At 69.1% G+C, this 57671-nt stretch carries 43 protein-coding genes (1 of these 43 running past the window's edge); 25 read left to right on the top strand and 18 right to left on the bottom strand.

The window, feature by feature from the left end:
- The 3 genes from E8A74_RS35010 to E8A74_RS35000 all read left to right on the top strand — a co-directional run.
- Window positions 1-28, top strand: the final stretch of a protein-coding gene (locus E8A74_RS35010; protein ID WP_170229597.1) for an adenylate/guanylate cyclase domain-containing protein. The gene continues 881 nt to the left of window position 1, outside the view; the window shows 28 of its 909 coding nt (coding positions 882-909); its start codon lies off the left edge, out of view; it ends in the stop codon at window positions 26-28.
- Window positions 29-191: 163 nt separating this feature from the next.
- Window positions 192-1079, top strand: a complete 888-nt coding sequence (locus E8A74_RS35005) for an ABC transporter ATP-binding protein (RefSeq protein ID WP_136933424.1) — start codon at window positions 192-194, stop codon at window positions 1077-1079.
- Between the two features lie 8 nt (window positions 1080-1087).
- On the top strand, window positions 1088-4693 hold the full coding sequence (locus E8A74_RS35000) for an ABC transporter permease/M1 family aminopeptidase (protein ID WP_136933423.1): 3606 nt from the start codon (window positions 1088-1090) through the stop codon (window positions 4691-4693).
- A 7-nt stretch (window positions 4694-4700) separates the two neighbouring features.
- Here E8A74_RS35000 and E8A74_RS34995 read toward each other — a convergent pair whose 3' ends face one another.
- From E8A74_RS34995 to E8A74_RS34985, 3 genes are read right to left on the bottom strand one after another with little or no spacing between them, the layout of a single operon-like run.
- Window positions 4701-6056: an MFS transporter gene (locus E8A74_RS34995; protein ID WP_232379894.1), complete on the bottom strand. Its 1356-nt coding sequence runs from the start codon at window positions 6054-6056 to the stop codon at window positions 4701-4703.
- 13 nt (window positions 6057-6069) lie between these two features.
- The gene (locus E8A74_RS34990) at window positions 6070-6876 is read right to left on the bottom strand and encodes a PEP/pyruvate-binding domain-containing protein (RefSeq protein ID WP_136933421.1); all 807 of its coding nucleotides are present in this window, start codon (window positions 6874-6876) and stop codon (window positions 6070-6072) included.
- Window positions 6873-8657 (bottom strand): PEP-utilizing enzyme, encoded by a 1785-nt coding sequence (locus E8A74_RS34985; RefSeq protein WP_136933420.1) that lies wholly within the window; start codon window positions 8655-8657, stop codon window positions 6873-6875. Before E8A74_RS34985 ends, E8A74_RS34990 begins: the two co-directional genes overlap by 4 nt.
- Before the next feature lie 232 nt (window positions 8658-8889).
- Between E8A74_RS34985 and E8A74_RS34980 the strand changes: the two genes are divergently transcribed.
- The 4 genes from E8A74_RS34980 (at window position 8890) to E8A74_RS34965 (ending at window position 12955) form a co-directional block, all read left to right on the top strand.
- Window positions 8890-9585 carry a TetR/AcrR family transcriptional regulator gene (locus tag E8A74_RS34980; protein WP_136933419.1) on the top strand — a complete coding sequence of 232 codons (696 nt, stop codon included), beginning with the start codon at window positions 8890-8892 and terminating at the stop codon, window positions 9583-9585.
- Window positions 9586-9645: 60 nt separating this feature from the next.
- Entirely contained in the window at window positions 9646-10176 is a 531-nt protein-coding gene (locus E8A74_RS34975) for a hypothetical protein (protein WP_136933418.1), read from the top strand.
- 143 nt (window positions 10177-10319) lie between these two features.
- A complete protein-coding gene (locus E8A74_RS34970) occupies window positions 10320-11531 on the top strand; it encodes a glycerophosphodiester phosphodiesterase (RefSeq protein WP_211365517.1) in 1212 nt (403 codons plus the stop codon).
- A 521-nt stretch (window positions 11532-12052) separates the two neighbouring features.
- Entirely contained in the window at window positions 12053-12955 is a 903-nt protein-coding gene (locus E8A74_RS34965) for a tetratricopeptide repeat-containing protein (RefSeq protein ID WP_136933416.1), read from the top strand.
- Window positions 12956-12997: 42 nt separating this feature from the next.
- On the opposite strand, the gene E8A74_RS34960 is transcribed toward E8A74_RS34965, so the two are convergent.
- Window positions 12998-17875: an AAA family ATPase gene (locus tag E8A74_RS34960; RefSeq protein ID WP_136933415.1), complete on the bottom strand. Its 4878-nt coding sequence runs from the start codon at window positions 17873-17875 to the stop codon at window positions 12998-13000.
- A 317-nt stretch (window positions 17876-18192) separates the two neighbouring features.
- The gene (locus E8A74_RS34950; protein ID WP_136933414.1) at window positions 18193-20031 is read right to left on the bottom strand and encodes a choice-of-anchor Q domain-containing protein; all 1839 of its coding nucleotides are present in this window, start codon (window positions 20029-20031) and stop codon (window positions 18193-18195) included.
- A gap of 154 nt (window positions 20032-20185) precedes the next feature.
- On the opposite strand from E8A74_RS34950, the gene E8A74_RS34945 reads away from it, so the two are divergent.
- The 4 genes from E8A74_RS34945 to E8A74_RS34930 all read left to right on the top strand — a co-directional run bounded on the left by E8A74_RS34945 (window position 20186) and on the right by E8A74_RS34930 (window position 23829).
- Complete coding sequence (locus E8A74_RS34945; protein ID WP_136933413.1) at window positions 20186-20902, top strand: hypothetical protein; 717 nt, start codon at window positions 20186-20188, stop codon at window positions 20900-20902.
- Window positions 20903-21097: 195 nt separating this feature from the next.
- Window positions 21098-21907 carry a helix-turn-helix transcriptional regulator gene (locus tag E8A74_RS34940; protein ID WP_136933412.1) on the top strand — a complete coding sequence of 270 codons (810 nt, stop codon included), beginning with the start codon at window positions 21098-21100 and terminating at the stop codon, window positions 21905-21907.
- A gap of 89 nt (window positions 21908-21996) precedes the next feature.
- Window positions 21997-23022 carry a serine hydrolase domain-containing protein gene (locus E8A74_RS34935; RefSeq protein WP_136933411.1) on the top strand — a complete coding sequence of 342 codons (1026 nt, stop codon included), beginning with the start codon at window positions 21997-21999 and terminating at the stop codon, window positions 23020-23022.
- A 114-nt stretch (window positions 23023-23136) separates the two neighbouring features.
- Window positions 23137-23829 carry a hypothetical protein gene (locus E8A74_RS34930; RefSeq protein ID WP_136933410.1) on the top strand — a complete coding sequence of 231 codons (693 nt, stop codon included), beginning with the start codon at window positions 23137-23139 and terminating at the stop codon, window positions 23827-23829.
- A 10-nt stretch (window positions 23830-23839) separates the two neighbouring features.
- Here the strand turns inward: E8A74_RS34930 and E8A74_RS53085 are convergent, their stop codons facing one another.
- A complete protein-coding gene (locus E8A74_RS53085) occupies window positions 23840-24730 on the bottom strand; it encodes an STAS domain-containing protein (protein WP_170229596.1) in 891 nt (296 codons plus the stop codon).
- Between the two features lie 67 nt (window positions 24731-24797).
- Here E8A74_RS53085 and E8A74_RS53080 point away from each other — a divergent pair, with 67 nt between their 5' ends.
- Window positions 24798-26069, top strand: a complete 1272-nt coding sequence (locus E8A74_RS53080) for a hypothetical protein (protein WP_170229595.1) — start codon at window positions 24798-24800, stop codon at window positions 26067-26069.
- 28 nt (window positions 26070-26097) lie between these two features.
- On the opposite strand, the gene E8A74_RS54210 is transcribed toward E8A74_RS53080, so the two are convergent.
- Both E8A74_RS54210 and E8A74_RS34910 read right to left on the bottom strand, forming a co-directional pair.
- A complete protein-coding gene (locus E8A74_RS54210) occupies window positions 26098-27648 on the bottom strand; it encodes a glycoside hydrolase family 30 protein (protein WP_136933407.1) in 1551 nt (516 codons plus the stop codon).
- Between the two features lie 99 nt (window positions 27649-27747).
- A complete protein-coding gene (locus E8A74_RS34910; protein WP_170229594.1) occupies window positions 27748-28872 on the bottom strand; it encodes an aromatic ring-hydroxylating oxygenase subunit alpha in 1125 nt (374 codons plus the stop codon).
- A 186-nt stretch (window positions 28873-29058) separates the two neighbouring features.
- Between E8A74_RS34910 and E8A74_RS53070 the strand changes: the two genes are divergently transcribed.
- The gene (locus E8A74_RS53070) at window positions 29059-29316 is read left to right on the top strand and encodes a hypothetical protein (RefSeq protein WP_170229593.1); all 258 of its coding nucleotides are present in this window, start codon (window positions 29059-29061) and stop codon (window positions 29314-29316) included.
- A gap of 110 nt (window positions 29317-29426) precedes the next feature.
- Window positions 29427-30395, top strand: coding sequence for a YegS/Rv2252/BmrU family lipid kinase (locus E8A74_RS34905; protein WP_136933405.1), 969 nt, complete (start codon window positions 29427-29429; stop codon window positions 30393-30395).
- A gap of 321 nt (window positions 30396-30716) precedes the next feature.
- Here the strand turns inward: E8A74_RS34905 and E8A74_RS34900 are convergent, their stop codons facing one another.
- From E8A74_RS34900 to E8A74_RS34885, 4 genes are all read right to left on the bottom strand, one after another.
- Window positions 30717-32690, bottom strand: coding sequence for a PAN domain-containing protein (locus E8A74_RS34900; protein WP_170229592.1), 1974 nt, complete (start codon window positions 32688-32690; stop codon window positions 30717-30719).
- An 87-nt stretch (window positions 32691-32777) separates the two neighbouring features.
- Complete coding sequence (locus tag E8A74_RS34895; RefSeq protein ID WP_136933403.1) at window positions 32778-33716, bottom strand: tetratricopeptide repeat protein; 939 nt, start codon at window positions 33714-33716, stop codon at window positions 32778-32780.
- Window positions 33713-34333, bottom strand: a complete 621-nt coding sequence (locus E8A74_RS34890; RefSeq protein WP_136933402.1) for an RNA polymerase sigma factor — start codon at window positions 34331-34333, stop codon at window positions 33713-33715. Before E8A74_RS34890 ends, E8A74_RS34895 begins: the two co-directional genes overlap by 4 nt.
- Window positions 34334-34404: 71 nt before the next feature.
- Window positions 34405-35607: a hypothetical protein gene (locus tag E8A74_RS34885; protein WP_136933401.1), complete on the bottom strand. Its 1203-nt coding sequence runs from the start codon at window positions 35605-35607 to the stop codon at window positions 34405-34407.
- 845 nt (window positions 35608-36452) lie between these two features.
- Here E8A74_RS34885 and E8A74_RS34880 point away from each other — a divergent pair.
- On the top strand, window positions 36453-37376 hold the full coding sequence (locus E8A74_RS34880; protein ID WP_211365516.1) for an MBL fold metallo-hydrolase: 924 nt from the start codon (window positions 36453-36455) through the stop codon (window positions 37374-37376).
- Window positions 37377-37485: 109 nt separating this feature from the next.
- Here E8A74_RS34880 and E8A74_RS34875 read toward each other — a convergent pair whose 3' ends face one another.
- Together E8A74_RS34875 and E8A74_RS34870 are read right to left on the bottom strand one after the other, a co-directional pair.
- The gene (locus tag E8A74_RS34875; RefSeq protein WP_232379893.1) at window positions 37486-37887 is read right to left on the bottom strand and encodes a response regulator; all 402 of its coding nucleotides are present in this window, start codon (window positions 37885-37887) and stop codon (window positions 37486-37488) included.
- 36 nt (window positions 37888-37923) lie between these two features.
- Window positions 37924-39297, bottom strand: a complete 1374-nt coding sequence (locus tag E8A74_RS34870) for an MEDS domain-containing protein (RefSeq protein WP_136933400.1) — start codon at window positions 39295-39297, stop codon at window positions 37924-37926.
- Between the two features lie 516 nt (window positions 39298-39813).
- Between E8A74_RS34870 and E8A74_RS34865 the strand changes: the two genes are divergently transcribed.
- Genes E8A74_RS34865 through E8A74_RS34850 form a run of 4 tightly spaced genes read left to right on the top strand, consistent with a single transcriptional unit; the run spans window position 39814 to window position 43150 of the window.
- The gene (locus E8A74_RS34865) at window positions 39814-40548 is read left to right on the top strand and encodes a bestrophin-like domain (RefSeq protein WP_136933399.1); all 735 of its coding nucleotides are present in this window, start codon (window positions 39814-39816) and stop codon (window positions 40546-40548) included.
- Window positions 40549-40581: 33 nt separating this feature from the next.
- Window positions 40582-40965 (top strand): DUF2252 family protein, encoded by a 384-nt coding sequence (locus E8A74_RS56115; RefSeq protein WP_136933455.1) that lies wholly within the window; start codon window positions 40582-40584, stop codon window positions 40963-40965.
- Entirely contained in the window at window positions 40962-42386 is a 1425-nt protein-coding gene (locus E8A74_RS34855; RefSeq protein ID WP_136933398.1) for a M20 family metallopeptidase, read from the top strand. Before E8A74_RS56115 ends, E8A74_RS34855 begins: the two co-directional genes overlap by 4 nt.
- A 44-nt stretch (window positions 42387-42430) precedes the next feature.
- Window positions 42431-43150, top strand: a complete 720-nt coding sequence (locus E8A74_RS34850) for a hypothetical protein (RefSeq protein ID WP_136933397.1) — start codon at window positions 42431-42433, stop codon at window positions 43148-43150.
- A gap of 350 nt (window positions 43151-43500) precedes the next feature.
- Here E8A74_RS34850 and E8A74_RS34845 read toward each other — a convergent pair whose 3' ends face one another.
- Together E8A74_RS34845 and E8A74_RS34840 are read right to left on the bottom strand one after the other, a co-directional pair.
- Window positions 43501-43938 carry a MauE/DoxX family redox-associated membrane protein gene (locus tag E8A74_RS34845; RefSeq protein WP_170229591.1) on the bottom strand — a complete coding sequence of 146 codons (438 nt, stop codon included), beginning with the start codon at window positions 43936-43938 and terminating at the stop codon, window positions 43501-43503.
- Window positions 43935-44441, bottom strand: a complete 507-nt coding sequence (locus tag E8A74_RS34840) for a rhodanese-like domain-containing protein (protein ID WP_170229590.1) — start codon at window positions 44439-44441, stop codon at window positions 43935-43937. The genes E8A74_RS34845 and E8A74_RS34840 overlap by 4 nt, the downstream gene beginning before the upstream one ends.
- 171 nt (window positions 44442-44612) lie before the next feature.
- Here E8A74_RS34840 and E8A74_RS54205 point away from each other — a divergent pair, with 171 nt between their 5' ends.
- Window positions 44613-45878, top strand: a complete 1266-nt coding sequence (locus E8A74_RS54205) for a PAAR domain-containing protein (protein WP_211365514.1) — start codon at window positions 44613-44615, stop codon at window positions 45876-45878.
- Window positions 45875-46591: an ankyrin repeat domain-containing protein gene (locus E8A74_RS34830; RefSeq protein WP_136933394.1), complete on the top strand. Its 717-nt coding sequence runs from the start codon at window positions 45875-45877 to the stop codon at window positions 46589-46591. Before E8A74_RS54205 ends, E8A74_RS34830 begins: the two co-directional genes overlap by 4 nt.
- Here E8A74_RS34830 and E8A74_RS34825 read toward each other — a convergent pair.
- Together E8A74_RS34825 and E8A74_RS34820 are read right to left on the bottom strand one after the other, a co-directional pair.
- Window positions 46567-47637: an RNA ligase family protein gene (locus E8A74_RS34825; RefSeq protein WP_136933393.1), complete on the bottom strand. Its 1071-nt coding sequence runs from the start codon at window positions 47635-47637 to the stop codon at window positions 46567-46569. The two genes, E8A74_RS34830 and E8A74_RS34825, sit on opposite strands and share 25 nt — an antisense overlap.
- A gap of 7 nt (window positions 47638-47644) precedes the next feature.
- The gene (locus tag E8A74_RS34820; protein WP_136933392.1) at window positions 47645-48100 is read right to left on the bottom strand and encodes a hypothetical protein; all 456 of its coding nucleotides are present in this window, start codon (window positions 48098-48100) and stop codon (window positions 47645-47647) included.
- Between the two features lie 865 nt (window positions 48101-48965).
- Here E8A74_RS34820 and E8A74_RS34810 point away from each other — a divergent pair.
- The 4 genes from E8A74_RS34810 to E8A74_RS54200 form a co-directional block, all read left to right on the top strand.
- Window positions 48966-54878: an AAA family ATPase gene (locus E8A74_RS34810; RefSeq protein ID WP_136933391.1), complete on the top strand. Its 5913-nt coding sequence runs from the start codon at window positions 48966-48968 to the stop codon at window positions 54876-54878.
- 51 nt (window positions 54879-54929) lie between these two features.
- On the top strand, window positions 54930-56717 hold the full coding sequence (locus tag E8A74_RS34805) for a response regulator (protein ID WP_136933390.1): 1788 nt from the start codon (window positions 54930-54932) through the stop codon (window positions 56715-56717).
- Between the two features lie 307 nt (window positions 56718-57024).
- On the top strand, window positions 57025-57354 hold the full coding sequence (locus E8A74_RS34795) for a four helix bundle protein (RefSeq protein WP_136933389.1): 330 nt from the start codon (window positions 57025-57027) through the stop codon (window positions 57352-57354).
- 68 nt (window positions 57355-57422) lie between these two features.
- Window positions 57423-57671: hypothetical protein (locus tag E8A74_RS54200; protein ID WP_211365513.1), on the top strand; the 249-nt coding region annotated here is incomplete at its 3' end.

Below are 57671 nucleotides of genomic sequence, written 5' to 3'. Positions count from 1 at the left end.
GCTCCACGAGATCACGGCCCTCCGCTGAGAATACGGAAATCACCCGCCATCTCCGTGCTCGACGCTCCTTTGCTCGGCGCCCCGAGCCCCGTTGACCGCCGCGCGAGGAGCGTGGTACGCGAACACGGCAATTCCCGGTTCAATCGCCCCAGGACGGCGCGCTGTCCATGGGCTTTCTCGTGCAGGGAGCCATGCTCGCCATCCGCAACCTCAGCAAGACCTACGAAAACGGCGTCCACGCGCTGAACGACGTCACCCTCGACATCCCGCGCGGTATGTTCGGCTTGCTCGGCCCGAACGGCGCCGGCAAATCGTCGCTGATGCGCACGCTCGCGACCTTGCAGGAGGCCGACAGCGGCACCGCCACCCTGGAAGGCGTCGACGGCAAGACCATCGACGTGCTGCGCGACAAGGACGCCGTGCGGCGCCAGCTCGGTTATCTGCCGCAGGATTTCGGGGTGTATCCCAAGGTGAGCGCGGAGGACCTGCTCGAGCATTTCGCCGTGCTCAAGGGGCTCGCCGAGCGCAAGCAACGCCGCGAGGTCGTGGACGGCCTGCTCCAGCAAGTGAACCTGTGGGACGTGCGCAAGCGCAAGCTCGGCACGTACTCGGGCGGCATGCGGCAGCGCTTCGGCGTCGCGCAGGCGCTCCTCGGACGCCCGCGCCTCGTGATCGTCGACGAGCCCACGGCCGGCCTCGATCCCGAGGAGCGCAATCGGTTCCTCAACCTGCTCGCCGAGATCGGCGAAAACGTCGCCGTGATCCTCTCCACGCACATCGTGGAAGACGTCACCGACCTGTGCCCGACCATGGCCATCCTGAACAAGGGCAAGGTGCTCTTGACCGGAAAGCCGAGTGACGCGATTGCCGCGCTCGAAAACCAGGTCTGGCGCAAGCAGGTGACGAAAGCGACGCTCTCCGACTACGAGGCGCGCCATACCGTGCTCTCGACGCGGCTCGTCGCCGGTCGGCCGGTGATCCACGTGTTCAGCGGCGAGGACCCGGGCGACGGCTTCGAGCAGGTCGCGCCGAACCTCGAAGACGTTTACTTCCAGCTCCTGCGCGCGCAGGCCGCCTGAGCGCCGTCATGATCCGTGAACTCTTCCGCTTCGAGCTGCGCGAGCAGCTCCGTGCGCCCCTGCTCTGGCTCATCGCCGGCTTGTTCGGGCTCCTGGCCTTCGGGGCGGCCAGCAGCGAGGCCGTCCGGATGGGCGGGAGCATCGGCAACGTCTTCCGGAACGCGCCGACGGTCCTCGCCACCTGGTTCGCGCTCTTCACGCTGTTCGGAATGCTGGTCATCACGATCTTCATCAACAGCGCCCTTTTGCGCGACTTCGAACAGGGCACCGCGGAGCTCTTCTTCGCGAGCCCCATCCGCAAACGCGATTACCTCCTCGGGCGTCTCGGCGCGGCGCTCACGGCAAGTTTGGTCGTGTACATCGCGATTGGCCTGGGCATGTTCATCGCCCAGTTCATGCCGTGGATCGACCCTGCGCGCCTCGGGCCGGTCTCGCTGAAGCCTTACTTCTGGGCGTTCGTGGTCTTCGTCGTTCCGAATCTGCTCTTCACCGGCGCGCTGCTCTCGCTGATGGCGGTGGTGACACGCAGCATTCTGTGGGTCTACATCGGCGTGATCGCGTTCTTCGTGCTGTACGGCACGAGCTCGGCGCTCTTGCGCGACCTCGACAACGTCTGGATCGCCACGCTGATGGAGCCGCTCGGCGCGCGCGCCCTCGAACGCACCATCCGCTACTGGTCGGCCGAGGAGCGCAACACCGGCCTGCCGGCCCTCGGGGGCTACCTCCTCGCCAACCGCGTGCTCTGGACGGCCATCGCCGCGGCGTTGTTCGCGGCGACCTTCGCGCTGTTCAAGACCGAGCGCAGCGGCACCGGCCGCAGGCGCTGGGGCCGAAAGGCGAAGGGAGAGGCGCTCGCCGCGCCGGAGCGCGCGGCCCGGCCCGCCGCCGCGGCGGTGCACAGGCCCGAGCCCGTCTTCACGACCTCCACGGTGGGGCGGCAGTTTCTGCGTCAATTGCGCTTCGACACCGTGGGCGTGTTTCGGAGCGTGCCGTTCCTGGTGATGCTCGCGTTCGGAATCGCCAATTTCATCCCGAGCGCGCTGCTCCGCCACACCATGTACGAGACGCCGATTCACCCGGTGACCTCGCAGATGCTGTCCGCGCTGCAGGGCAGCTACAGCTTCCTGCTGGTGATCATCGTGCTGTTCTACGCCGGCGAGCTCGTGTGGAAGGAGCGCGGCGCGAAGATGCACGAGGTCACCGACGCGATGCCCGTGCCGAGCTGGGTGCCGCTCCTCGCGAAGTTCGGGGCGCTCCTGGCCGTGATCGCCACCTTCCAGGCGATCGGCGCAATCGCCGCGATGCTGATCCAGCTCGCCAAGGGGTATACCCAGCTCGAACCGCTCCTGTACCTGAAGACGCTCACGCTCGACGCCGGCGTGTACGTGCTGATGGGCGGCCTGGCATTGACGCTGCAGGTGTTCTGCAACAACAAGTTCGTCGGGTATGCGCTGCTGATCCTGGTGCTCGCCCTGCAGACCGCGCTCGGCCTGCTGGACTTCACCCATCACCTCTACAACTTCGGGAGCTGGCCGAACGCGCCGTACTCGGACATGAATGGCTATGGCCATTTCCTGTCGGCGCAGCTCTGGTTCCAGGGGTACTGGGGCCTGCTCCTGCTTTCGCTGCTGCTCCTGTCGGTGGCATTCTGGGTGCGCGGCAGCGTCAACAGCCGGCGCGAGCGCTTCGTGGTCGCGCGGCAGCGGCTGCGCGGCCGGCTGGGCGTGGCCTTCGGGCTCGGCCTGCTCTCGTTCGTGGCCGTGGGCGGCTTCCTGTTCTGGAACACGAACATCCGCAACGAGTACCGCTCGCCGGAGCAGAACCTCGACCTCGCGGCGCGGTACGAAAACGAATACGGCCGCTACAAGCATCTGCCGCAGCCGAGGATCCGGGCCTCGTCCACGCAGATCGACCTACGTCCCGAGACGCAGGTGGTGCGCATCGACGGGGTCTACCGCGTGCACAACCCCCACGCCGCGCCGATCGAGGAGGTGCACATCAACGTCACCGACGACAAGGCGCTCGTGTCCATCGATTTCGGCGGCGCCGAGCTCGTGAAACACGATGCCCCGCTGGGCTACCGCATCTATCGTCTCGCGCGGCCGATGCAGCCGGGCGAGGAGCGCGAGGTGCGCTTCCAGCTCGATTACCACCCGAGAGGCATCACGAACGAGCTCGCGCAGACGCAGATCGTCGAGAACGGGAGCTTCTTCAACAACCGCATGTTCCCGCAGCTCGGCTACGACGAGCGCGTGCAGATCGACGACCGGAACGACCGCCGCAAGCGCGGGCTCGGCGAGCCCACCCGCATGCCGAAGCTCGAAGACGAGGCGGCGCGCGCGAGCACCTATGTCGACGACGACGCCGATTGGCTCGACTTCAAGACCACCATTTGCACCGCGCCGGATCAGACCGCGCTCGCGCCGGGCTACCTGAAGGAGGAGTTCCAGCGCGACGGCCGTCGCTGCTTCAGCTATGCCATGGACCGGCCGATGCTGAACTTCTACGCCTTCCTGTCGGCGCGCTGGCAGGTGAAGAAGGCGTTTTACAAGGAAGGCACGCCCGGGCAGATCCCGATCGAAATCTATTACGACCCCAAACATCCGTACAACGTCGATCGCATGATCGAGGCGGTGCAGAAGTCGCTGGCCTATTACGAGGCCAACTTCACGCCCTACCAGCACCGCCAGGTGCGGATCATCGAGTTTCCGGGGTACGCGAGCTTCGCCCAGAGCTTCGCCAACACCATCCCCTATTCGGAGTCGATCGGCTTCATCGCCGACCTGCGCGACGCGAACGCCGTCGATTACGTGTTTTACGTGACCGCGCACGAGATCGCGCACCAGTGGTGGGCGCACCAGGTGATCGGCGCCAACGTGCAGGGGGCGACCGTGCTGTCGGAGTCGCTTTCGCAGTACTCGGCGTTGATGGTGATGGAGCAGGAATACGGCCGCCCCAAGATGCGACGTTTCCTCAAGGACGAGCTCGACAAGTACCTCGCCGGCCGCGGCGGCGAGCGGGTCGAGGAGCTGCCGCTCTACCGGGTGGAGAACCAGCAATACATCCACTACCAGAAGGGATCGCTGGTGTTCTACCGCCTGCGCGAGGAGATCGGCGAGGCCGCGCTGAACCGCGCGCTGAAGAAGTTCTTGCAAGACAAAGGGTACCAGCAGCCGCCGTACACGACGTCGGCCGAGCTTCTGGCGTACATCCGCGCCGAGGCCGGCCCGGCGCACGAGGCGCTGATCACCGATCTGTTCGAGAAGATCTGCTTCTATGACAACCGGGTCGAGGCGGCGACCGCACGCAAGCGCGACGACGGCAAGTACGAGGTGACGCTCGACCTGTTCGCGGACAAGCGTTACGCCGACGGCACGGGCAAGGAGACGCCGGGCGAGCTCGATGACTGGATCGAGGTCGGCGTGTTCGCGCGCGGCAAGTCAGGCAAGGAGGCGGACGAGGAGGTGCTGTACCTGGAGCGGCACCACGTGACGAAGCAGCACGAGCAGGTGACCGTCGTGGTCGACGCGGAGCCTTATGAAGCTGGCTTCGATCCGAACAACAAGCTCATCGACCGCGTGTCGTCGGACAACCGCAAGCGGGTCGATCTCTGAGGCGGGCTCAGCGCGAGGCTGCGGGCACGGGCGGCGGGAGGCGGCCCGGGAGGAGCGCCGCGCAGCCGAGGGTCACGACGAGGGATGCGCAGAAGATCACGATCGAAGTGGCATGCTCGCGCCGGGCGATCTCGGGGACCGGGCTCTCCGTGAGGACGAAGCCGAGCACGGTCAAGCCGGCAATGCCGCCGAGGTAACGCATGGTGGAGGTGAGGCCCGCCGCCATTCCGCTTTTTTCCCGGGGCACGTCGCTGATCGAGGAGGCTTGCGAGGGCGCCGACGTGAGGCCAAGGCCCAGGCCGAGCAAGCCGAGCGCAGGCACCGCGTCCGTCACGGCATTCCAAGGGAGGAACACGAGCAGCGTCATTCCCACGAGCGCAAGCGCAGATCCGGCGAGCGCCACGGCGCGCGCCCCGAAGCGCTCGGACGCGCGCCCGGCGAGGGGGGACGCGACGATCATCATGGCCATCATCGTCACCAGCGTATTGCCGACGTCACGTGGCCCCGCGACGAAGAGCCGCCCCGCGACCTGCGGAAGCTCGAACAGCATCGAGTACATGGCGAAGTTCTGGATGGCGATGAGCAAGCTGCCCGCGACGAAGCTCCGGCGCTTGAACAACGAGAAATCGATGATGGGATCCGCGGCGCGCTGCTCCCACCACGCAAAAGGAACGAGCCCGACCACGCCGAGCGCGGCGGCCCACCGGAGATCCTTGTTTTCGAGGCCGATCACGAGCCCGAGCAGCGAGGCCCCGAGGAGCACGGAGCCGAGCACGTCGAAGCGGGGTCGCGGCGCGGCCTCTTTCGGCGGCGCGGCCGCGGGCGCGCCGAGATGCACGAGCGCGGCGGAGAGGAGGAGGACCGGGACGTTCGCGAGGAAAATGGACGTCCACCCGAAATGCGTCACGAGCAGCGCCCCGACCTTCGGGCCGAGGCCCGCCGAGAGCCCCATCATGGCGCCCATCGCGCCGAACGCGCGGGCGCGCACCTCCGGCGGCAGCTCGGTGCGCAGCATGGCGAACGCGCTCGGGGCGAGGATCGCGCCGCCCGCGGCCATGAGAATCCGCGCCGCCGTGAGCCCCGGGAGGAGGGGCCAGACGTAGGCGAGCGTGGCGCCGAGCGCGAAGAGGATCTGGCCCATCGCGAGCGCCCGCCGGTACCCGAGCCGATCGCCGAGCTTGCCGCCCGGGCTCTGCAGGACGATGTTCGTGAGCAGATAACTCGTCACGAGCCCCTGCCGGAGCACGCTCGACTCGGCGCCGAGGTCGCGCGACATTTCGGGCAGCGCGACGGCGACCATCGTGGAGTTGAGCGGCGCGAGCGAGGCCGACAAGGCAATCGCGACGAGCAAGCGTGTGGGCACACGAGGCCCTTGTTCAGCCACGGGTGATCGCTCTCCTCTGGAGCAGATACAGGCGATCCTCGGCGAACGCCCATTCGAGATCCTGCGTCCCGCCGAAGGCCGCTTCACACGCCGAGGCCAGCGCGTCGAGGGCCACGAGGCGCGCGTCGTCGAGGCAAAAGGCTTCGACCCGATGCGCCGGGACGGGGACCTCGATCGTTCCGCCGTCCTCGCTCCACGCGATCGCGCAATCCTTCTCGCCGGGCCTCTTTTCGAGGACACGCCCGCCGCGGGCCACGCGATAATGGTCCGGCGTGACGATCCCCGCGACGACCGCCTCGCCGAGGCCCCAGGTCGCCTCGATGACGCGCTCGTCGGCGCCCGTCGTCGGGTGGCGGGTGAAGAGCACGCCCGCGCACTCGGCGAGGACGAGCCGCTGCACGACGACGCCCATCCGAGGCTCCGGCGGGAGCCCGAGCTTGCGTCGATAGGCGAGCGCCGACGCCGTGCGTGCCGAGCCGTGCACGGTCGCGAGCGCGCCTCGCAACTGGTGCGGGCTGCGCACGTTCAAGACCGTCGCGTGTTGCCCGGCAAAACTCGCCGCGGCGCCGTCCTCGCCGATCCCGGAGGACCGGACCGCCACGGGCCCGGCGAGCGTCGCGAACGCGTCGAAGAGCCGGCCGAGCCGCGCTTCGTCCCCCGCGACGACGTGATCCACGAAGTCGGACGAGAGCGCAAACGCCGGCGGCACGGGCAGGCCGCTTCGATGCGCTTGCCCGAGCTGCGCGGCCTTTCCGCCGAACTCGGCCTCCGGCAGGTGTGCGTCGAGCGCGGCGATCACAACGCCACCTCCGGCGCGAGCGAGGGCGCGGGCGCGGCGGCGAGGATCGTCACTTCGCCGGTTTCACCGTCCACGCGTACGCGCGCGCCGTCGGGGATCGTCGCCGTCGCCGCCTTCGTGCCGACGATCCCGGGGATGCCGTATTCGCGCGCCACGATCGCCGCGTGGGAGAGCTGCCCTCCCCGATCGGTCACGATCGCGCCGAGCAGCGGGAGCACGACGTTGAAATAGGCCGAGGTCGACCGCGTCACGAGCACGTCGCCTTTCTGGATTCGCCCGAAATCCGCAGGATCGAGCACGACACGCGCCGTTCCTTCGTACACGCCCGCATTGATGGTGAGGCCCTGGACACGCGCGGCGGCGTTCTTGATTTCGGGTTCGGGCGATTTGCTCGTGTTCGTGTGCTCCGCGGTCATGTCGTCCATGAGCACGTTCATGGCCTTCATCGCGCGGCGCGCCGCGGCCGGGAAGACGTCGAGAGGCGGTGGTTCGCCGGGCGGCGCATTCAACCACGGCGGCGCGTGGTCGAGGGTCATCGTCGCTCGATAAAGCGCGCGCTTGGAGAGCTCCGCCGCAGAAGGGCCCGAGCGGCCTTCGAGGAGCGCGACCATCTCGTCGATCGTGAGGTCCGTGGCGCGCTCGGGATCCTCGATCTTCCCGGCAGAGGCGAGCCGGCGCCCCACTTCGAGCACGGCCCTGCGCGCGAGCCCGGTCCCCCAGCTATCGCCGTAAATGCCTCGCTCGTCGCGCAGCCGGTTCACGCGCCGCGCCTCGCCGAGCAGCTCGTCGAAATGCGACCGGTGTGCAGCCGGCACGCGCGCGCGGATCTCCCGCTCCTTCGCGTCACGCGTGGCGAGCGCGTCGTCCGCACGGTTCTCCTCGACCGTCGCTCGAATCGCCCGGACGAGCATGTCCGGCAGCTCGCCCGCGGTCTTGTCCGAGATGTCGTATCCGATCGACCGGCACCGCACGAGATCCAGGTACGCACGCGCCGCCGTCCCGACCTCCCCCGGCATCGCCACGAGCGCGTCGAGCGTGGCCTGCGCATCGCCCTGCCGCGTGAGCACCCGGCGCCCCTCCTCGCTTGCGCGGAGCGCCTTCGCCAGCGCTTCGAGCTCGTCGATGGCGATGCCGCGGGCGAGCGGCGACGTGCCTCGCAAGAGCGCGAGCGCCTCGCCCGAGCTCACGCCCGTCCATTCGCGGACGTGCGCGATGTAATCGCCCGTCGGCAGCATGACCGTGAAGTTGTATTCGTGGTGGAGCGTGATCATCTCCGCCATGTGCGTCCGCGTGCGCTTCAGGTGTTCCCGGAGCGCGCCGAGGTCGAGCGAGGCCGGATCGATCGCCTGGAGGGCCAGGTGTTTCTCGATGGCGCGTGGTTTGTCGACCCTGTCCCAGTGCCCGAGATCCGCGCGCCAGAGCTTCGATTCGAACACCTGCTCGCATCGCTTGAACCGCGCGCGGATCTGGGGATGCAGGCGGAAAAGGAGCCACATCACGGGCTTCGGCGGCGGCCCGCTGCCCAGGCTCGCGACGCCCGCCGGGACGCCGAGAGGCTGCATCTGGGCGTAGGCGAAGCCATTCACCATGACGAGGCTGATCCCTTTCATGGGAAGCCCGTATCGCTCCATTCCCTTGGCGAACCCGATCGGCATGCCCTCCTTCAGGGCGTCCGCGCCGAACCGCGTCGCAGGGCGCGAGAAATGCGAATTTTCGAGCTCCCACGGGCCGGGGCCGGGTGGTTCGAACCTGACGTCGGCGAACATCGGATGGACCTTCATTGCCTTCACCTCGTCCTGATGGAAGCGATTGCCTGAGGAGCCGGACCCGCTCGCTCTCGTTCGAGGGGGCGCCTCGCTCCTCGGTGACGATCTCGTTACGGAAGCGTGACGATCGCGAGGCTAGGGGATCCCCGGCGTGCTGTCCAGGACTCCATGACCCGTTTGGAAAGTTGGTCATCCAGTACCCGTCGGTGTTGGTCCTCCGCCTTGGGTCGCTGTAGAGTGCGGCGCGATGGCGGCGCAGGATGACGAGCAGCACCGAGGGCGCGGCGAGCGGATCCTCGTGGTGGCCCAGGAGCTCCTCCTCGGGTGGGGCTACAAGCGGGTCACGATCGACGACATCGCGCGTCGTGCTCGTGTAGGGAAAGGCACCATCTACCTCCACTGGAAGTCCAAGGAGGCGCTCTTCATGGAGCTTTTGCGCCGCGAGGTCGCCGCCATGCTCGACGCGCAGATCCACGAGATTCGCGAGGAGCCGAGGATGGTGCTGCCGCACCGGATGTTTCGCTCGATGTTCCTGCTCCACACGGGGCGCCCGCTCGCGCGGGCCATTTTCGGAGAGGAAGCCGATATCCTGGGCGCGCTCGCGCCGGACCGATCGGCGCCGTCCTTGGCCCGCGTCCTCGGGCTCGCGGACCACCTCACCCGGATGTTGCAGGTCTTTCGGGATCACGGGCTGATCCGCGTGGAGCGCCCGCTCCCCGATCAGGCCCACGCCATCGAGGCCATCCTGGCGGGTTCGTTTTTGCTATCGAAGCTCCCGTCGCACGAGGGGCCCACGCTGGAGCGGCAAGCGGACATCCTGGCCGCCACGGTGCGCGACGCATTCGAGCGGCCCGAGCCGCCGGATCGCGCAGCCGTCGAAGCCGCGGCCTTGCGACTCGGCACGATGCTCGACGACATGCGCGCGCAGCTCCTCGGCAAGTGATCCGAGGAATGCCTCTTGAGAGGGATTCCGCAGGCGTCGCGATCGGTGGTATGGGACCCCATGCGAACCTTTTTGGCTTTTGCTCTGATCACGGCCGTGTTCGCCGCCTGTGGCTCCACCGTGGAGGCCCCGAACCCGTCGGGCAGCGGCGGTTCCGCGGCGAGCTCGACGAGCGCGACGGGCACGGGCGGCGGCGGCGGCGGGACGGTTTGTGTTCCCGGCGAGACCACCTCGTGCACATGCCACGCCGTGAGCCCGCCGGGCATCGCGTGGTGCCTCGACGACGGCAGCGGCTTTGGTCCTTGCAAGGCGGAGCTCGGGGGCGCCGAATGCACGTGCCCCGCGGGGCGCAGCGACGGGTGTTGCCCGGGGGACGGCATCTGCTGTCCATGCGTGCAAGGCTGCGATCTGGCCGCGGAGGCTCCCCCGACGGACGCGTTCATCACCTGCATCTGCGCGGCAGGCGTATGCGCCGACGCGTGCAAGGTGGAGTGCGCCGGCGAGGGAATCACGGGCGATTGCGCGCCGTGCGCGCAGCAGGCGGCGATGGGCGCGTGCAAGGCGGAGTACGAGGCCTGCGGCGGGACGTGAGCCCCGGCGACGCTCCGGCGCAGGCGGCAGAGTGTTTCGTGACCGTCGCAGGATCGTCAACTTGCCCGCGCATCCTCGCGCCCCCCAACGAGATCGGCGTATCCACGAAGGCAACACGAATACAATCCATGACGAGGAAAACCATGAAGACATCGAGCATCCAAGCGCGTACGGCCCTCCTCGGGGTGTTCCTCTCGGCCTTGGTGGTGGGCTGCGGCGACGGCGGGAGCCCGCGTCCTCCCGCGACGACCCCGCCCGAGCCCTGGAAGACGCTGCACGGCGAGGCGCCGCTCGTGACAGGCCATCGCGGGGCCTCCGGCTACCTGCCCGAGCACACGCTCGAGAGCTACACGCTGGCGATCGAGCAAGGCGCCGATTTCATCGAGCCAGACCTCGTCGCCACAAAGGACGGCCACCTCATCGCACGCCACGAGCCCGAGATCGGCTCGACGACCGACGTCGCCTCGAAACCCGAGTTCGCAGACCGGAAGACGACAAAGCTCGTCGACGGCGTCTCCGTGGAAGGTTTTTTCGCGAGTGATTTCACGCTGGCGGAGATCAAGCAGCTCCGCGCCGTGCAGCCGCGCAGCTACCGGCCGCAGGAGCACAACGGCAAGTACGAGATCCCGACGTTCGAAGAGGTCCTCGCGCTCGCCAAGGCGAAGTCCGAGGAAACCGGGCGCGTGATCGGCATCTACCCGGAGACGAAGCACCCGACCTACCACGAAGAGCTCGGCCTCCCGCTCGAAGACAAACTCCTCGCCGCCCTCGACCAAGCCGGGCTCACAGGCCCCAACGCGAAGGTGATCATCCAGTCCTTCGAGGTCGGAAACCTGCAAGCCCTGCGGCAAAAGACGTCGTTGCCCCTGGTGCAGCTCATCGACGCAGACGGCGTCGCGCTGGACGGCTCCATCCTGCTCGCGCCGCCCTACGACAAACCGTACGATTTCGCCAAGAAGAACGACCCGCGCACGTTCGCAGACCTGCTCACCGACGAAGGTCTCGCATTCCTCGCAGGTTATGCCGACGGCGTGTCGCCGTGGAAGCGATACATCGTGTCGGTGGAAGGCGTGGACGCGGACAACGACGGCGCCGCCGACGACGTCAACGGCGACGGCACCGTGGACGACGCCGATCGAACCTCCCTGGCGCCAACGGATCTCATCACGCGCGCGCACGGAAAGGGCCTGTTCGTGCACACGTGGACGTTCCGCAGCGAAGGGATGTTCCTCGCCGGAGACTACAAGGCGACCCCAGCAAGCGAATACGATGTCTTCTACCGCCTCGGCATCGACGGCGTCTTCAGCGATTTCCCCGACGAAGCCGTGAAGGCACGCGCCCGTTTGAGCCCGTGACGGGGAGCGTCGCGCCGCCGGGGCGCTGCCCCGGACCCCGCGGGGGCTGTCCGCCCCTCGACCCGGACCAGGCACGGCCTGGACCGAAGGTGGAAGAACTGCGCAGCGCGCAGTTCTTCCAACGGGCCCGTGGCAAGACCTTGGAGGGGGGTTCAACAGGCAACGGGCAGCGCCGCCGGCTTGGCTCCGGCGTCTTCAAACGTCGCGACCCCCGCGCGTCGACGTGACGCGAGGGTGTTCGAACGTTCAAAACACCCACGTGCCACCATCTCCTCTGCGTCTCCAACCGCCCCAGCACCCACGCGTCACCGTGACGCGAGGGTGTTCGAACGTTTCGAACACCCACGCGTCACCGTCTCCCGCCACCCCTCGAACGCCCGAGCACCCACGAGCGCCCGAAACCTGCTCGTCCTGGCGAGGTGGCGCCATCGAGCGACGCGCAGCTTCGGCCGGAGAGACGGGGTCGTACGGGACGACGCGGGTTGAACCGAGGGGGGATTTGTGGGTAGGTTCGCTACGCCATGGGCATTTTCGACTGGTTCAAGGGCAAAAAAACGGAGCAGGTCGCCACGGAACGAGCATCGACGGGCGCACCTGCGGCCTTCGCGCTGGACGACGCCGCGCTGGTCAAGCAAGTCGAGCCGCTCCTGGTGCAACGGAAGTTCGCCGAGATCGAGGCGCTCCTGCGCCGAACGCTGGCCCTCGAAGGCCACGCGCTCGACCCGCGCCATGTCGCCTATCCGGTGTCGCTGAACCTCCTCTCGGCCGTCCTGACGAGCCAGGACAGACCCGAAGAAACGGTCGCCTTGCTCCGGGAGGTGCTGGCGCTCCACGAGAAGGTCCTGGGGCCCGACGAGCCTCGGACCGAGGCGTCGCTGCACGTCCTCGTGAACGTCCTCGGGAAATACGAAAAAGACGCGGAGGCCGAGGTGAGCCTCTCGCGCGCCCTCTCCCAAAAGGACGACGCGCGGGACGGCGGAAGGCCCTCTTATCGGTCGCTGCTCGGCTTGTTCGGCGGTGTGCTGGGCATCGGGGGCAAGGTGGACGAGGCCGTGGCGGTCCACCGGAGGGCGCTCGTCCTGGAGGAGCGCGCGGTGGGCCCAAACCATCCCGCGTTCTGGTCGGCGGCGAGCGGGCTCGCGAGCGTCTTGCAGAAGCAGGGGAATGCAGGCGAAGCCGAGGGGCTCCTACGCAGGGTGGCGGCCCTGAAAGAGGCGACGCTGGGCGAACGCCACCCGGACCATTTGAAATCGTTGTTCCTGCTCGAATACATGCTGGCCGTGCAGGAGAAACACGAGGAGGCGGAGGCGTGCGCGCGGAGGCTGCTCGACCTTCAAGAAAAGACGCTGGGGGAGCGTCATCCCGAGACCCTGAGCACGAGCGACCGCCTGGCGCACCACCGGATGCGCGCCGGAAAATCCTGAAGCCCCGCGGAGGAGACAGGAGACCGGCTCCTCGCAGGCAGTTCAGGCAAGGCGCCGGAGGCAGAGCCGCAACCCGTCGCGCAGGTTGGCGCGCGTCTCGATCCCGCGCAGATCGACGCAGTGGGAGACCAGCGTGCGGGCGGCGCTCGCGTGAAGCCCGGTGATGAGCGTCCGCGCGCCGAGCAGCTCCACGGCGCGCCCGATGCGCACCAGCAATTCGGCCGCCTGCCCATCCAGCGTGTCCACGCCGGTCACGTCGATGATCGCGAAGCGCGTCGCCGAGCTCGCCACGCGCGAAAGCAGCCGCTCGGTGATCTCCGCGGCCCGCGGGCCGTCGAGCGCGCCAATGAGGGGCAATGCCAGGACCCCGTCCCAGACCTGGAGGATGGGCGTCGAGAGTGCCCGGATGAGCTCTTCCTGGCGCGCGATGAGGGCATGGCTGCGCTCGAGCATCTCCGCCTGGCTGCGCTCGCGCTCGTCGCTCAAGGTCACGATCTCCGCATGCGCCTCCTCGAGCGCCCGGGTCCGGTCCTCCACCTTGCGCTCCAGGCTCGCGTAGAGCAGCGCATTCTCGATGGATATCGCCATCTGCGTGGAGAGCATCCGCAAGAGCTCCACGCGATCGGGCGTGAATGCGAAGGCGGCGAGCTCGTTCTCGAGATAGAGCACCCCCACGATCTGCCCGCGCTTGCCCACCGGCGCCGCCAGGAGCGACCGCGCCTTGCCCTGCGCGAGCCAGCGATCGCCGGAGAACGGCTCCGCGCTCGCCGCGTCCCCGAGGACCATGCTCTCGCCCGTCCGCGCCACGTAATGCACGATTCCCGTGGGCAAATCCTCGCGCGTATCCAGGGGCACGCCCGCAAGCAGGGTGACCTTTCCGCGCTGGAGCTCTTCCTCGGCCTGGATCAAGAGATCGTCATTCTCTTTGAGGATCAAAATGCCCCGCGTCGCCCCGGCGCTCTCGAGGGCGATCCGCAAGAGCCTCGAGAGCAGGCGCGAGAGCACCACCTCGCCGGAGATGGCTTGCATGGCCTTGATGGCCGCGTGCACGTCGAGCGCCCGCGCGTTCCCGTCCTCCGCCCCTGCGTTGGCGCCCACGTGCGGCCCGTGGGCGGCGCGCGGCATGAGCGCGAAGAAGCTCTTTTCGAGGCGCTCCGTCACCACGGCCGCCCCCCATTGACCGTAGAGCGCGTGCGCCTCGTGCAGGTACGTGCGCGCGACCTTCGGCTTTCCGAGGCGCAGGTGATAACGCGCGCACAGCTCGTTGCCGAGCGCCTCGTCCTGCACGAAACCTCCCGCGGCCGCCGCCGCGATGCCCTCATCGTAGAGATCGACGGCCGAAAGGCGCTCGCCGCGGGCCCGGGCAATCTCGGCGCGCAAGAGGAGCGCGCGGTGCCGGTGGTTGTCCGGGCACAGATCGGCCCAGCAAGAGAGCTTTTCGGCGGAGGCCTCGGCGCGGGCCAGGTTTCTCGCGCGCACCTCGGGCGTGGCCTCTTCCGCGGCCAGCAGCAGCGCCAGGGAGGCATAGAAGTGATAGACGACGCTCACGTGCCAGCTCTTGACCGAGGGGATGTCGGGCTCGGCCCCGAGGGCCACCTCCGCCGCCTCGGCGTAACGGCCTTGGAAGACGTCGTGCATGATGGCGAAGTTATCCGCGAAGAACAGCACGGCGCGGTTGCCCATCGCGGTCGCCGTGCTCCGGACGGCGTCGATGTCGAGCCAATCCCCCACCAGCCTGTCGCTGCGCGCGGACGGAGTGGAAAGGTTCTGCGCGATCTGGGCAGCGGCGTTCACGATCCAGGTGAAGCCGCCCGAGATGTCGAGCTTGCACACCGGCGCGAGCGCCGCCGCCTCCTCGACGACCTCCTCGAGGCGCGCGCCCCGCAGCAGGCTGTTCGTGGGGATGTTCGTCGCATTGTAAAAGGCCCAGACGTACTGGCCCGTCTCGAGGCCCACGTGCACGCCCCGCGGGAAGTTCTCCTTGTACTTCGAATAGGGCTCCTTCCAGTGCTGCACGAACGCGCCCCACATGTTGCAGAGCATCGATTCGGATTTCTTCTCCGGATAACGCTCGCTCACCCGCACCGCGAGCTTTCCGAACTGGTAGCCGAGCTCGATGTCCCCCCGCACGCAGAGGAACATCCCGAAATTCACGAACGCATAGATCGTGTGCTTCGACAGCCCGTGCGCGAGCGCCTGCTGCACCATCTTCGCCACCGTGATCGCGTGGTTGTTCGGCGAGACGAAGTAGCAGGGCGAGAGCATGTCCTCGAGCACGTCCTGGAGGACCATGATCTCGGGATCCGAAAGGAGCGGCAGCTCGACCAGCGAATCGATGGGGCGGCCCTCGAGCGCGGCGAGCGTCGCGTCGAGCTCGGCGCTGCTCGCCTCATCGCTCGGAAAGCGCGGCAGATGAATGCCGAAGGGCTCGAGCGCGGCGAGGCCCTCATCGAGGGCGGCGAGGAGATCGTTCGTCAAGACGTGGGCGTTCATCACGAGCCGCCGGACCTGGGTGCGCTCGAGGCGGCTCCGGGCGTGCGTGAAGGCCTGGCCGAGCGTCTCCCGCGCCTGCGCGTGACGCTCGCACAAAGCCTCCATCTCGCCCTTCTTCATGAAATAACGGAGCGCGAGATCGTAATGGGCGTCCCAGGCGTCCGCGGGGAGCAGGACGATGCCGTGCTCGAGGTAGCGGAGAGCGGCTGGGAACGCGGCTGCCCCCTCGGCACGCTCGGCGGCGGCGAGGTTCATTTTGCAGAGCGCGAGGAGCTCCGCGGCCTCCTGCACCAGCGCGCGCGCGCTGTTCAGGTGACCCGTGGCGTCGAACAGGCTCTGCGCGTCGCTCTTCTTCGAAAAGAGGCGCCCGATGCGCAGGTGGAGCGCGACCCGCTCGTCCTCGGCGAGCATCGCATAGGCGGCCTCCTGGATCTTGTCGTGGGTGAAACGGTAGAACTCGCCGGCGCGCGCCACGAGCCCTGCCTCGAGGGCCGGGGCGAGGCGGCCGTAGGCCTCCTCCGGCGCGCATGCGGCGACGATGCTGAGCGTGCGGAGCTCGAACGGGCTGCCAATGGCGGCGCCGATCTCCAGCGCCTCCTGCGTGACCCGGGGCAGATGCCGGATCGCGTCGAGCATCAAGTCCACCACATTGGCCATGTGTGGCATCGCGGTGATCGCCTCGAGCGAGCTCCAGCCGAGCGATCCGTCCGGTCCGGGCTCGAGGGCCCCCTTTTCGTGGAGCGACCGCAAGAGCTGACGCACGAAAAATGGATTGCCTCCTGTCTTTTGCAGCACGAGCTCGGCCGCGCCCTCGGGGCTCGGCGCGCGCAGGCTGTCCGCGAGCAGCTCTTTCACGTGCTCGATCCGGAGCGGGCCGAGCACGATCTCCCGCAGGCCGAGGCCGCCCTTTCGCAGCTCCGCGAGTGTCGTGCGGAGCGGGTGCGCGACATTCACCTCGTTGTCGCGGTAAGCGCCCGTGAAAAAGAGTGCCTCGATGCTGTCGTCGAGCAGGAGCGTGGTCAGCAGGCGCAGGCTCGCCGCGTCGGTCCATTGCAGGTCGTCGAGGAAGAGCACCAGCGGATGGGCGCGCCGGGCGAATACCGAGACGAACCTCCGCATCGCGAGGGTGAATCGATTCTGGGCCTCGAGGGGCCCGAGGGCCGGCGCGGGCGGCAGATCGCCGAGGACGTGCGCGAGCGAGGGGAGCACCTCGCAGACGACGGGCGCGTTCGGGCCGAGCGCGGCGAGGAGCGCCTCTTTCCACGCGCGCACGCGTCCCTCGCTCTCGCATAGGATGGTCCGGACGAGCCCGTCGAACGCCTGGAGGATGGCGCTGTAGGGCGCCTCGCGGTTCAACTGGTCGTACTTGCCCGTGATGTAATAGCCCCTGGCCCGCGCGAGCGGCTTCAAGATCTCCGCGACCAGCGAGGACTTCCCGACGCCCGAGTAGCCCGAGACGAGCACGATCTCGCGCGCCTGGCCGAGCACCCGCTCGAAGGACGCGACGAGCTCCGCGACGTCGTTTTCGCGCCCGTAGAGCTTGTTCCGGAGCAGCAGGAGGGCGTTCTCGTGCAGCGCTCCGAGCGGGAATTCGTCGATGCCCCCCTCGGGGCGGAGCCGCTGCCGGCAAGCCTCGAGGTCGGCGAGGAGGCTCTTCGTGCTCTGGTAGCGATCCTCGGGGTTCTTTTCGAGCAGCCTCAGCACGATCGCCTCGAGCGGCGGCGGCACGTCGAAAACGATCTTGGAAGGCCGCTCGGGCGCGAGGGCGAGGTGCGCGTGGATGAGCTCCAGCGGGTCCCGGGATCGGAATGGCAATTGCCCGGTGAGGAGCGCATAGAAGATGACGCCCAGCGAATAGAGGTCGGAGCGCTCGTCGACGCCGCGGTTCATGCGCCCGGTCTGCTCGGGGGCGAAGAAGGGCAGGGTCTCGACGACGAAATGCGGTTCGTAAAGTGCGTCATGTTCACGACTCAGCGCCGCATCCGCGCCGAAGCTCGCGATGGTGGGGCGGCCGCTCGCGTCGACGACGATGCTCGCCGCCGAAAGCCCCCGGTGCACGACGCCGGCCGCGTGGATCGCGCCGAGCGCCGTGGTGAGCGGGATGGCGAGGTCCAGGAGAGCGCGCGCGCCAGCGGGCGACGTCAGGCGGGCTGACAGGGGCTCGCCCTCGACCTCGGCGAGGACCAGGGCCATGCCCTCGCCGGTCGGCTCGAAGCCGTGCACGCGCACCACGCCAGGGTCGTGCAGGCGCGACAGGCGTTGATAGTCGTGCTTGAAGCTGGCGACGTCAGCGACGCGATTGGACTCGGCGCGGAGCACCTTCACGCGCACCGGAAGGCCGTCGCTCTCCCTGCGACCACGAAACAGCCGTGACCTCGCGGTCCTCGCGAGTTCTTCTGTGATCGTAACGTCTTCCAGCCGGGTCATGTCGATGCCTCACATGCCACCCCCCCTCGTCACCGAACCACCAGGCTATACGCCGCGTGGAATCCGCGTCAATCATCGCGGCGAACGTGCAGGCGCGAGCACGCAGGATGGGTTGGCACGTCGACACGTGCTCGGCACGTTCGCCGTGGGGCTCCGACGGATCAATCTACCTCGACGCAAAAGCGGGAGCGGGAGCGGAAGCGGGAGCGGGAGCGGAAGCGGGCGCGGGAGCGGGAGCGGGCGCGGGAGCGGAAGCGGGAGCGGGGGCGGGAGCGGGGTCTACGCCCACGACGTGTCGGAGGTGACCGGCAATGCGCTTACGGCCTGTATTCGAAGGCTCCGACGTCGTACGGGCCGACCTCGCGGGGCAGCCTGTCGAAGTCGGTGGTGAGGCCCAGGCTGGACACGTCGGTCCCGGCGTCGACCGCGCTCGACGTCGAGAGGAGGTGATAGTCATCCTTGCCCGCGTTCACGAAGTGGCTCTCGAGGCTGCCCGTCGTGACGTTGTTCGACGCCTTCCAGTCGACGCTGGCGTTGAGCAGGTGGATGGCCTCGGACGCGCGCAGGAGCAGGTTGTTGTGGCAGAGGTTCCCCTGGCTGTGCGTGTGGTACATGTAGATGCCGTAGGGGCCGTCGTTGATGATCGTGTTGTTGAGAATGCGGAACGGCCCGTTCTTCGCGCCCGCGTCATTGTCCTGGATCACCAGGCCCACGTCCGTCGCGGTGATGATGACGTTGTTGGAGACGTCGATGTGGCCCGGACCCGCGATGAACAGGCCCGCATAAGCGTCGGTGCCACGGACGAAGTTGCGGTACACCCGGCCCGAAGTCCCGGGGTTGATGTCGAGGGCGCCCGAGTTGTAGGGGCTGTCGCCGGTGGCCCCGGCGATCACGACGTTGTCGTAGACCTCGGTGTCGTAATCGACCGTGCCGTCGTTGTCCGACCACGCACTGCCGACCTGGATGCCGTCGGCGGCGGTGCTCTCCACCCGGTTCGCGTACACCCGAACCCCGTGCAGCTCGGGCTCGAACTTGCAGTCGTTCTCGCACACCATGGTGCCATTGCCGGCGTTGACGCCGCACTGGGCATTGCCGTTCTCCACCAGCTCCAGAGCGCCCCAATGCGAGCCGCCGATGTAGAACCCTTCGCCTCCGGTATCGTGCACGTTGTTATGGTGGAGGAAGGTGTTCTCTTGCACGAAGGATTCGCGGTGCCACTTGCAGCTCACGTTCGTGCGGGCCACGATTCCCGCGTACGCTGCCTTCTTGACCTCGACGAAGGCGACCTCGATGTCGGACGACCCGTCGGTGATCTCGAGGCCGTTCGCGCCCTGGTTCCCCGACGTGGCAAGGGTGATCCCATACGGCTCCGCCGCGGCTCCGACGCCCACGATGCGCACGTAACGTGACTCGAGCACGCCCAGCGCCGCATTGGCGTGGCTGTGCGCGAAGTCGACCCGACCGCCGCAGTTCACGAGGGTGACGGGCGCCTCCGGGCTGCCCTCGAAGCCGCGGATGTTCAGCGTGTCGTAGGCGCCGGCCTGGAGGCAAACCTTCGAGCCCGGCTTGATGTCGAGGAGCTTCTCGTAGTCGGGGTTGCCGTCGCCGTTCGCGTCGTAAAAGTGCTTGGGGGTCGCGTAGAAGCCGCTCGAGGTCGTGAGGAGGAAGTCGCACGTGCCGCCGTCGGCCACGAGCTTGCACGCCGTCGGCTCCGGGCCCGTCGTGGCCATGTGGAAGCTCGCCTGGGTCGGCGTGTCCTGCCAGTTGCCGGCCGCGTCGCGCCCGATGATCTTCAGCGTGCGCTTGCCGGCCGCGACGGATGGGATCGAGATCGGCGTTGCCACCGGCTGCTCGTCGCTGAAGGCGCCGTCGTCGATGGCATAACGGTAGTGGGTGACGTCGTCGCCGGCGACGCCGGCCGAGAGCGGCCCCGCGTCGACATACCAGTACGCCGGCAGGGCCGGGGCGAAGATCGCGGTTGGCGGCTCGTGATCGTCCGACGGTCCTCCGCTGCCTCCGCTGCCTCCGCTGCCTCCGCTGCCATTTCCCGAACCTCCGTCGCCACCTCCGCTCGTCGCATCAGGGTTCGGAGCGCCGTCGCACCCGACCCCGATGAGCAGTGCCAAACCGATGCTCCACAAGAGGTGTATACGCATTCGAATCCTCCACTTTTTCATTCGCCTCCCGCCGCCGACAGGAGCATACGCCAAGAGGTCGCGCGCCCGTGCACGATTGTTGCAGGTTCAAGGAACCCTGACCGCTCCTGGCGCCTGGTTGCGCCATGCTGAGCCATCTCCGGAGAGGAAAACCATGTCTTTTCCCCGCAAGCAGAAGCCCCGCCGAAAGCCTTTTGTCGTCACCGTCGCCCAGGCCGCGACCGCCGTCGTGTTGTTGCCTGGGTGTATCACCACCGTCACGTCGAACCCGCCTCCCACCGAGTCCGAGAACCCGCCTCCTGTCGAGACGCCCGAGTGCCCCGCGACGCCGCCGGACACGAACACGCCGTGCACCGAGCCGCTCTCGTGCGAGTACAACAACGCATGCGTCGAGGTATATTATTGCGAAGAGGGGACATGGCACATGACGAGCGGGTGCAATCCGCCCCCCGTCGACCCATGCCCGCCCGAAGCGCCGGCGTCGGGAGCCCTTTGCAGCTACGTGACCACGTGCAGCTACACCGTCGATTACGGCTGCGGCCCGCAGGAGCAGACGGCCTCGTGTGATGGCGCGGTCTGGACCACCGAGGGCATATCGACCTGCAATCCTCCGCCCCCCGATGATTGCGTTTCCTACAAGAACGAGACGGAGTGCGCCGCGGACGCAGGATGCCGCTGGCTCGTCCCGGGCTGCGGGATGCCGGCCCTCCCGGAGGCGGGCTGCTTCGCCGTGACGAATTGCACCGGCGACTTCGATTGCCCCATCTCCGGCGGCACGTGCCAGGAGGTGAGCATCGATCCCTGCCACAACCAGCCCTGCGACGCCTGCAGCATGACCGTCTCGGTGTGCATGACGCCGGCCGCCCCCTGAACCTGCCTGTACGTCGCCCTCCCCGAAGCTGGCCCCGGAAGGACCCGAGCGGCTGCGTGATGCGGCCCGCGTCTTGAACGCCCACGTCGCCGCGGGTGGAAACGCCGTCGTGGCGATGCTGGGGGGGCGGGGCGATTGTGCTTGATGTTCCGCCCGTTTGGATTCAATACACGCCCGATATCGGATCCTGAAGTGGTGGCCCAGCCGACGCTGCAGCACGGTGAGTTCTTCGGTATGCGCGAGGTGCGCCGCGACGTCGCGGGCTTCTCGCTCTCGATCGCGACGGCGGATCCAGCGCGGCAGGTCGCGCGTCACACGCACGAGGATGCGCACTTCATCTTGCTGCTCGACGGCCATTATCTGTCGTCGGCGCGTGGTGCGGGGCACCTGCACGCGGAGCCCGCGCTGATCTACAACCCGCCAGGGACGACGCACGAGGACACGTTCCCGGAGCACTGCGGCCGGTTTGCGGGGGTGTCCGTGTCGGCGGCGCGGTTCGCGGAGGCGGCGGAGGTGGCGGCGCCGAGCGAGGCGGCGATCCGCATGTGGGAGCCGGGGGCCCTCGCGATCGCGCACCGGATCGCGGCGTCCGCAGCACAAGGGGGCGACACGCTGGCGCTCGAGGCGCTGTGCCTGGAGCTGGTCGGCGCGTTCAGCCGCGCACATGTGGTGGAGCGGCGGCCGCCGCGCTGGCTCGCGCGGGCGCGCGAGGTGCTGCACGATCGGTCGCGCGACGAGCTGACGATGGCGGAGGTCGCGGCGGCGGCGGGGGTGCACCCGGTCTACCTCGCGCGCATGTTCCGTCGGTTTTTTGGCTGCACGCCGGGCGAGTACGTGCGGCGCTGCCGGATCGAGCGCGCGGCGCAATTGGTGCGCACGACCGGGCGGCCTCTCGCGGAGATCGCGACGGCGTGCGGCTTCGTCGACCAGAGCCACATGACGCGCACGTTCGCGCGCACGTTCGCGACGAGCCCGGGCGCGTACCGCCGGCAGTACCGTGGCTAGGTGCGACGGCGCTGACGACCGTCCCGCTGGCGGAGCACGAGGTTTCGCGCGTACAAGATGCGGAGGGCGTGACATGACATGGCGAGGGCATGTGGATCTTGCTCATCGCCTTGTTTCTGTGGGGGTGTGGCGCCAGCCCGGCGCGTTACGACGGCATCGCCGGGGCGCTCGCGCGTGGCGACGCGCCGAAGACAACGAGCGTGCTCGTCACGCGCGGCGGTCAGGTGGAGTACGAGCGATACTTCGCCGGCGCGACGCCGGAGACGCTGCATGACACGCGCTCGGCGACGAAATCGTTGACCGCACTCGCGGTCGGGATCGCCATCGAGCGCCACGCGCTGCCGGGGCTCGACGCGCCGGCGTTCACGTACCTGGCGAACCTCGTGCCGTTCACGCATGACGAGCCGGGCAAGGCGGCGATTACGATCGAGGATCTGTTGACGATGTCGTCGGCGCTCGATTGCAACGACGACGACGAGGCATCGCCCGGCAATGAGGAGAAGATGTACCCGAAGCAGGTATGGGCGCGCTGGGCGGTCGACCTGCCGGTGCGCGCGGACTACCAGCGTGACGCGAGCGGGCGCGGGCCGTGGCACTACTGCACCGCGGGGGTGTTCCTGCTCGGCCAGATCGTCCAGCGCGCCGCGCACCAGCCGATCGACCGCTTCATGGCGGAGCACCTGTTCGCGCCGCTCGGGATCACGCGCTGGGAGTTCTCGAAATCGCCGACCGGCGAGATCATGACGGGCGGGGGGCTGCGGCTGCGCACGCGCGACCTCGCGGCGCTCGCGCGGCTCGTTCTTGCGCACGGCCGGGCGGGCGAGGCGCAGGTCGTGCCCGCGGCCTTCGTCGACGCGGCGGTGACGGTGCAACGCGAGGCGATGCCCGAGCAGCACTACGGCTACCTGTTCTGGACGCGCGCGTACCAGACGCCGTGCGGCGCGCAGACGGGCTGGTTCATGGGCGGCAACGGTGGCAACGCGGTGGTGATGTTCCCGGCGCTCGACGCGGCGGTCGTGGTGACCCGCACGAACTACAACATGCGCGGCATGCACCAGCAGACGACGCACCTGATCGAGGACGCGATCCTCCCGATGCTGGCGTGCGGGCGGTGAGCGGCATCCGCTCCCAAATCTTGCGCAGATCCATCCAGGCCGTGCACAAGGAGCTGGACTGCCAACCTCTTGCAGACCCCCGCCCCGCGCTCCCCTCAGGCGCCACGACCCCCCATGCATCCGCGTTCGAAAGCCCTCCTCGTTACGTTCCTCGGGCTCACCCCTTCCCTGCCCGGCTGCGCGCGCGACGCCGCTCCGCAGGGCGCGCCGCCCGCGTCACCCCCGCCGCCCGACGCTGCATCCGCGCCTTCGACCCCGACCGACCCCCCGAAGCCGCTCGATTGCGGATGGCTCCGCGAGACGGACAACTGCTGGCAGACGATGAAGCGCGAGATCCACGCCTGCCTCGGCCCTCTGCCGATCGGAGGCATGCTCGCGCGCGACGGCAAGACCTGCACGGCCCCGAACGCGGAGGTCTTGTTTCGACCCGAGGCGCCCAAAGGGAGCCCCTGGGTCCTCGACGTCGAGGTGCGCGTCGCGAACAAGACCTGCTTCCGTTATCACGACACGGGCCCCGAGACGGGGCCGTCGAAGCCGGACGCCCCCCGGCGACACGTCCTCGAAGGTCCGACCGGCGCCGCGATTTCATTCATGTCGGGCTTGCCCCTCACGCTCGTGTGCCCCGACGGCTCGACCTTCGCCGCGACCCCCGCGGACCTCGGCCTCGACGGATGCATCCAGGAGCGCGTCTGGGAAGGCGCGCTTCCGCTGGGCACAGGGAACTTCTCCCCCTCCTCGTCGCTGATCTGGTTGTCGCTCGATCCACGCTGGGGGCACGTCTTCGAGTGCGAGCGACCGACCGATTGAGCTTCCGGGGCTAGCTGCTCTGGCGCGTGAGCTTGACGGCTTGCGCGACGGCCGCTTGCAGGTTCCCGCAGGTGACGATGCCGGACAGGTCGGCGCCGATGGAGATCAGCGTGCGCGCCACCTCGGGTCCAATGCCGCTCAGGATCATGCGCGTGCCGAGCAGCCGCACGGCCTGCGCGGCGCGCAAAAGGGCGCTCGCCACCTGCTCGTTCACCGCGGTTACGCCCGTCACGTCGACGATCGCGACGCGCGCGCCGGTCTTGCTCACACCTGCGAGCAGGGTCGTGAGCACCCGCTCCGCGCGCTCGAAATCGATCACGCCGATGAGCGGCATCACCATGACGTCATCACGAATGGGAATGAGGGGCGTGGAGAGCTCGGCGAGCCGCGCGCGCAGGGTCTCTTCCGCGCGCAGCTTCTCGGTGACGTCGAGGATCTGCGAGATGAAATGGAGCGGCTCGCCGCGCCCGTCGCGCACCATGGAGACGTGCAGATCGGCGTGGATGACGCCGCCGTCCCTGCGGAAGTATCGCTTGCGCAGCTCGTAACGCGTGATCTCGCCCCGGAGCACGCTGCCGACGAGGTCGAGGTCGCTCTGCAGGTCCTGCGGATGCGTGAGGTCCTGGAAGCGCACCTTCACGAGTTCCTCGGGCGCGAAGCCAAAAAGCTCGCCGAGCGCGTGGTTGGCGCGAATGAAGGTGCCATCGAGCCCGACGAGGGCCATCCCGATGGGAGCGCCGTCGACCGTCAGCCGAAAGCGCTCCGCTTCGAGGCGCTGCCCATGCTCGGCCGCATCGAGCTTGTCTTCGAGCTCGGAGATACGCTGCTCCAGCGCGGCGCGCGTCGGATCGAACAAAAGATGGGTCTCGGCGTCCGAGACCGTGATCGCATGCCTATACATGCTCGTGCCCTCCCCTTGAGCAAGTGGCTCAGCATAGATCGGCGGTGAGGCGATACACAAGACTTCGATGACAGAAAAGGTGCGGGAGATCCCGCCACGCGAACGCGCGGGCGTGCCCCCGACGCTCGACGTTTCCCCCCTGGAACGATACAAGGATCCCGTGAAGCCCATCGCGTCGCTCCGTGGAACCGTGCAGCTCGCCCTCGCGATCGGGGGCCTCGCGGCAGCGTGCGGCGGGGGGACGCCGCCTCCCGTCGCGAAAGCGAGCGCCGCCGAGAAGAGCATTGCCTTTCGCCCGCGGCCCGGCGTCGAGGTCGTGGATTGCCCGCTCAAGAGCGGCGATTGTGCGAGCACGGGCCCCGAGGCGTGCGAGGCGGCCTGCGGCGATGGAGACATGGCGGCCTGCGTGGCGCTCGCGGAGTGGCACAAGAAGCCCCCGAACGAGGGGGGCAAGCCGGAGCGGGGCATGGAGCTCCTGCGCATGACGTGTGGAAAGGGGTTCGCCTGGGGTTGCCTCACGCTCGCCCAGCAAAAGGAGGCGACCACAGACGATCGCGCGCGGATCGAAGCCAGGCTCGCGGAAACCTGCGGGCGAGACCCGATGTGCGGGTGCTGGATGTATGGATCGGGGCTCTCGTTCGATCCGCGCACGGAGGTGCGGGGCATCGAGACGCTCGGCGAGGCGTGCGCGCGGGGAGCGCAGACCGCGTGCGACGAGCTCGAGATCCTCGTGGAGATTTGCGAGCGAGATCAGGCGCGCGGGGGGTTCTGCGGGCGACTGCGGGAAGCCCAGCGCCTCCGGCCGCCCGCTCCGCCGCCTCCGCAATGGTCCCAGGCGCCGCTTCCGGCCGCGCTCGCGGGCTGCTTCCGGGTGAGGGCGCCGGGAGGGCCACGCGAGCCGGAGGGATTTGGGGTGGGCACGCTGTATTGCTTCACGGAGGGCCAAGCCTTCATGAAGCCGGTCGGCGCACCCTGGGACGCATGGCCGGCGCGGTGGTCGTCGACGTCCGAGGGGATCGTCTTCAGAAACGAGGCGGCGCGCGAGATGATGGAGCTGCGGAAGGAGACCCCCGAGATCCTCCTCCAGCGTGGAGGGTTCTCGGCGTGGCTCGAGCGGCTCGCGGGGCCGGAGGCGGAGGCGGCGCTCGCAGAGACGGCCGCATTGCCAGCGCTGGAGGAGGCGTGCGCGCGGGCAAGCCGGTGCGTGAGCGCGCTCCCCTACGGCTACGACGGGTTGATGCCCGAGACGCTGCGCGAGTGCCTGGCGACGGAGAAAGGGGCGCGCGAGATGATCGAGGGGGAGCGCGGGAAAGAGGCGGCGGAGAAGGCTTGTCGGTGAGGATGCGAGCGGACGGGCGTGGCGGGGCCTATTGCGCGATGAAGATCTGCGGCGTGTCCGTGAGCGAGAGCAAAAGGCTCCCCCCCTCCGGCGCGAGATCCGTGGCCGCGCCGGTCTTGCCATGGTCCCACGCATACGCCTTGACCGGCCCGGAGGCGGCGAGCGAATACGTCGCGCTCGCCTCCTCGTTGGTGCCGCTCGTCTTCGCCCACAGGACGAAGGCCGCTTTCCCATTCGCGAGCTTGAACGCCGCGCCGCCGACCGCCTCCGGCAGCGCGAGCGCCTCCGTCGCGCCGGCGTCGAACGCGGCGCCCGCGAGGAGCTGCCCGTGCGTTCGATACGCGATGCCCGTATCCGTGATCTTTGCCTCGGCCGGCGCGCCGAGCTTCAGGACATCGTAATAGAGGCCCATGTAGTCGAAGGAGCTCGTGCTCGCGCCGAGCTCCGCGCTGTCGGTCAGGAGATACCAATCGATGCCGCTGATCCCCTCGGCCTGCGCGGTGGTCATCACCTTGAGGATGTAGTTCTTCGCGTAGTCCACCCCGCCCGGGCCTGCGCCGATGAGCTCGTGCGGCGCCCCGCTCTCCGTCACCACCCACGACTTGCCGCCGACCCCCGCGGCGTCGAGGACCTTCGCCAGCGTGTTCCTGGAATCGACGAGGCCCTTCACGCCGACGTCCGAGCTGCCCGGGCTGAAGACCGGATAATAATGAAAGCTGAGGACGTCGAAGTACGTCGCGCCCGTCTCGGGGTAGTCGGCGGAAACGGCGCCGCCCTCGGGGTTGTCCGTGTACCGGAGCACGGCCGAGAGGAAATTCGGGTACCCGATCCCGCCGAGCGCGATCTTCGCGTCCGGATCGGCCTTCTGCGCCGCCTCGCGCGACACGCGCAGCATGCGAACGTAATCGAAGATCGAGCCATGAAAGCGCGGCAGCTCGTCCTTCGTGGGCGGGTTCTTGTCCCAGTCGACCGTCACCTGCCAGTCGGCGACCCAATCAGGCTCGTTCCACACCTCCCACACCTTCACCCAGTCCTTGTACGTGCTCACCGTCTTGTACACATACGCGCCCCAGTAGTTCTCGGGGTTGATCTCGCCGTTCGCGAGGAACACGGGTTGATACAGGTTTTTCGGGATGTATTCGGCGACCTGCCAGTTCGGCGTGCCTGCGGGCGCCGTCGAATGCTCGGCCATGGGGGTCGTCAAGAAGGCGACGTGATTCGACATGCCGAGCGCCGCGTATTGCTTGATGTCCTCGACCTCGATCTCGTACCCCCACGTCTCCAAATGCTGCTCGGGGAGCGAGATCCGCTGGCTGTCCGCGCCGGCCTCGCGCGCGAGCTTCGCGAGCTCCGGGTCGCTCCAGGTGGGGTGGCGGTGGCCGGCGTTGATCCCATGCCGAAAAGGTCCGCCGAGCGCGCCGCCGCCGCCGGTGCCGGATCCGCCGCTCCCCGGGCCGCCGCCGTTCCCTGCACTCCCGCCTCCGCCGCCGGCCTCCCCCGCCGCAGAGCCGCTGTCGCCGCCGCCCCCCGAGCACGCAGCGGCGAGAACGAGAAGCGACGCGAAGATAAAATGGCTCATCGAACGCATGACACAGCCTCCGTCGTAAAAAGCTGCGCCACTCTATCATCCGCCGATAAACGTCAGGGGGACTTTTCGCCGTTCCACCCCTCGCGAAGCTCAACGAGACGTGGCGTCGAGGAGGGCGCGATCCAGGATCCGGTGAAACTTTCCAATCAGGTGCTCGCAGCGGCCGAACAGAAAGGAGCGATTCGCGCCGGAGGCGAGCGTGCTCTGGATCCGCTCTCCCATCGCGATGTCTTCCTCGATCGCGCTCCAGAAGATCGCCTCGTTCTTTTGCCAATACGCGCGCGCCTTCTCGGTCTGCGGGGGCTCCGGGATCAGCATGCCCGCGACGAGGGTGGTCCGATCGATCGCCGTCGGCCACATCGTCACCACCATGGCGTGATCGGGCTGCACCAGCACGATCGTGTTGGGGAACAGGCCGTAGAGCAGGTTCGCGTGCGTGCGGAGCCGGAACGTCGCGGGATCGTCGTCGCGCACGTCGACGATGCTCCGCTTGGGGAGCACCATCCGGAGGTCCGGCTCCACGAAATCGAAGACGCCGAGGTTGTCGAAAAAGTACGGCGCGATCGTCTTCTCGTGCGTGACCCGGAAATGGTACGTCTCCCAGGAGCCGTCCATCATCAGCTTCCAGTTCATGCGACGGCTCCGCTCGCTGGGAGCGTGGAGCACGTGGGTGGAGAGCTCCTCCAGGTCGTCGGCGAAGGGAAACACGCGCGTCGCCGGGCCCGGCGTGGGGCACGCGAAGATCAGGCCGAAGCGCTGCCACACCGGCAGCTCGATCAGGCCGCGTGGCTCGAGATCGACGCCGGCGAACTCCTGTCGATGCGGCACGCCTTCCAGGCGGCCCGACAGGTTGTAGGACCACCCGTGGTAGGGGCAGACCAGGCGCGGGGCGTGGCCACACGCGTCGGCGATCCGCGCCCCGCGATGGCGGCAGGCGTTCACGAACGCGCGAAGGACGCCGTCGTGATCACGCGTCACGACGAGAGGAACACCAGCGTGGTCATGCGTGAGGAAGTCGCCGGGCGCAGCGACCTGGGACGCGAAGCCGACAGCGACCGGGCGCGAGCGGAGGAGCGCGCGCTCTCGTTCGAGGATCGAAGGATCGAGATACCGATCGACGGGGAGCTCGAACGGCTCGCCGTCCGCGTCGCTCCGACGTCGATCGATGTGGTCGAGCGCCCGGCCCAAGAGCTCGATTTGGGTCTCTTGTCGCACCGGCCGGAGCCTATCACGATCCGGCCGCGGGTCGGGGACCTCGACGCCCGTCTCGCAATTTCGAGAATCCCATTGGCGAACGGGCGATCCCCGTGCCGGTCGGGCTCTGATAGACCGAGCCGAGCAGACGGAGCGAGAGCTCTCGCATTTCCTTGAACAGCCCCGGACAGGGATGAAGGTGCACCCATGAAACGACGGATCGCGATCGCCGCGCTGGCCCTTGCTGCTTGTTATGCCGAGGAAGACGTGGACCTCGACGTCGAGGACCCCACCCTCACGGAGCAGGCCGAGACGCTGCCGCCCTGCACCGCGGCCAACGAGGGCGCCACGCACATCATCACCACGAAGCCCGGCAGCACGACGGTCACCAGCACCTACGAGTGCCAGTCCGGCGCCTGGCAATTGATCCGGCGCTGCACCGGCGGCACCTGCATCGACTTCTGAGCCGCGCGCGGCTCTGCGCCGGGCGCGCCGCCAGGGCGCGGGCGCGGCAAACGAGCTGCCCCGGGGTGTACCGCTTTCCAAGGAGGGAGGAGAGGTGCTAAGCCGGGGCCATGAAAGCCTGCCTCATCTACAACGCCGCCGCCGGCAGCGCCGCCGATGACGTCTTCGACCGCGTGCACGCGATCCTCGCGCCCCGCTTCGAACTGAACGTCCTGCGGGCGAGCCCCGACCAGGACCCGGCGGCATGCGCGCGCGAGGCGCTCGACGCAGGCGCGGAGTTGTTGATCGCGGCAGGGGGCGACGGGACGGTCTCGTCCGTAGCGGGGGTGCTCGCAGGCAGCAAGGTGCCGCTCGGGATCCTGCCCTGTGGCACGTCGAATTCGCTGGCCGCGGCCCTCGGCATTCCAGGCGACCCGATCGCCGCATGCGACACGCTGCTCGCAGACCACCGCCGGGTCATCGATACCGCCCTCGTCGACCATCGCTGCATGGTGCTCCACGCCTCGGTCGGCCTCCACGCCGACACGGTGGCCGACACGTCGACGGAGGACAAACACCGCTGGGGCGTGCTCGCCTATGTCGCGACGGCAGTGCGCAAGCTCAGCACGCTCGCGCCGTTCGAGGTCGAGCTGGAGACCGACGAGCAAATCGTCCGGTGCCGCGCCGTGGCCGTCACCGTGGCGAACATGGCGCCGCTCCGCACGGTGCTCGCCCAGGGCCCCTCCGCGCTCGTCGGCGACGACGGCATGCTCGACGTGACAGTCGTCGCAGCCACCACGCTCAACGCGGCCGTGGCCACAGGCATCCACCTCTTTCTCACGGCCGCGCGCGGCGAGCCCGCGACACGCGACGAGGTCGGGTATTTCCCGTGCCGCCGCCTGCGCATCCTCGCCGACCCCGCGCAACACTTGCTCATCGACGGCGAAGCAGCAGGCACGACCCCCGTCGCCATCGAATGCAGGCCAGCAAGCCTCGTGGTCCTCGCGCCGCCTTCCGCCGAGCCCACGAAGGTCGGCCCCGAGATCAAGCTCCCGACGAGCCCAGAGGCAAAGGTCGAAATCGAAGCGTCGGAGGCGTGATCGCCTCGCTGGGGCTTTGCCCCAGGCCCCAGGAGGGGGCTGTCCGCCCCCTCCACCCCGGACCAGCCAGGGGCTGGACCCAAGCTCGATGAACTGCGCTCCGCGCAGTTCATCGAACAGGCCCGGTCAAGACCAGCAGCGGCGTTGCCCACCGAGACAGCCGCGCTGCGGGTTCGGCTGGCAACCCGGCTTCTTCGTCGGCCTGTTTGAAAAACTGCGCATCGCGCAGTTTTTCAACCCTGGGTCCAGCGCCTCGCTGGTCCGGGGTCGAGGGGGCGGACAGCCCCCCGCGGGGACCGGGGCGGCGCCCCGGCGCGGCGCTCAGTTCGGCTTGATGAGGCCCCGGTCGGTGACGCCGAGGGTCCAGGCTTTGGTGTACGAGTCTGCACCCGCCCAGCAGGTCTCCAACGCCTCCGTGTCCCCGTACTCGCAGTCGGTGTGCTCCCAGGTCTCCACACCGGTTTTCCACGTGGCCGCGGGCATGTTGCAGCTCGGCCCGGCCTGGGTTGGGTGGGTGCTCACGCCGTCGTCACCCCACATGAAGTTGCCCTGCCGGTCGTGGATCACCCAGGGCTCGTCGTTCGCGGCGAGGCTGACGAGGTTGGTCCATGTGTCGAGGTGAGCGCCGTTCGAGTTGTTGCGCCACTCTCCCCAGACAGGCCAGCAGACGTGGGCAGACCCACCCTGGTTGTAGAAACTCGCGTGCGACTTCTTTCCCACGTAGACGACCGGGTGGGTGCCGTCTTCGATGGCGACATGGCCGCGCGCCGGGAGCCGCGTGTAGTAGTAGCCGTGCATCCAGTAGGTGACGGCTGCGATTTGGCTCCGATCCTCGCTCAAGGTCACCATGATCTTCTCCCAGTCGCCGTTGTGGTCGCCGGACGCCCCGTCGCAGGTCGGCTGGTGGCCGTAGAAGAACCAGTATTGGATCCGCACCTGCCCGCTGCAGGTGGTGGCCTGGGTATACGTCGGGATATCGCCCGTGGACAGGGAGGCGATATTGGTGTTGTCGACCCGACCCGTCTGCGGCTTGGCGACGGCCGCGTCGTAGAACACCTGCGCGGACATGGGGTAATTGCCAGCGTCTCCATCGAAGCGCAGCCGCGGCGCGAACCTCTCCACCAGCGACTGCAAGGCCTCCTCGCGCGTGGCTGCGCTGATCTCGAAGCCGCTGTCCGACGGGATCCCGCTGCCCATGCTCGTGTTCCCGGTGCGGAGCCAGCAGTTCTGTTTGCCCAGGTTGAAGGTGCCGCCCGTGCAGGAGCTGTCGTTGAAACAGGCCTGATAACACGCCGCTGCGCTCGTCGTCGTGAACTCCCGGAGCGCGCCCGTTCCCCAGAAACCCCGGCCCGTGTGCATCAGCGATTGGTAGTACGCATCGCGCAGGCCCGACGACACCGTGAACGCGGCGTCCGACGAGATCCCGCTGCCGACCGTCGCGCTCCCCGTGCGGAGCCAACAATTCGCCTTGGCCGCGTTGTAGGTACCGCCCGAGCACGACGCGTCTTCGAGGCAGGGGGTATAACACTCCGCCGCGTTCTTCACGGGGAACTCCCGGAGCGCGCCCGTCCCCCAGAACGATTGGTTCGGTAGCATCGTGGGCGCCGGGCCGGAACTCCGACAGCACAGGATCGAGTGCGGCGCGCCGGTCGTGGGAGAGACGCTGACGCCGGCCACGTGCTCGTCAATCGCGCACTCCCCCTTGTACCCGCCGACATCCCAATCCCCGCTCGCCGTACTGCCGCGGGTATCGGCGGCGTCGAAGACCCGCGCGGTGCAGGCCGTGTCCTCGTTGAAGCCCACGCCCTGGGCGCATTGAATCCCGTGGAACTTGTTGCCCCCGTCGCAATACGACGCGTCCTCGCTGACGCCGCTCACGTACTCGCCGAGACCACACTCGAGTTTGTGGAACCAGGGCGCCCAGTCGCCGAGCCGCGATGCCCGGCGCCGATCCGCGCCCGCGAGCAGCGTCGCCTTCACGTTCCCCGTGAATTTCGCGGCGTCCCCCTCCTTGCAGAGCGCGGACCGACCCTGGTGATCACTCGGCGACACGCTGATGCCACTCACCACCTCGCCGACGGCGCACGAGGCTTTGCCGTGGCAGTTGGCCCAGTCCGTGGTGCTGCCGCGCATCGTCGACGTGTCCCGGAACGGAGCCGCGAAGGATTGAAGCGCAAGCGCGCCTTGTCCGACCTCCTCGCCGTCCTCCGCGCCCGGCTCCGCCGCGCCACACGCGGCGAGCGACGAACCGAGCACCAATGCAAAGATCCCCTGCGTCGTGAACTTGTTCATCATGACCATGCCTTTCGGGTCCTTTGGCTGCCCTCGTGCCTGGCCGGTGGAAGAGCGGGTGAAAAGAAAAGCGAAGGGACGGTCGATTTTCTAGCGACGCTCGCGCAGCCGGGTCGCGTAGACGCTGTCGCCGTGGCGGGCGAGGAAATCGTCAATCGCGGCCTGCGCCTCCCCGGCGCGCCCGAGCTGCTGGAGCGCCTGGATGCGACCATAGCGGGCCTCGATCCCGAGCGCGCCGCCCCCGCTCGAAAGGTAACGATCGAAATAACCGAGCGCCGAGGCCGCGCTCCCGCCCGAGAGCGAGAGGCGGCCGAGGGACACCAGCGCGGCGCGCGCCTCGGTGCTCCCGGGGTAACGCGCGAGCAGCGCTTGATAGGTCGATATCGCCTCCTCCGCGCGGCCCGCAGCGAGCGCGGCCTGCGCATCGCCAAGCAGCTCGTCGGCGCTCTTCGCGGGCGCCTCGCTCGGCTTGGGAGGCGGACGCGGCGCGACCACCTCGACGGGCTTCGGCGGCGCGACCACCTCAACGGGCATCGGCGGCGCGACCCCCTCGACGGGCTTCGGCGGCGCGCCCGTGAGCGCGGGCGAAGGCGGCCCCGCGTCGAGGCCCTCGATCGGGCGCTCCGGCCCCCTGAAACGTGTGTTCGCCACCGTGGCCGCGAAGGCGCCCAGCGCCGCCGCGAACGCGAACCCGGCGACCAGGCCCGCGACCCTGCGCCTCGTCCTCGGCCGCGTACGCCACGCCGAAAAGGGCTGCGCGGACGGCGGCGCCGGGGCGCGCTCGCCCTCGATCTCCCCGAGGACCCGCGCGGCGATCTCGCCGTCGTCGAGCTCTCCGGCCTCCCCGCGTGGCGCGCCGAGCCGGGCGATCTCCGCCCAGAGCGCCGCTTCCTCGGCGAGCTGCGGATCGGCCTCTTCCTGCTGGCGAAGGAACGCTGCGTCCTCGGGCGTGATCACCTCCCCGCGCCCCGAGGCCGCGACGAGGGCGACCCAACGCTCCTCGTCCGAGGCAAGCTTCACCGGCTTCATGCGGACCTCCTACGGCCGACGGCGATGTCTTGTCGGACCTGCTTGCGCAGCGCCTCGATCCCGAGGCGCAGCCGGCTCTTCACGGTGTCACGACTCACTTCCGTCATCTCGGCGATCTCGTCCACCGTGTGCTCCAGCGCGACGTGGAGGAGGATCACCTCGGCTTGGGCCTCGGGCAGCTCGTCCAGGTACTCGCGCACGTGGCGCGGGAGGGCCTCGGCGGGGCGGCCGGGCGAGGAAGCGGGCACGTCGTCGGCGGCAGACTCGTCCCCCGCGATCAAGGCCTCGCGCTGCCGCCGCGCGCGGACGTACTTCAGCGCGGTCCGCACGGCGATGCGCCGCCCCCAGGTCGCGAGGCTGGCCTCGCCCCGGTAGGACGCGGCGCTCCGCAGGATCGCGAGCAACGCGAGCTGGGCGACGTCGTCCGCGTCGGCGGAGCTCTTCAGGAAGACCCGCGTGATCCGCCGGACGCTCGGGAGCAGCTCCATCACGAGCCACGCCTGGGCCGCGGGCTCGCCCGCCCCGGCGCGGCGAGCCCGATCGAGATCCAGGGGCGAGGCCACGACCGCGGCCTCGTCAGGGCCGGGGCGTGGCCGCCCGAGGACACGCGCGCTCATGAGGCTCGACTTTCCACCCACAGGCACGGGCGCATGGTTCCGCGCGCCCCCGGGAGCGGGTCATTTTTTTTTCACCTCCCCGCCCGGGCAGGACGCGGGATCGTGGACTCGATCAGATCCACCTGGAGGTCGAGCCCGCCGAGGAAACGCGCCGGGGCGGTCTGGAGGTCGACCTTGGGCTGGTTCGTCATGGAGAGCCGGTTCAGCGGCACGTCCACGCCGGCCCAGGCGCCGATGCGGAGCCGATCGACGATGCGGAAGCCGAGGCCCACGGTGGGGGCGAGGCTCACGAGCGCGTCGACCGTGTGCCGCAGCGGGGTCGCCGGCGTCTCGACAGAGGGAGCGGGGTGCGGGGTGCGGAGGACGATGTCGATCGTGCTGCGCGCGCCCAGATCGACATCCCAGCGATCGCCGCCGAAGTGGAAGCGATATCCGCCGCTCAGGACGATGGGATGCCGGGACAGGTCGACGTCGAACCCCGCTTGCTCGACGTGTTCTTCGAAGAGCACCTCATACCCCAGGCCAACCCGCGCGTCCGGCGCGGGCGCCCACCACGCGGAGAGGGCGATGGCGTTCTGCCAGGAGGCCTCGCGCGCGAAGGTGCCGCCCGTGTACCCCGCGGCGAGGAGCAAGCTCCGCCAGCGCGGGCCCGCGGGGCCCTCCGGAGGCGCCGGTGCGAGCGCGGGCGCGACCTCCGGCGCGGCCGGGGGCGGCGCAGGGGGCGGTTCGGGCGGTGGAAGCGGGGCGGGGGCGGCCGCTTCGACGCCGGGCGCAGGGGGCGACGCGTCGTCGGCGCTCTCCAGCGAGGCCATCGTGACGACGTGCCCCTCGATGACCAGCTCCGCCGCGGCCGACCCGGCGATGTTCGCGAGCGCCTCCAGCGCCGCGGACGTCTGGCCGGTGGGCGCGGGGACGTCGCGGCGAAACACGCGCCCCCCTTCCTTTTCGAGGAGGTAGAGGACGAACGCGCCCTGCGGACCGATCCCCGCCCACAGCACCCCCTTCGCGCCCTCGTCGCCCGCGACCACGCGTGCGTCCGGGATGCGTTCGCCCGCGTCGGGGGAGCTTACAGGGCGCTCGACCCGCTTCAACGTCACGCCCGCGGAGCGGACATGCGCGGCGATGAGCGCCGCGGCCCGCTCTTCGAGCGGCGAACTCCCGCCTTTCGCGACGAGCAACACGAGCACGGGCCGCGCCGCCGCGTCCTCGACCTTGGGGTCCGCGCGCCTCGGCTCCTCCCCGAAGGCGAGGCCTGTCGTCAGCGTGAGCGCCACTCCTAGCAGCGAGGGTCCGACAGGGCGGAGCGCGCGGCTCCCGCGCGCACCCCGGCAGGTAGGACGGAAAGATAACATGGCGCACCATCGAACACTCCCCAGGCCGTGTCCAGCCCGCGGCCCGATCTGCGCGCGGGTCGCGAAGGAACGAGTCGACCTCGTGGACGATTCTCTCCGATCCCAGCGGAGAGCGGGAGGTTCCGCTTGGGGGCCTGCCCGAACACCCTGCGGACCGGCTCCCCTTCCCTTTGGGGCCTCCCCAAAGACCCTTCCGAGCGCGGGGACCTGACCTTGGGGCCTCCCCATGACCGTTCCCGCGTGTGAGGACCTGGCTTTGGGGCCTCCCCAAAGACCCTCCCGGCCGCCCGGACCTGGCTTTGGGGCCTCCCCATGACCGTTCCCGAGCGCGGGGACCTGACCTTGGGGCTTCCCCAAAGACCTTCCCGGCCGCCCGGACCTGCCTTTGGGGCCTCCCCATGACCGTTCCCGCGTGCGGGGACCTGCCTTTGGGGCCTCCCCATGACCGTTCCCGGTCGCCCGGACCTGTCTTGGGGGCCATCCCGCTCCATTTTGGAGCACCCAGCGATCCGTTTTGGAGCACCTCGCCGCTCCATGGCAGCGCACCGGCCTGCCGCTTTGAGCGGGGGCGGGAGCGGGAGCGGTCCACCAGCGCGGACCTCGCCTGCGATCCTTTTTTTCAACGACCCGTCACGAAACGGTGGGCTGCCCGGTCCTGGCCGCAACGCCAGTGGCAAGAGGGCCACGGGCAGGCCGTGCCCGGCTCGGCCGACAAGCCATATGGCATCGACAAGGCCGGTCTCGACGGAACTCTCGAGGAGACAGACATGAACGCAAACATGAGCGTCGACAACACCCCCCACCGCGGGAAACCAGCGTCCGACGAATTGGTTCCGTCGCGCTACGCGTTGCGGATCGGCGAGATCGACGTGCTGGTGATCAGCGATGGCGTGCTGCCACTGCCCTTCGCGACGATGGCCACCAATGTCGAGCCGGCCGTGCGCACGGCCTGGCTGGACAACCTGTTCCTGCCGGACAAGTTCGATTGGGCGTTGAACGTGATCGTGGTGCGCAGCGGCGGCCGCACCATCCTCGTCGACTCCGGGTTGGGGAAGGAGTTCTCGGGTTTCCCGCGGGCCGGGCAGTTGGCCCTGCGACTGGAGGCCGCCGGCATCGATCTCGCCGACCTGACCGACGTGGTGCTGACCCACCTGCACATGGACCATATTGGCGGGCTGCTCGGCGACGGGATACGAGAGCGGCTGCGTCCGGACCTGCGAATCCACGTGGCGGCCGCCGAGGTCAACTTCTGGGCGGCGCCCGATTTCTCCCGCACCACCATGCCGTCGCCGATACCGGACGTGCTTCGGGCGACCGCGCAGCGGTTCCTGAAGGAGTACCACAGCCTGCTGCGGCCGTTCGAGGAGGAGCACGAGGTGGCAGCAGGGGTGGTCGTCAGGCGAACCGGCGGTCACACCCCTGGGCATAGCGTGGTCCGCCTGGCGTCCGGCGGCGAGCGGCTGACGTTCGCAGGCGACGCCGTGTTCCCGGTCTCCTTCGAGCACCCCGAATGGCACAATGGCTTCGAACACGACCCCGAGGCGTCGGTCAACGTCCGGATCCGGCTTTTCCGCGAGCTTTCGGCGACCCGCGAACTGCTGGTGGCCACGCACCTATCGTTCCCGTCCGTCGGTCGGGTGGCGGTCGATGGCGACGCCTTTCGCTTTGTACCAGCCTCCTGGGACTACTGAGCGCTTGTTGGCTTAGGGCCGAACACGGGCGCAGCGCTTTCAAGGCCGCGCCCGTGTAGAGATGGTCGGCGCATAGGCGCAGCGGAGGCGGCCCGTCCCACGAGCCGAGTCAACAATACTCCTCGAGGAATGCGAGCAGCGCGTCGACGTCGACCGGCTTGCTCAAGAACCCGGTCGGGCAGAGCGCGCGGACGCGATTGCTGTTCGCTCCGGCCGTCAGGACGACGACGGGAATCCTCGAAAACGCCGGATGCTGGCGTTGCTCCGCGAGGAACCCGTAGCCATCCATGATGGGCATCATCATGTCGAGCAAAATGACGCAGGGCGCCTCGTGCTCCGCGAGATACGAGAGCGCCGCGCGCCCATGACAAGCCGTCACCACGTGATACCCCTCGTCCACGAGGAGCGTCTCCAGGGCCTCGAGCACCCCCGGATCGTCATCGACGACGAGGATCGTGCCGAGACGACACCCGTCGGCCTCCGACATGGCATTCTGTTGATCGTCGATCACGCAATCCTCCTCGACGGCGGGCGGCGGCCCTTCGGGTCATTCCGATTGCACCGGAACGCGCGGCAGCGTGACGCGGAAGGTCGTCCCTGCCCCAGGCTCGCTCTGGAGGTCGAGCGAGCCACGGAACGCGTCCACGATCTTGCGCACGATCCAAAGCCCGAGGCCGAACCCGCCGCGGTGGTGCTCCGGCGGGGAGAGCTGGACGAATCGATCGAAGATCCGGCCCTGATCCTGCGGCGGGATCCCGGGGCCATGGTCGCGCACCGACATGACGGCATGCCCGTCCTTCTCGGTCACGGTGACTTCGATCGGCGCTCCAGGCGCATACTTGATTGCATTCGAGAGGATGTTCACCAGCACCTGCTCGACCCGCAGCCGGTCCCATAGGCCCGTGATCGGCGCGTCGGCGCGCAGCGAGAGCTTGCAGCCTGCCTTGTCCAGGTTCTCGGAGAAACGCTCGGCGGTCATTCGTGCGACGTCGGAGAGGTCCACCTCCTCGGGCGTGAGCGCGAGCTGACCGGACAAGGCGCGAGAGAAGTCGAGGAGATAATTCACGAGCTTCTCCAGCCTGCCGCACTCCGCCTTGGCCTTCGTCAGCCGCTCGGCGAGCTGCCCTGCCGAGCATGTCCCTTTCGCGCCGGCCCGCAGCAAGCTCTCGATGTAGAGCTGCAGCGAGGTGAGCGGTGTCTTCAGCTCGTGGGAGGCGACCGAGATGAAGTCTTCTCGCATGCGCAGCGCCTCCTCGAGCTCCGCCGTTCGCTGGCGGACGCGCTCCTCGAGCTCCTCGTTGAGCTGGCGAAGCTCCTCCTTGGCGATCTTGAGCGACGAGCTCTCGATGAGCTCCCATTGGTTGGCGCGTCGGGTGAGCGCGAACTGATGGCTCCGCACGACGTCGATGACGCTGTCGGAGTTGCATCGGCCGAGGGAGTAGGCGCAGAGGCCGACGATCCGGTGCCCCCGAAACGCCCCGGTCAGCCTCGCCTCGTAGTCGGCGAAGCTCTTCCAGTCGCATACCTCGAGAAAGGACGTGTTCCCGCTCGCCCGCAGCCCCGAATAGCCCTTCTGGAGCGCGATGGCCTGCCGCTCGATCCACATCTGGTGGAGGGTCTCGGTTTTGAGCCCCCCGGTCTTCAGATACCAGTCCTGATAATCGATGATCTCGAGCTGACCGCTGCGCTCGAGCGCGTCGATGTTGGGCACGGCTGCCCTGAACAGGTCGCGCGCCTGGTGGGCGCGGAGTGGATCGGCCGTGACCCAGACACATTGCGCGTTCCCGCGGATCCCCGCGAGGAAATACGGAACGAGCGCGTCGGCGAGATCCCGCTGAGAATCGTAGAACTGGCAAAAATGCGAGCCCCAAGGGAGAAGACCGACTGCCGGGATACCGCTGTCAACGTCCGCTGCTACCATGATCCATTCGTACTCCCCATGCGTTGTGGCGATGCGCGAAAGAGGAGGCAAGCGATGGCCGCGCAATTTTCATTCCGATGCTGGCGCTCGTGCTCGGCGTCAACCCACGACCTTCCGAGCCGACGCTCCCGAGGCAATGAGGTCGGGCGGCAAGGGCACGCAGCCACAACGTGAGTTCACCCGATCCCTCGTCGACGAGGCCCCGGAGGAGGTCCGGGCTCGGCGGCGAGGCAGGGAGCGGGAGCGGGGGCGGAAGCGGAGGCGGTACGCACGGAACGCGGGAAAGGCTCTCGATTCTCCGGGCCTGACGAACTCGACGAATCGACGATGGCTTGGTTGACCTCCCCCCGGGATCGCGACCATGGAGGCAATGCCGCCGGGCTGCCGGCCTCACGCCGACCGCCCACGCCGGCCAGCGCCGCGACAACCTTTCGCGACGGACAAACGCCGTGATGGAGGCGAGGTGCGCCCATGCTCATGGCTTCATTGCTGAATGGATTTCCGCTCTGGATGCTCTTGGGGGTCACCATCGTGGTCCTCCTGATCGCCGCCGAGGGCGGTTATCGGCTGGGACGGTACCGGCTGCGCAGCCCCGAGCAGGAGCAGGGGGCGCACGTGCTCGCCCTGGTCACCACCACGATGGGCTTGCTGGCGCTCGTCCTGGCATTCACGTTTGGCTTCGCGGCATCCCGCTTCGAGGCCAGGAAACAGATGGTCGTCGACGAGGCCAACGCCATCGAGACGACCTACCTGCGCGCCGGCCTGCTCCCCGGCGACCACGGCGCGAAGGTCCGCGGACGGCTGCGTGAATACGTGGCGGTGCGCCTGGAGGCGGTGAAGCTCGGCAACGCCGACCACGCAGTGCAGCGCTCGGTGGAGCTGCACCGGGAGCTGTGGAAGGAGGCGGAGGCCGCCGGACGAGAGCAGCCCGCCTCGGCCCTCGTGCAGATCTTCATCGAATCGCTGAACAAGATGATCGGGCTCCACGCGATTCGCGTCAAGGTGGCCGTCCGGAGCGGCATGCCCGAAGCCATCTGGGCGGCGCTCTACTTGGTCGCGGTCCTGAACCTGATGGCCGTCGGATATCACGCCGGTCTGGTCAAGACGCCCCGGTCCCCCGCGGTCGCGACGCTGGTCATCGGCCTCTCGGTCCTCCTGATGTTGACCGCCGACCTCGACCGCTCGCAGGAAGGGGCCCTCCGGGTGAGCCAACAGGCGATGATCGATTTGCAACACCTGATGGGCGATTGAGCGGCGCTCGCCGAGGGAGGGAGCGACGACGACCTGCGCCAGCTCCGCGACTGGAAGTTCTCGGTGGACGTCGCCGCGCTGGATCGGGTCACCTTGACGACGTACGGCAGTCTCTGCGGCTGGCCCCTCGCACGCGCCCACGCGCGCTCGGGCGACCTACCTCGGAACGGGCCACGTCGCGTACACGTCGCCGGCTCGAGACCCCCCTCCAGGGTCTTGCCACCGGCTCGCTGGAAGAACTGCGCATCGCGCAGTTCTTCCACCCCGGTCCAGGCCGTGCCTGGTCCGGGTCGAGGGGCGGACAGCCCCCGCGGGGACCGGGGCAGCGCCCCGGCGCGACGGCCGACGATGAGCACCTGGCTTCACCTGGCCCCCCCTTCGGCGTTAAGGTCCCGCCCAAGGAACGACCCCGCATGACCACCAAGCTCGACAAGTCCCACGCCGAAGCCTTCTCCGAGCGCATCTGGGAGCAGGAGATCCTCCCCGCCCTCACCGACTACATCCGCATCCCCTGCAAATCCCCCTCGTTCGACCGTGCCTGGCGCGAGAACGGTCACATGGAGCGGGCCGTCGCCCTCATCGAGCAGTGGTGCCGCGCGCAGCCCGTCCCGGGCCTCCAGGTCGAGGTCGTGCGCCTCGAAGGCCGCACGCCCGTCATCTTCATGGAGATCCCCGGCAAGGGCGACGACACCGTCCTGCTCTACGGGCACCTCGACAAGCAGCCCGAGATGACCGGCTGGGCCGAGGGCAAAGGCCCCTGGGAACCCGTGCGCGAAGGCGACAAGCTCTACGGCCGCGGCGGCGCGGACGACGGCTACTCGGCCTTCGCCTCCGTCGCCGCCCTCCGCCTGCTCGCCGAGCAAGGCCTCCCGCATGCGCGTTGCGTCGTCCTGATCGAGGCGTGCGAGGAGAGCGGCAGCTTCGACCTGCCCGCGTACATCGACGCGCTCGCCCCCCGCATCGGCAAGCCGAGCCTGGTCGTTTGCCTCGACTCCGGCTGCGGCAACTACGATCAGCTCTGGACCACGACCTCGCTGCGGGGCCTCGTGCAAGGCACGCTCGAAGTCCGCATCCTGCGCGAGGGCGTGCACTCGGGATCGGCGAGCGGCGTCGCGGCGTCGAGCTTCCGCATCCTCCGCCAGCTCCTCTCACGCGTGGAGGACGAGCGCACCGGGCGAATCCTGCTCGACGAGCTCTTCGCGGTCGTCCCCGAGCAGCGCATCGCCCAGGCCGAGGCCGCAGCCGCCGTGCTCGGCGACGCGGTCTACACGGAGATGCCGTGGGCCGCAGGCGCGCGGCCGATGGCCGACGACAACAAGCAGCTCCTGCTGAACCGGACGTGGCGCCCGGCGCTCAGCGTCACAGGCGTGGACGGGATCCCGCCGATCGCGAGCGCAGGCAACGTGCTCAGGCCCTTCACGAAGGTCAAACTCTCGATGCGGATCCCGCCGCGCGTGAACCCGCGGCGCGCAGCCGACGCGCTGAAGCGCGCCCTCGAAGCGAATCCGCCCTACGGGGCCGACGTGACGTTCACGCTCTCGGAGCCCTCGGAGGGCTGGGACGCGCCGCCGCTCGCGCCATGGCTCGACGAGGCGATGCAGCGCGCGAGCCAAGCATTCTTCGGCCAGCCCGCGATGGCCTTCGGCGAGGGCGGGACCATCCCGTTCATGGCCATGCTCGGCGAGAAGTTCCCCGAGGCCCAGTACCTCATCACGGGCGTGCTCGGCCCGCAGTCGAACGCACACGGCCCGAACGAGTTCTTGCACATCCGTTGTGGCAAGAAGCTCACGGCGTGCGTCGCCAGCGTCATCGCGGATCATTTCACCCGCGGCGCGTGAAGAGATCGGGGCACGGCAGAGGCGGGTCGTAGTATCCTCGTGTCATGCCCCCGTCCTCCGGCTCGAACGAGTTTTCCTCCGGCATCCACCACGTGGACTGGCCCGTCGTCGCGGACGAGGAGCAGCTCCCGCGGGACGCGATGGAGGCGCTCGACAAGCTCACCCAACTGAACGGTTCGAGCCCCTCGGCAAGCGCACACGCATGCGGCGCCGTCTCGCTCGTGGGCGCGATGCTCGCGACCGCAGGCTACGCCGGGCTCGTCGCGCTCGCCGAGCAGATCGCAGACGAGCTCGACGACGAGAAGCGCAACGAGCTCACGCGGCTCGCGCAAGGCATCGCAGGCGGAGGCCCAGGCGCGACCTACGGCGCGCTCGCAGATTACGCGATCCTCCTCTACCGGCGCTACCGCGGCATGGACGGCGGAATGGAGTACCGCAAGCTGCTCCACCTGATGCAACGCGCAGGCTTCTCGCCGCCGCGAAAGCAGAACGACGACGACGTCGCGCGCACGCTCGACCGCAAAGGCGAATGCTGGCCCGCAAAGATCTCGATATTCGGCGACGAAGGCGACCACTGGATCCTCGTCGGCCGCGACACGCGCGGGCTCTTCATCTTCGATCCCTACCCCCGCGAAGACGGCAGCCAGATCATCCGCCCCGGAGAAGCCGACTGGAAGCGCTACGTCGAAGCCATCGGAAAAGACGAGGCCGGGCGGAACACGATTGGCTTTTTGCCCGCCGTCTCCTCCAGCGATGGAGCTTGAGGGGCGTCGCGCCGGGGTTTCACCCCGGGCCCCGACCAGGGGTTGTCCACCCCTGGACCCGGACCAGCGAGGCGCTGGACCCGGGGTCGATGAACTGCGCGATGCGCAGTTCATCGAACAGCCAGGGGCAAGACTGGCGACGACCCTGCCAATCAACACGGTAGCGCTGCCGGCTGCACCGGCAACGTGCCCGTCGCCAGCTTGAAACCCCCTCCAGGGTCTTGCCACGGGCCCGTTGGAAGAACTGCGCATCGCGCAGTTCTTCCACCTTCGGTCCAGGCCGTGCCTGGTCCGGGTCGAGGGGCGGACAGCCCCCGCGGGGTCCGGGGCAGCGCCCCGGCGCGACGCCCTCAGCCCGCAGGAACAGCCGACGCCGGCGGCGGCGAGGCAAGCCGAAACAGCAGCACGCCTGCGGCGACGAGCACCACGTCGCGCAGCACGGTCCACATCGTCACGGGCCCTGATCCCTCGCCGAAGCAGCCACACGTGATGTTCACGCCACGTGCGACCACGGATGCCACGGCCACCGTGAACACGCCGAGCACGAGCGTGGAGGCGAGCGCGCTGGCGCGGACCCAGGGCCGCGGGCCTACGAGGATCGCGAGGCCGAGGACGATCTCCACGGCGGGTAGCGTCGCGGCGAGCAGCGGGGCGAGATCGGGCAGGAGCTGGTAGTTGTGGATCTCCAGCGCGAAGGACGTCGGGTCGCTCCACTTGAGCGCGCCGGCCGCGAGGAACATGCCGCCGAGGCCGAGGCGCAGAAGCCAAAGAAGCGCGGTCTTTTTCACGGGCTCGGCTCCTGTTTGTGGGTGATGGCGCAGCCGGGGCATGGGCCCGAGGCGCACGCCAGGCCCTCTTGCTCCCATGCGGAAAAGCCGCCGCGGAGCACGCGCACGTCCATCTTCAGCCCGCGGCGGCGCAGCGTCTCGGCCACCTCGGCGGCTTCTTCGGTCGACGCGCCGTAGACCACGATCGTCTGCGCGTGGCCGAGCTCCTTCATCGCCACCTCGGCGCCGCTCGCGGTCATGTCGCACGGCAGGTGGATGGCGTCGGCCACGTGCCCGGCCTCGAAGCTCTCGGCTGTGCGGGTGTCGGCGAAGAGCGTGCCCGACTGACCGCACAGGCTCGAAGCCTCGCGCGGGGTCATCTCGATCACGGGCGCCTCTTCGGCGGCGGCTGCGGTGCATGCCGTGGGTGGCTCGAAGCCGGTGAGGGCGACGCCTGTGGGCCGCGCGGCGTTGATGCCGAGGCCGAGCACGGCGCCCCCGAGGAGCAGCGCCAACGACCGCAAGATGAGGGGTCGATCGAGCCCGGACCACATCTTCCCGCGAAGCTAGCGCGGATGCGGCGAGGAGGCGAGGTATGCTGCCGCAAAGAAGCACACACCTTTGCCATTTCGCGCTTCCCATCGCCTCGCCTCCCGGGTGATCATGGCCGCGCCCGATCGACCCCGAGGCCCCGGATGAGCGACCCCATCGCAGCACGCAAAGGCGATCATCACCTCTGTTTGCAGCACGTCGGCAAGGACATCTTGCCTGCTTGCGCGCCGACCATCCTCGTCGGCGGCGAGCCTGCGGCTCGCGTGACCGACTTGCTCGAGTGCACGGGCTCGCCGCCCGACATCATCGGCATCGGCGAGCCCACGGTGCTCCTCGAAGGCAAGATGGCGGCGCGCTTTGGTGATGGGACGGCCCATGGCGGGCTCATCGACGAGGGGTGCCCCACCGTGATCATCGGCAAGATGACCGCGGCGGACAAACGCATGCGCCTCATGGAACGCTTGCGCCTCATCGACGCGGCTCGCCAGCGCGCGGCCTCCATGCCGAACGGCGCCGAGAGGGACCGCCTCTCAAACGCGGCCGAGCGCCTTGCTCGGAACAACCACGCCGTCGAGGACGCGCGCCTCGTGAACGACGTCTACCGCACGAGCGGCGCGCCCGAGGGCTGGACGCGCCTCGGCCCGAACGACCTCCCGCCGGAGCTACGCAACGCCACCTTCCACGACGACAGCACCGGGTTTTACTCCGACCTCTACCGCTCCGACATCGATGGCAGCTACCGGCTGATCATGCGCGGCACGGAGTTCGAGACCTGGAACCAGTGGAACGGCAACGACTGGCTCTGGGGCAACCTCTCGCAGGGCTCGGGCCTCGAAGGGGCGCAGTACACGCAGGCCGTCGAGCTCTCGCGGCAGGTCGCCGCGGTCTACGGCGACAACGCGAGCATCGCCGGGCACTCCCTCGGCGGCGGCCTCGCCTCGGCCGGCTCCCTCGCCTCCGGCCTGCCCGCGAACACCTTCAACGCCTCGGGCATCCACAACAACACGTACGATCGTTACGGCCTCGATGCTTCGCAGGCGAACGACCTCGTCGACGCGTACCGGGTCGACGGCGAGATCCTGACCTGGGCGCAGGAGCAGTCGCCCATCGCCGGGATGATGCCGGACGCGATCGGCAACCGGTACGACTTGAACGCGGTGAACCAGAATCCGGACGGCAGCTTCACGGCGCGCGGGTGGCCGCCGGAGCCGACGTTCCAGCAGCCGGATCACTGGACGGGGTGGCTCAATCCGTTCGACATGGGCAAGCGCACCGGCGAGTGGGCGCGGGCGGAGGCGGAGCAGGAGCTCGCCATCTTCGGCGAGCGGACCGAGCGGCACAGCACCCACGAAGCGGGCATCGAGCAACAGAAGAGCCAGGACATCGCGACCATCCAGGGGATGATGTGAAGGACGTCAAGCGATTCGCCGCAGGTCTCGCGGGGCTCGTCGGTGAGAGGCCGCCCCTCCCGCCCGCGAACGAGGTGTTCCCGAGCGAGCGGCTGCGCGAGGCCGCCGCGGCCGCCGAGCGTGGCGACGTGGCGACGCTCCGCGCGCTCGTCGATCGCGGCGCGGATCTCGATGAGGTCGCGCCTTCGGGCGTGAACCTGCTCATGTACGAGATCGTCGCGAAGAACGAGCTCGCCGTGCGCGCCTTGCTCGCGGCCGGCGCGAAGCCGAACGTGCTCACGCCGATCGGCACCTCGCCGATGCTCCTGGCCGCGACGAGCCCCGATCCGCGCTTCCTCGGCCTCCTGCTCGACCATGGCGGCAATCCGAACCTCGAGAACGACAAGGGCGTTCCCCTCGCCCACCAGGCCCTCAACGTCGGGCAATGGCAACACCTCGGGGTCCTGTTCGATCGGGGCGTCCCCGTGGACGTGAAAAACAAGATGGAGCAGACGCCCGCGCTGCGGCTCGCGTACCTCAATCGGTACGACGAGGTGCACAAGCTGCTCGATCGCGGCGCCGATCCGGAGGCGAAAGATCAGGTCGGCCTGTCCGTGCGCAAGCTCGCGGAGAAGCCGATCCCGGCGGCGGATTCGCCGCTCGAAGCGTGGCGGCAGAAGGTCGCCGAGCGGCTCGGGATTCCGGTCGATCAGGGCGGCGCGGCGCCGAGGTAGAGCTCCACGAGGGCGCGGGCTTCGCTGTCGAGGTGGGCGGCGAGCGCGCGGGAATCGGCGGGCGAGAGGGCGCGCAGGGCGTCGGCGTGGCGCGCGTGGAGCTCGACGTCGAGGTCCTCGCGGACGAGGGCGAGCACCTCGCCGAGCCGCGCCGTGTCCCCGGGCCGCGTCGGTCCGACCTTGGAGACGGCGGCGTTCAGGCGATTCTCGTTCACAAGGGACGAGGCCTCGTGCACGAGCCAATCGAGCGCCGAGGCGGCGGGCGCGCGCGGGCCGGACCATTTCTCGGCCTCGTGAAAACGCTCGTCCTCGGCGAACTCGGCAATCTTGCGTTTCACGACGGGCCGCACCACGCCCGCGCGCCTCGGCACGACGAGCGCGCGGGCGGGCTTCAGGACGACGCCTTCGGCCTTGTTCGAGGGCCCGAGCGAAGGCAGGCCGAGCCGCGCGGGGATCGTCGTCTCGAAGCCGAGGGGGTAGGCAAACGCGTCCTCGTACCGGCCGCGGAAGAGCGGCCGCGCGAAGGGAATGCCGGCCTCCTCGCACGCCTCGCGGGCCTCGTCTTGATCGAGGTACACGCGCTCCGGACCCCCTTCCTGCACGAACCCCACGTCGAACGCGCAGAACTCGATCCCCGGGGCATACCAGCACCCGGTTTGCACGGGCTGCACCCCGGGGACGGGCGGGACGTCGGGGTGCGGATAACCGCCGCCGAAGAGCTCTCCATACACGAAGACGCTCGTCGCCTTCGGCGCGCGGGTTTTGACCCGGGCGAGCACGTCCCGCACGCCGCCCGCGCATCGGCGCAGGACGCCGCGATGACCAAAAAAGTCCTCGTCGTCCGCCAGGAGGCCCTTTCGTTTGGCGCACCGCACCTCCTCGCCCTCCGTGACGAAGCAGAAGTTCGCGCCGTGGATCTTCTCGGTGACGATCCACTCGGCCCGGCTCGCCGCGCGGTGGGCCGCCTCGTCGTCGCCCAGGGCGGCCGCGAGGCTCTCGGCGATCTTTTCGTACGGGGAAAACGGGGGGATGGGCGGGGGCGTCATGGGCGACTCATGGGGCGGGGTTTCCCGAGCAAAGCCATTCACAGCCGCAGACCTGGAGCTTGTGCCCCTTCTCGGAGCAAGCGTCCTGGAAGGCGGCGCGGGCGGGCTCGGGCGTGCAATCGTCCTTCGCGGGGGCGCAGGCCTTGCCGTGGCCCTCGGCGTCGTAGGCTTGTTTCTCGCCGCTGCCCGGATTGCCGCCGCAGAGCATCTCGCAGCCGCACTGGATCATGCGGAAGCCGCCGAGCGAGCAACGATCGGCGAGCTCACGATCGGGCGAGACGGCGGGGCACTCGGCCGGCGGAGGCTCGCAGGGCTTGGCCTGCCCGCGGGCGTCGTACCCCTTGGCAGGCGCGGCCGCGGCGAGAGGCGCGCCGGGCGGATGCGGCGGGGGCGTTTGGCTGGCGCAGGCGAAGAGGGACGCGGCGAGGACGAGGAGGAGCGGGCGCGGCAGGAGAATGGGCATGGCGAGCGGGAGAAGAGACCACTCGCGGGGCGAGGCGTCAATGGACGGGAGCGGCAGCGGAAGCGGCGAGTTGCGTCGGCGCGCCGGCCGAGGCGCGCGCGAGCGAGGTTGAGGCGCGCGCGCACGACGTGGAGGCGTGTGTGCGCGCCTTGGACACGTGCCCGCGCGCCTTGGAGACCCGTCCGCGCGACTTGGACACGTGCCCGCGCGCCTTGGAGACCCGTCCGCGCGACTTGGGAGACGTGCCCGCGCGCCTTGGAGACCCGTCCGCGCGTCTTGGACACCCGTCCGCGCGCCTTGGAGACCCGTCCGCGCGTCTTGGACACCCGTCCGCGCGTCTTGGACACCCGTCCGCGCGACTTGGGAGACGTGCCCGCGCGTCTTGGAGACCCGTCCGCGCGCCTTGGAGACCCGTCCGCGCGCCTTGGAGACCCGTCCGCGCGCCTTGGAGACCCGTCCGCGCGACTTGGACACGTGCCCGCGCGCCTTGGAGACCCGTCCGCGCGACTTGGGAGACGTGCGCACGCGTCTCCAAGGCGTGCGCACGCGTCTTCCTCTCGTGCCCACACGTCTCCCCGTCGCGTGCGCACGCCTTCCTGACATTCTCGAACGGTCTCCACGTCGTGCGCGCGCGCCTCCGCCTCGCTCTCGCGCGCCTCGACGCCCCTCGCGCCCGCCTCCCGCTCCCGCTCCCGCTCCCGCTTCCGCTTCCGCCCCCGCTCCCGCTCCCGCTCCCGCCCCCGCCCCCGCTCCCGCGGCAGCGAGCGCGACCGCCGGTCCGTGGCTCTTCAACGCCACCCCTCACGCGATCGAGCTCATCGACGACAACGCATGACACGCGCCGCGGTGTGGTCGAGAATCACGCATGCCGTACGTCGTCGGCGAGATCCTCTACACCGGGACGGACACGCGCATCGCGCGCGCCACCGAGGCCAGGAGCGGCGCGCAGGTCGTCCTCAAGCTTCCCTATGGCGATCTCCCGAACCAGCGCGCCCTCGAAGAGCTCCGGCACGAATACGCTGTCTTGCGCGCCCTCGAAGTCCCCGGCGTCATCCGGGCGCTCGGCCTCGAAGAGCACGACCGAAAGCCGGTCCTCGTCCTCTCGTCCTGGGGCGACACCTCGCTCGCCCGCGTGCTCGACCAGGGCCCCCTGCCCGTCGGCGTCGCCCTGCGCCTCGCCGCCACGCTCGCGCGCAGCCTGGGCGAGGTCCACCGGCGCGGCATCCTGCACCGCGACATCAAGCCGCACAACATCCTCGTCGACGCCGAGCGCACGCAGACTTGCTTGATCGATTTCGAGCTTTCGACCTGGTGGACGCCCACGCTCGCCGAGCAGACGTCCGTGGAGGCGATCTCAGGGACCCTCGCGTACATGGCGCCCGAGCAAACGGGCCGGATGAACCGCGCGCCGGACGCGCGGGCGGACCTCTACGCGCTCGGCGCCACGCTCTACCAGATGCTGACCGGCGCCCTGCCCTTCGACGCCACCGACCCGCTTTCGCTGATCCACGCGCACATCGCCCGAGCGCCCGTGCCTCCCCACGAGCGCGCGCCCGAGCGGGGCATCCCCGAGGCCGTGAGCGCGATCGTGCTCAAGCTGATGGCCAAGAGCCCCGAGGACCGCTACCAGACCGCCAGCGGCGCCGCCTGGGATCTGGAGCGGGCGGCGCGGGCCTGGGTCGAGACGGGGACGGTGGCGCCGTTCCCGCTGGCGAAGCGCGATTGGGACGATCGGGTCCGCGCGCCCTCGCGCCTGTTTGGTCGGGAACACGAGACGGCCGCGCTCGCGGCGCTCTTCGACCAGGCCTGCGCCGGCGCGACAGTGCTCTCGCTCGTGGCAGGGCCCTCGGGCGTGGGCAAGTCGGCGCTGGTGCAGACGCTCCAGGGCGAGGTGCGCGCGCGCCGGGGCATTTTCGCCGCCGGCAAGTTCGACCAGCTTCAGCGCAGCACGCCGTACGCCGCGGTGGCGCAGGCGCTGCGCTCGGTGGTGCGGCGGCGGCTCTCGGATCCGGCCGAGGTGCTGGAACGCTGGAAGCTCGCCTTTCAGGAAGCCGCGGGGCCGAATGGGCAGATCCTCGTCGAGCTCATGCCCGAGCTCCTGCACATCCTCGGCGAGCCGAAGCCGCTCGTCGAGCTCGGGCCGATGGAGGAAAAGCTCCGCTTCCAAGCGACGGTGCTGCGCTTCGTGCGGACGCTGGCCACCGCCCCGCACCCGCTGGTGCTCTTCATCGACGACCTGCAATGGGCGGATGCCGCGTCGCTCTCGCTCCTGGGCGAGCTCTTGAAGGAGCCCGCGGACCAGCACCTGCTCGTGGTGGGAGCTTACCGGGACGAGGCGGTGGGCCCCGAGCACCCGCTCCATGCGCTGCTCTTGGCGCCCGCGGCCCCGGGCGCCGCCACAGCGCGGATCGTGCTCTCGCCGCTCGGCGAGGAGGCGGTCGCGGCGATGGTGGCGGACATGCTCGATCGACCCCTGCCCGAGGTCGAGGCGCTCGCGCGGCTGATCAAGGAGAAAACCGACGGCAGCCCCTTTTTCGTCGGGCAGTTTCTGCAGCTCTTGCACGAGCGGAAGCTGCTCGTGCGGGACGCGGAGACGGGGCGGTGGCAATGGCAACGGGACGCGATCGAGCGGGCGGGCATCACGGACAACGTCGTCTCGCTGCTGACCCGCCGGCTGCAGCGGCTCTCGCCGGAGCTGCGACGCGCGCTCCAGACCGCGGCGTGTGTCGGCGACCGGTTCGACGCGGAGCTGCTCGCGCACCTGCTCGGAGAGGACGTGGTGACGGTCAGCGCCCTCCTGGCAGAGGCATCACGCGAGGGGCTCGTGGTGCACGAGGCCGATCGGGCGCACGAGGCTTACGCGTTCGTGCACGACCGGGTGCAGCAGGCCGCTTATGAAGCGCTCACGGCCGAGGAGCGGCTCTCGCTGCACCTCTGGATCGGCCGAACGCTGCGGGCGAGGTATGGCGTCACCTGCGCCGACGGGGAGCTCTTCGAGACGCTCTACCACCGCAACCGGGCCGCAGAGCGGCTGACCGAGGCCCAGGAAAAGCGCGATCTCGCCGAGCAGAACCTGCGCGCCGGGCAACGCGCCAAGGCCAGCGCGGCCGACGCACAGGCGGCGGCGTTCCTCGGGACGGCCGCGTCGCTGCTCGGCGAGGCGGGGTGGACCGAGGCCCCGGAGACGACCTTCGAGGTGCACCTGGTCATGGCCGAGGCGCTCTGGCTCGCGGCGCAGGTGGACGAAGCGGAGCGGCTCTTTCTGCGCTGCCTCGAGCGAGCGCAGGACCCCTTCGAGCGCGCGCGCGTGGCCAGCATCTCGATCGTGTTTTTTCATGTCACCGGCCGCTTCGCGCAGGGCATCGAGCTCGGCCTCTCGGCGCTCGCGTGGCTCGGGCGCCCGCTGCCGCGGGCCCCGGAGGAGCAACAGGCGCTCTTCGACGCGCTCATCACCGAGATCGAGCCTGCCCTGCAGCGCATGACCGTCGAGGACTGGAAAGCGCTGCCGATGAGCACCGACCGCGCCCACGGGCTGCGGTGCAGGATCCTGGAGGTGCTCGGGCCCTGCGCCTCCTTCTGGATGCCCTCGCTGAGCCGGTGCTGCTGGCCGATGCTCGTACGGGAGACGCTGCGGTTCGGGCTGACGAAAAACTCGTTCGCGGGGTGCGTGGTCACGGCCTTGCTCCTGGCCTACCTCCTCGGGAATCTGCCGCTCGGGCGCCGGCTGAACGAGCCCATGCTGGCGCTCATCGACCAGTACGACTTCGCGCGCGCCACCGCGCGCTTCAACGCCACGGTGGCCTCCATGTACTGGACGCCGCCCTCGAAGATGAGGGAGCTTTACGCGCGCGCGACGCGCGACGCGGCCGAGGAGCGTGACCTCGTCTCCGAGGCCTTCAGCGAGATCCATGGGGGGATCTTCCAGCTCATCGCTGGAGATGGCCTCGATCACATCACACACGACCTCGACCGCATGGCCTACCGCGACCCGATGGCCATGGACTTCCGGAACATCCTCGCCCGCTCGGTCGCCGCGCTCTCGCAGGCCAAGGCCGCGCACGCCGTCGAGCAGACGCTCCAGGACATCACGCAGCTCGCGCGGGACACGCCATCGACGGTGTTCAGGGCCACGACGATGGCCATGGCGGGCTTGACCGGGCTCCATCTCGGCGCCGATGCGTGGGCGGTCGAAGCGGTCCTCGCCGTCGAGCCGGACTGGCAAGTGTCGTGGGGCACGCCCATGCTCATCGCCCTCACGCTCACGCTCTGCATCGCCGGCGCGGAGGCCCTGCCCGCCGCCACCACCGAACAGCGCGCGCGGCTCACGGACGGGCTCGCCTTCCACGGCGCGCGCCTCCGCCTCTGGGCCGAGAGTTGCCCCGAGACCTTCGAGGCCGCGCGCCTGCTCATGGACGCAGGCCACGCCCGCGCCCGGGACGCGCACGACGAGGCCGGACGGCTCTACGACCAGGCCATCGAGCAGGCCCGCCACCACGACCTGCTCAACGCCGAGGCGCTCGGCCTGCGCCTCGCCGGCGAGCACCGCCTCGCCCGCGGGCACCACGCCCTGGCGCGCGCCTATCTCACGGCCGCGCACGACGCCTACCTGCGCTGGGGGGCGCGCGCGGCCGCCGCGTGGCTCGCCCAGCGTTACCCGGACAGCATCGCGACGTCGGGCCGCCCGGCGCGTTTCGACGGCGAGCCGCCGGACACCCCCTCCCTGCCGAAGAGCACGACCATCACCGCCCGCACGCTCCACGCGTCCCTGGACATCGCCTCCGTGCTGCGCGCCACGCAGGCGCTCTCCGGCGACCGCAACCTCGCATCGCTCATCGGCCGTATGCTCCGCCTGCTCGCCGAGTACTCCGGCGCCGAGCGCGCGGTGCTCGCCCTCGTGCAAGGCGGCGAGCTCGTCCTCGCCGCCGAGCTCTCGGTCAACCCCGAGCACCTGGAGCTCTCGTTGAACGAGCCCGTCGCCGGCTCGACGCGGCTGCCGGCGACGCTGGTGCAGTACATCGCGCGCGGCAAGGAGCCGGTCGTGTGTGGGCAAGCGGCCTCCGACAGCCGCTTCGATGAGGACCCCTACCTGCGCGCCCACCGGCCCGGCTCCGTGCTGGCCGTGCCGCTCGTGCACCAGGGGCGCCTCTCCGGGGTGATGTACCTGGAGCACCCGCACGTGCAGGACGCCTTCCCCGAAGCGCGCGTCGAGCTGGTCACGCTCCTCGGCGCGCTGGCCGCGACGGCGGTGGAGAACGCCAGGTTCTCCACCGAGCTGTCCGCCTACAGCGAGCGGCTCGCGCGCGAGGTCGCAGAGCGCACCGCCGAGCTCGTGGCCGCCAAGGAGGCGGCCGACAATGCGAACCGCGCGAAGAGCGACTTCCTCTCCAGCATGAGCCACGAGCTGCGCACGCCGCTGAACAGCATCCTCGGGTATGCCCAGGTCCTCGGCAAGCTCTCCGACCTGCCCCCGAAGGCCGCCGAATCGGCGCGCATCATTCACACCGCCGGCACGCACCTCTTGAGCCTCATCAATGACGTGCTCGATCTGGCCAAAATCGAGGCCGGCAAGCTTACCTTCCACCTGACCGCCGTCGACCTCGACACGCTCCTCCGGACCGTCGCCAACCTCTGCTCGGTGCGCGCCGAGCAAAAGGGCCTCTCCTTCGTGTACGAATATGTCGGCCCCAAACAACTGGGGGTACGCGCCGACGAGAAACGCCTCATGCAGGTGCTGCTCAACCTGCTGGGCAATGCCCTCAAGTTCACGACCCACGGCGGGGTGACCTTGCGCGTCGAGGTGCTGGAGCCGCCCGAGGACCCTCGGCGCGTCGTGCGCTTCCAGGTCGAGGACACGGGCCCCGGCATCGCCCCCGAGGACCTGACGCGTATCTTCGAGGCCTTCGAGCAGGTCGGTGATCCGAAACGGCATACCGAAGGCACGGGGCTCGGGCTCGCCATTACCCGGGAGCTCGTCGAGCGCATGGGAGGCCGCATCGAGGTCCAGAGCCAGGTCGGCCAAGGCACCGTGTTCACGGTGACGCTCCGTTTGGTCGAGGCGACCTCCGTCCAAGGGAGCGCGGGGCTCTCGTGGGAGTCCATCCTCGGGTACGAGGGCAAACGCCGCTCGATCCTCGTGGTCGACGACAACGCCGACAACCGCGCGCTCTTGCGCGACCTGCTCCAGCCGATTGGCTTCGAATGGCTGGAGGCCGAGAGCGGCGAGCGCGCGCTCGCGCTGACCCGCGAGCGGACGCCGGACGTCATCGTCATGGATCTGTCCATGCCGAACATGGATGGATACGAGGCGACCCGGCGCTTGCGGCAGAGGCCCGAGCTCGCCCGGACCGCGATCCTCGCATCATCCGCCAGTACGTCGGAGGCGGAGCGGCGCACGAGCCTCCGCGCGGGATGCGACGACTTTTTGCCCAAACCCGTGCAGGCCGGCGCGCTCTTGGAGCTGCTCCGCGCGACGCTTCAGCTCGCATGGGTGCGCCGCGCGGAGCCGAGCGTGGCCGCGCCTCCATCCCCCCGAAACGATGCGGAGATCCACGCGCTCACGGCGCCGCCGGCCGAGGAGCTCGGGCGGCTCCTCGATCTGGCAGAGCGAGGGCTCGTCAGCCGGGTCCTCGGCGAGCTCGACCGGCTCGAAACGAGCGACGCCCGGCTCGGCCCGTGGATCGGCGAAATCCGCGTGGTGGCGAAAAACTTCCAGACCAAGCGGCTCCGCGCCCTGCTCCGTGCTCAGCTCGATACGACGCCACAGCGCGTGCGTGCGTGATAGGATCCTCCGAACACGGATTCGCCACCGACGTGAGGGCGGGGAGAACCGATGAGCCGAACAGCGCCTGATGCGGTGTCGTACACGATCCTGATCGTCGATGATCTGCCCGCCAGCCTGGCCATGGCGATCGCGCATCTGGAAGAACGCGGCTATCTGGTGGCGATCGCGCAGGACGGGGAAGACGCGCTCGATCTGGCCGAGCGCCTTTCGCCGGATCTGATCCTCCTCGATGTCTTGATGCCGGGCATGGATGGCCTCGCGACGTGCCGGCGCCTGAAAGCGTCCGAAAAAACCAGAGGGATCCCGGTGATTTTCATGACCGCCCTCGGCGAGACGTCCCATAAGGTCGCCGGGTTCGAAGCGGGCGGCGTCGATTACGTCGTCAAGCCGCTCGAGATCACCGAGGTCATCGCGCGCATCGAGACGCACGTGGCCTTGCATGCGATGCGCGCGCAGCTCGAAGCGCAGAACGCAGAGCTCCGGCGGGAGGTCGCCACGCGCGAGGACCTCGCGGCCGAGCTACGACGCGCCCACGACAAGCTGGAGAAACGGGTCCAGGAGCGTACGGTCGAGCTCGCCGCGGCCAATGACGTCCTGAAACAAGAAATCGCCGATCGCAAGCGCGTCGAGGAAGAGCGGGAGACGCTCCTCCTGAGCGAGCAGGCGGCGCGCGCCAAGGCCGAGGCCGCCGACCGCTTGAAGGACGAGTTCCTCTCCACGCTCAGCCACGAGCTACGGACCCCCTTGACCGCCATCCTCGGTTGGGCGCAGATGCTCCTCCGCACGGACCCCTTGGACGCGGCCAAGGTGCAGCGCGGCCTCGAGGTCATCGAGCGCAATGGCATGGCCGAGCTGCGGCTCGTCGAGGCGCTGCTCGACGTCTCCGCCATCCTCCGCGGCAAGGTGGACCTGAAGCTCGGGCCGGTCCAGCTCGCCCAGCTCATCCAGGCGGTCGTCGACTCCGCCATCCCGAGCGCGGAGGCGAAATGCATCTGCCTCTCGCAGTCGCTCGGCGCGCCGACCCGCGCGGTGTGGGGCGATCACGGCAGGTTGGAGCAGGTCGTTCGGAACCTCTTGAGCAACGCCATCAAATTCACGCCGCCCGGCGGGTGCGTGGCGGTGTCGCTTCGCGAGGTGGGGGCGATGGCGCGGCTCCGCATCAGCGATACGGGCGAGGGCATCTGCGCCGACGTCCTTCCCTATGTCTTTGATCCATTTCGCCAGGCCGACAGCTCGTCCACGCGTCGGCATGGCGGACTTGGCCTGGGCTTGGCGATCGTGCGGGACCTCGTGAGAATGCACGGCGGCACGGTGCATGGGGAGAGCGCCGGAGAGGGACATGGCGCGGTGTTCACCGTGGACTTGCCTCTGATGCTGGGGGGCGAGGAGACCGCGGGTTTACCAAAGGCCGGCGCGGAGGAGCGCGGCAGAGGGCCCTTCCCTTCCCTCCTGGCCGGGCTGCGCGTGCTCGTGGTGGACGACGAATCCGACATGCGGGAGCTGATGAAGTGCATCCTGGGGGAGGCCGGGGCGGAGGTCCGCGTGGCGACGGTCGCGCGGGAAGGTTTTGAAATCTTCGAGCGGTGGCGCCCGGACGTGCTCGTGAGTGATATCGGGCTGCCGGGTGAGGACGGGTATGCGCTGATTCGAAAGATTCGGGCGCTGCCCGTCGATCAGGGAGGGCGAACGCCCGCGGCCGCGCTGACGGCCTATGCCGATCAGCACACGCGCGAGCGGACGTTGTCGGCGGGATACCAGGTGCACATCGCGAAGCCCGTCCATCCCACGTCGTTCAAGGAAACGGTCGCCAGGCTGGGGCAACCTCGGCGGGTGTGAGGCGGGAGCGGGAGCGGGAGCGGAAGCGGGAGCGGAAGCGGGAGCGGCAGCGGGAGCGGCTGCGGAAGCGGGAGCGGGAGCGGAACCGGCAGCGGCAGCGGCAGCGGGATTCAGAGAACCCGCTCGGGGACGGCGAGCGTACCGTCGTGCTCGGCCTCTTCAAGGCCAAGCCGTCCTCGCCGTCCTCGCAGCACTGCGTGCTGCTCCGGGCGGCTCCGGGCGGTGCTGCGCAGCCTTGAAGAGGCCTCCGCGCGACGGTGTGGGACGGGGGTCCCGGCGAAAGGGTCGTCGGACGGAGGGTTTCGTCATGCTGAGGATTTACGAGGTCATTTTGGTTATGGCTGGGGACGCGGCGGGGATCGCGGAGCAGATTGAACGGAGGGATTCCGATCTGGCTCGGCAACTGCGCAGGGCCATGCATAGCGTCGCCCTCAATGTCGCCGAGGGCGCGGGGAACACGGCGGGACATAAACGGCAGCGTTATCAAACGGCCCTCGGCTCCGCCCGGGAGGTGCTCGCCTGCATCCAGGTCGCACAGGCCATGCACTACATCGGCGCGGTCGATGCCCGCGTGCTCGATCGCATGGACCACGTCATCGCCACCCTCGGCCGCCTCGTCTACCGCCGCGCATCGTGACCCCCGCAAGGCGGGCCGTCCCTCACCGGACGGCCCGCCAAACGGCCTGGATCGCAGCATCCATAACGATGCTCCTCGCGCCTTTTGCGGCGGATCGTGGCTCGTCCCGCGACGAACCCATCCCCACATTTCGCAATTGCTTTTCCCCCCGATTCATGAGACCAAAACAAGCGACGCCAGCCGGCGCCATCAACACCGACCGGCGTCTGACCTGCAAACCCCAATCGAGCTGGAGTTCACAAGCTGTGAGCAACGTAGACGTCTATCCTGAATCCGCCAAGAAACCAGCAACCCTTCCCTCCCCGGAGGCGACCTTC

This window comes from Polyangium fumosum (genome assembly GCF_005144585.1).
Lineage (GTDB): Bacteria > Myxococcota_A > Polyangia > Polyangiales > Polyangiaceae > Polyangium > Polyangium fumosum.
The sequence above is the reverse complement of the archived record's forward strand: the minus strand, read 5'-3'. Positions and strand labels throughout refer to the sequence as shown.

Bases quoted from the DNA above. Each gene is read 5' to 3' on its own strand.
- E8A74_RS34960 (WP_136933415.1), bottom strand. From the start codon at position 17,875: ATGACCCGGCTGGAAGACGTTACGATCACAGAAGAACTCGCGAGGACC.
- E8A74_RS34880 (WP_211365516.1), top strand. From the start codon at position 36,453: ATGAACGCAAACATGAGCGTCGACAACACCCCCCACCGCGGGAAACCA.
- E8A74_RS34900 (WP_170229592.1), bottom strand. From the start codon at position 32,690: ATGATGAACAAGTTCACGACGCAGGGGATCTTTGCATTGGTGCTCGGT.
- E8A74_RS34810 (WP_136933391.1), top strand. From the start codon at position 48,966: ATGCCGTACGTCGTCGGCGAGATCCTCTACACCGGGACGGACACGCGC.
- E8A74_RS34890 (WP_136933402.1), bottom strand. From the start codon at position 34,333: ATGAGCGCGCGTGTCCTCGGGCGGCCACGCCCCGGCCCTGACGAGGCC.
- E8A74_RS53080 (WP_170229595.1), top strand. From the start codon at position 24,798: ATGACAGAAAAGGTGCGGGAGATCCCGCCACGCGAACGCGCGGGCGTG.
- E8A74_RS34970 (WP_211365517.1), top strand. From the start codon at position 10,320: ATGAAGACATCGAGCATCCAAGCGCGTACGGCCCTCCTCGGGGTGTTC.
- E8A74_RS54210 (WP_136933407.1), bottom strand. From the start codon at position 27,648: ATGAGCCATTTTATCTTCGCGTCGCTTCTCGTTCTCGCCGCTGCGTGC.
- E8A74_RS35005 (WP_136933424.1), top strand. From the start codon at position 192: ATGCTCGCCATCCGCAACCTCAGCAAGACCTACGAAAACGGCGTCCAC.
- E8A74_RS34870 (WP_136933400.1), bottom strand. From the start codon at position 39,297: ATGGTAGCAGCGGACGTTGACAGCGGTATCCCGGCAGTCGGTCTTCTC.
- E8A74_RS34945 (WP_136933413.1), top strand. From the start codon at position 20,186: ATGTCTTTTCCCCGCAAGCAGAAGCCCCGCCGAAAGCCTTTTGTCGTC.
- E8A74_RS34850 (WP_136933397.1), top strand. From the start codon at position 42,431: ATGCCCCCGTCCTCCGGCTCGAACGAGTTTTCCTCCGGCATCCACCAC.
- E8A74_RS54205 (WP_211365514.1), top strand. From the start codon at position 44,613: ATGAGCGACCCCATCGCAGCACGCAAAGGCGATCATCACCTCTGTTTG.
- E8A74_RS34805 (WP_136933390.1), top strand. From the start codon at position 54,930: ATGAGCCGAACAGCGCCTGATGCGGTGTCGTACACGATCCTGATCGTC.
- E8A74_RS53085 (WP_170229596.1), bottom strand. From the start codon at position 24,730: ATGTATAGGCATGCGATCACGGTCTCGGACGCCGAGACCCATCTTTTG.
- E8A74_RS34935 (WP_136933411.1), top strand. From the start codon at position 21,997: ATGTGGATCTTGCTCATCGCCTTGTTTCTGTGGGGGTGTGGCGCCAGC.
- E8A74_RS34820 (WP_136933392.1), bottom strand. From the start codon at position 48,100: ATGCCCATTCTCCTGCCGCGCCCGCTCCTCCTCGTCCTCGCCGCGTCC.
- E8A74_RS34985 (WP_136933420.1), bottom strand. From the start codon at position 8,657: ATGAAGGTCCATCCGATGTTCGCCGACGTCAGGTTCGAACCACCCGGC.
- E8A74_RS35000 (WP_136933423.1), top strand. From the start codon at position 1,088: ATGATCCGTGAACTCTTCCGCTTCGAGCTGCGCGAGCAGCTCCGTGCG.
- E8A74_RS34965 (WP_136933416.1), top strand. From the start codon at position 12,053: ATGGGCATTTTCGACTGGTTCAAGGGCAAAAAAACGGAGCAGGTCGCC.
- E8A74_RS34975 (WP_136933418.1), top strand. From the start codon at position 9,646: ATGCGAACCTTTTTGGCTTTTGCTCTGATCACGGCCGTGTTCGCCGCC.
- E8A74_RS34895 (WP_136933403.1), bottom strand. From the start codon at position 33,716: ATGAAGCCGGTGAAGCTTGCCTCGGACGAGGAGCGTTGGGTCGCCCTC.
- E8A74_RS34855 (WP_136933398.1), top strand. From the start codon at position 40,962: ATGACCACCAAGCTCGACAAGTCCCACGCCGAAGCCTTCTCCGAGCGC.
- E8A74_RS34795 (WP_136933389.1), top strand. From the start codon at position 57,025: ATGCTGAGGATTTACGAGGTCATTTTGGTTATGGCTGGGGACGCGGCG.
- E8A74_RS34950 (WP_136933414.1), bottom strand. From the start codon at position 20,031: ATGCGTATACACCTCTTGTGGAGCATCGGTTTGGCACTGCTCATCGGG.
- E8A74_RS34905 (WP_136933405.1), top strand. From the start codon at position 29,427: ATGAAAGCCTGCCTCATCTACAACGCCGCCGCCGGCAGCGCCGCCGAT.
- E8A74_RS53070 (WP_170229593.1), top strand. From the start codon at position 29,059: ATGAAACGACGGATCGCGATCGCCGCGCTGGCCCTTGCTGCTTGTTAT.
- E8A74_RS34980 (WP_136933419.1), top strand. From the start codon at position 8,890: ATGGCGGCGCAGGATGACGAGCAGCACCGAGGGCGCGGCGAGCGGATC.
- E8A74_RS34930 (WP_136933410.1), top strand. From the start codon at position 23,137: ATGCATCCGCGTTCGAAAGCCCTCCTCGTTACGTTCCTCGGGCTCACC.
- E8A74_RS34825 (WP_136933393.1), bottom strand. From the start codon at position 47,637: ATGACGCCCCCGCCCATCCCCCCGTTTTCCCCGTACGAAAAGATCGCC.